The 56,123-nt window shown below is 68.4% G+C and carries 51 protein-coding genes and 2 tRNA genes (2 of these 53 only partly in view); 33 read left to right on the plus strand and 20 right to left on the minus strand.

The annotated features are described in order from the left end of the window. Positions 1-1,402, plus strand: the 3' portion of a protein-coding gene (locus tag B5X82_RS05860) for an EAL domain-containing protein (RefSeq protein WP_079647167.1). 1,262 nt of this gene lie to the left of the window's left edge; the window shows 1,402 of its 2,664 coding nt (coding positions 1,263-2,664); its start codon lies off the left edge, out of view; its stop codon occupies positions 1,400-1,402. Positions 1,403-1,460: 58 nt separating this feature from the next. On the opposite strand, the gene B5X82_RS05865 is transcribed toward B5X82_RS05860, so the two are convergent. From B5X82_RS05865 to B5X82_RS05885, 5 genes are all read right to left on the minus strand, one after another. Then, positions 1,461-1,766: an endonuclease domain-containing protein gene (locus B5X82_RS05865; protein ID WP_079647168.1), complete on the minus strand. Its 306-nt coding sequence runs from the start codon at positions 1,764-1,766 to the stop codon at positions 1,461-1,463. A gap of 36 nt (positions 1,767-1,802) precedes the next feature. Next, the gene (gene purL, locus B5X82_RS05870; protein ID WP_079647169.1) at positions 1,803-3,977 is read right to left on the minus strand and encodes a phosphoribosylformylglycinamidine synthase subunit PurL; all 2,175 of its coding nucleotides are present in this window, start codon (positions 3,975-3,977) and stop codon (positions 1,803-1,805) included. A 41-nt stretch (positions 3,978-4,018) separates the two neighbouring features. Continuing rightward, the gene (locus B5X82_RS05875) at positions 4,019-4,528 is read right to left on the minus strand and encodes a CinA family protein (RefSeq protein ID WP_079647170.1); all 510 of its coding nucleotides are present in this window, start codon (positions 4,526-4,528) and stop codon (positions 4,019-4,021) included. Beyond that, the gene (locus B5X82_RS05880; RefSeq protein ID WP_079647171.1) at positions 4,525-4,917 is read right to left on the minus strand and encodes a DUF6766 family protein; all 393 of its coding nucleotides are present in this window, start codon (positions 4,915-4,917) and stop codon (positions 4,525-4,527) included. Before B5X82_RS05880 ends, B5X82_RS05875 begins: the two co-directional genes overlap by 4 nt. 85 nt (positions 4,918-5,002) lie before the next feature. After that, on the minus strand, positions 5,003-5,515 hold the full coding sequence (locus B5X82_RS05885; protein ID WP_079647172.1) for a hemerythrin domain-containing protein: 513 nt from the start codon (positions 5,513-5,515) through the stop codon (positions 5,003-5,005). 183 nt (positions 5,516-5,698) lie between these two features. On the opposite strand from B5X82_RS05885, the gene B5X82_RS05890 reads away from it, so the two are divergent. Genes B5X82_RS05890 through B5X82_RS05905 form a run of 5 tightly spaced genes read left to right on the plus strand, consistent with a single transcriptional unit; the run spans position 5,699 to position 8,658 of the window. Further along, a complete protein-coding gene (locus B5X82_RS05890) occupies positions 5,699-6,070 on the plus strand; it encodes a hypothetical protein (RefSeq protein WP_079647173.1) in 372 nt (123 codons plus the stop codon). Then, entirely contained in the window at positions 6,063-6,230 is a 168-nt protein-coding gene (locus tag B5X82_RS26685) for a hypothetical protein (protein ID WP_176152472.1), read from the plus strand. Before B5X82_RS05890 ends, B5X82_RS26685 begins: the two co-directional genes overlap by 8 nt. A 30-nt stretch (positions 6,231-6,260) precedes the next feature. Then, positions 6,261-6,803 carry a sigma-70 family RNA polymerase sigma factor gene (locus B5X82_RS05895; RefSeq protein WP_235862607.1) on the plus strand — a complete coding sequence of 181 codons (543 nt, stop codon included), beginning with the start codon at positions 6,261-6,263 and terminating at the stop codon, positions 6,801-6,803. After that, a complete protein-coding gene (locus tag B5X82_RS05900; RefSeq protein WP_079647175.1) occupies positions 6,793-7,548 on the plus strand; it encodes an anti-sigma factor family protein in 756 nt (251 codons plus the stop codon). The genes B5X82_RS05895 and B5X82_RS05900 overlap by 11 nt, the downstream gene beginning before the upstream one ends. Positions 7,549-7,581: 33 nt before the next feature. Continuing rightward, positions 7,582-8,658: a 2OG-Fe(II) oxygenase gene (locus B5X82_RS05905; RefSeq protein ID WP_235862608.1), complete on the plus strand. Its 1,077-nt coding sequence runs from the start codon at positions 7,582-7,584 to the stop codon at positions 8,656-8,658. A 9-nt stretch (positions 8,659-8,667) separates the two neighbouring features. Here the strand turns inward: B5X82_RS05905 and B5X82_RS05910 are convergent, their stop codons facing one another. The 3 genes from B5X82_RS05910 to B5X82_RS05920 are packed head-to-tail and all read right to left on the minus strand — an operon-like array spanning position 8,668 to position 11,920. Next, entirely contained in the window at positions 8,668-9,300 is a 633-nt protein-coding gene (locus B5X82_RS05910) for an Isoquinoline 1-oxidoreductase subunit (RefSeq protein WP_079647177.1), read from the minus strand. Beyond that, entirely contained in the window at positions 9,297-11,462 is a 2,166-nt protein-coding gene (locus B5X82_RS05915) for a xanthine dehydrogenase family protein molybdopterin-binding subunit (protein WP_079647178.1), read from the minus strand. The genes B5X82_RS05910 and B5X82_RS05915 overlap by 4 nt, the downstream gene beginning before the upstream one ends. Further along, positions 11,459-11,920 carry a (2Fe-2S)-binding protein gene (locus B5X82_RS05920; protein ID WP_079647179.1) on the minus strand — a complete coding sequence of 154 codons (462 nt, stop codon included), beginning with the start codon at positions 11,918-11,920 and terminating at the stop codon, positions 11,459-11,461. Before B5X82_RS05920 ends, B5X82_RS05915 begins: the two co-directional genes overlap by 4 nt. 142 nt (positions 11,921-12,062) lie before the next feature. Here B5X82_RS05920 and B5X82_RS05925 point away from each other — a divergent pair, with 142 nt between their 5' ends. Next, entirely contained in the window at positions 12,063-13,058 is a 996-nt protein-coding gene (locus B5X82_RS05925) for a ligase-associated DNA damage response exonuclease (protein WP_079647342.1), read from the plus strand. Positions 13,059-13,228: 170 nt separating this feature from the next. Continuing rightward, the gene (locus B5X82_RS05930) at positions 13,229-14,827 is read left to right on the plus strand and encodes a cisplatin damage response ATP-dependent DNA ligase (RefSeq protein ID WP_079647180.1); all 1,599 of its coding nucleotides are present in this window, start codon (positions 13,229-13,231) and stop codon (positions 14,825-14,827) included. A 176-nt stretch (positions 14,828-15,003) separates the two neighbouring features. On the opposite strand, the gene B5X82_RS05935 is transcribed toward B5X82_RS05930, so the two are convergent. After that, positions 15,004-16,404, minus strand: coding sequence for a methyl-accepting chemotaxis protein (locus B5X82_RS05935; protein ID WP_209047216.1), 1,401 nt, complete (start codon positions 16,402-16,404; stop codon positions 15,004-15,006). Positions 16,405-16,523: 119 nt separating this feature from the next. On the opposite strand from B5X82_RS05935, the gene ku reads away from it, so the two are divergent. From ku to B5X82_RS05955, 4 genes are read left to right on the plus strand one after another with little or no spacing between them, the layout of a single operon-like run. Further along, positions 16,524-17,381, plus strand: a complete 858-nt coding sequence (ku, locus tag B5X82_RS05940; RefSeq protein WP_079647182.1) for a non-homologous end joining protein Ku — start codon at positions 16,524-16,526, stop codon at positions 17,379-17,381. A gap of 3 nt (positions 17,382-17,384) precedes the next feature. Further along, positions 17,385-19,907 (plus strand): DNA ligase D, encoded by a 2,523-nt coding sequence (gene ligD / locus B5X82_RS05945; RefSeq protein ID WP_079647183.1) that lies wholly within the window; start codon positions 17,385-17,387, stop codon positions 19,905-19,907. 49 nt (positions 19,908-19,956) lie between these two features. Continuing rightward, a complete protein-coding gene (locus B5X82_RS05950; protein WP_079647184.1) occupies positions 19,957-20,295 on the plus strand; it encodes an antibiotic biosynthesis monooxygenase family protein in 339 nt (112 codons plus the stop codon). A 44-nt stretch (positions 20,296-20,339) separates the two neighbouring features. Further along, positions 20,340-21,194: an SDR family oxidoreductase gene (locus B5X82_RS05955; protein ID WP_079647185.1), complete on the plus strand. Its 855-nt coding sequence runs from the start codon at positions 20,340-20,342 to the stop codon at positions 21,192-21,194. A 181-nt stretch (positions 21,195-21,375) separates the two neighbouring features. On the opposite strand, the gene B5X82_RS05960 is transcribed toward B5X82_RS05955, so the two are convergent. Both B5X82_RS05960 and B5X82_RS05965 read right to left on the minus strand, forming a co-directional pair. Beyond that, entirely contained in the window at positions 21,376-21,609 is a 234-nt protein-coding gene (locus B5X82_RS05960; protein ID WP_079647186.1) for a hypothetical protein, read from the minus strand. Between the two features lie 217 nt (positions 21,610-21,826). Continuing rightward, the gene (locus tag B5X82_RS05965) at positions 21,827-22,240 is read right to left on the minus strand and encodes an RrF2 family transcriptional regulator (protein WP_079647187.1); all 414 of its coding nucleotides are present in this window, start codon (positions 22,238-22,240) and stop codon (positions 21,827-21,829) included. A 140-nt stretch (positions 22,241-22,380) separates the two neighbouring features. Between B5X82_RS05965 and B5X82_RS05970 the strand changes: the two genes are divergently transcribed. After that, positions 22,381-22,457, plus strand: a tRNA-His gene (locus tag B5X82_RS05970). A gap of 119 nt (positions 22,458-22,576) precedes the next feature. Beyond that, positions 22,577-23,626 carry a Glu/Leu/Phe/Val family dehydrogenase gene (locus B5X82_RS05975; RefSeq protein WP_079647188.1) on the plus strand — a complete coding sequence of 350 codons (1,050 nt, stop codon included), beginning with the start codon at positions 22,577-22,579 and terminating at the stop codon, positions 23,624-23,626. Between the two features lie 28 nt (positions 23,627-23,654). Here B5X82_RS05975 and B5X82_RS05980 read toward each other — a convergent pair whose 3' ends face one another. Further along, positions 23,655-24,569 carry a DMT family transporter gene (locus B5X82_RS05980; protein WP_235862609.1) on the minus strand — a complete coding sequence of 305 codons (915 nt, stop codon included), beginning with the start codon at positions 24,567-24,569 and terminating at the stop codon, positions 23,655-23,657. A 108-nt stretch (positions 24,570-24,677) separates the two neighbouring features. On the opposite strand from B5X82_RS05980, the gene ccmC reads away from it, so the two are divergent. The 7 genes from ccmC (at position 24,678) to B5X82_RS06015 (ending at position 29,606) form a co-directional block, all read left to right on the plus strand. Next, the gene (gene ccmC, locus B5X82_RS05985) at positions 24,678-25,394 is read left to right on the plus strand and encodes a heme ABC transporter permease CcmC (RefSeq protein WP_079647190.1); all 717 of its coding nucleotides are present in this window, start codon (positions 24,678-24,680) and stop codon (positions 25,392-25,394) included. Beyond that, the gene (locus tag B5X82_RS05990; RefSeq protein ID WP_016747160.1) at positions 25,391-25,522 is read left to right on the plus strand and encodes a heme exporter protein CcmD; all 132 of its coding nucleotides are present in this window, start codon (positions 25,391-25,393) and stop codon (positions 25,520-25,522) included. The genes ccmC and B5X82_RS05990 overlap by 4 nt, the downstream gene beginning before the upstream one ends. 5 nt (positions 25,523-25,527) lie before the next feature. Further along, entirely contained in the window at positions 25,528-25,989 is a 462-nt protein-coding gene (ccmE, locus tag B5X82_RS05995; protein ID WP_176152488.1) for a cytochrome c maturation protein CcmE, read from the plus strand. Further along, a complete protein-coding gene (locus tag B5X82_RS06000) occupies positions 25,986-27,911 on the plus strand; it encodes a heme lyase CcmF/NrfE family subunit (RefSeq protein WP_079647192.1) in 1,926 nt (641 codons plus the stop codon). The genes ccmE and B5X82_RS06000 overlap by 4 nt, the downstream gene beginning before the upstream one ends. Then, positions 27,908-28,435, plus strand: a complete 528-nt coding sequence (locus B5X82_RS06005; protein WP_079647193.1) for a DsbE family thiol:disulfide interchange protein — start codon at positions 27,908-27,910, stop codon at positions 28,433-28,435. The genes B5X82_RS06000 and B5X82_RS06005 overlap by 4 nt, the downstream gene beginning before the upstream one ends. Before the next feature lie 191 nt (positions 28,436-28,626). Further along, on the plus strand, positions 28,627-28,974 hold the full coding sequence (locus B5X82_RS06010) for a cytochrome c-type biogenesis protein (RefSeq protein ID WP_223811424.1): 348 nt from the start codon (positions 28,627-28,629) through the stop codon (positions 28,972-28,974). Beyond that, positions 28,974-29,606 (plus strand): tetratricopeptide repeat protein, encoded by a 633-nt coding sequence (locus tag B5X82_RS06015; RefSeq protein ID WP_079647195.1) that lies wholly within the window; start codon positions 28,974-28,976, stop codon positions 29,604-29,606. The genes B5X82_RS06010 and B5X82_RS06015 overlap by 1 nt, the downstream gene beginning before the upstream one ends. Positions 29,607-29,661: 55 nt before the next feature. Here B5X82_RS06015 and B5X82_RS06020 read toward each other — a convergent pair whose 3' ends face one another. Both B5X82_RS06020 and B5X82_RS06025 read right to left on the minus strand, forming a co-directional pair. After that, a complete protein-coding gene (locus B5X82_RS06020; RefSeq protein WP_079647196.1) occupies positions 29,662-32,511 on the minus strand; it encodes a TonB-dependent receptor plug domain-containing protein in 2,850 nt (949 codons plus the stop codon). Between the two features lie 203 nt (positions 32,512-32,714). Further along, positions 32,715-33,710, minus strand: coding sequence for an ABC transporter substrate-binding protein (locus B5X82_RS06025; protein ID WP_079647197.1), 996 nt, complete (start codon positions 33,708-33,710; stop codon positions 32,715-32,717). A gap of 110 nt (positions 33,711-33,820) precedes the next feature. Here B5X82_RS06025 and B5X82_RS06030 point away from each other — a divergent pair, with 110 nt between their 5' ends. Both B5X82_RS06030 and B5X82_RS06035 read left to right on the plus strand, forming a co-directional pair. Next, on the plus strand, positions 33,821-34,885 hold the full coding sequence (locus tag B5X82_RS06030; protein WP_176152473.1) for a hypothetical protein: 1,065 nt from the start codon (positions 33,821-33,823) through the stop codon (positions 34,883-34,885). 90 nt (positions 34,886-34,975) lie between these two features. Continuing rightward, positions 34,976-35,203 carry a hypothetical protein gene (locus B5X82_RS06035; protein WP_079647199.1) on the plus strand — a complete coding sequence of 76 codons (228 nt, stop codon included), beginning with the start codon at positions 34,976-34,978 and terminating at the stop codon, positions 35,201-35,203. Between the two features lie 27 nt (positions 35,204-35,230). Here B5X82_RS06035 and B5X82_RS06040 read toward each other — a convergent pair whose 3' ends face one another. Next, positions 35,231-36,181: a pyridoxal-phosphate dependent enzyme gene (locus tag B5X82_RS06040; protein WP_079647200.1), complete on the minus strand. Its 951-nt coding sequence runs from the start codon at positions 36,179-36,181 to the stop codon at positions 35,231-35,233. A 103-nt stretch (positions 36,182-36,284) separates the two neighbouring features. Continuing rightward, positions 36,285-37,256: a bile acid:sodium symporter family protein gene (locus B5X82_RS06045; protein WP_079647201.1), complete on the minus strand. Its 972-nt coding sequence runs from the start codon at positions 37,254-37,256 to the stop codon at positions 36,285-36,287. Positions 37,257-37,333: 77 nt separating this feature from the next. On the opposite strand from B5X82_RS06045, the gene B5X82_RS06050 reads away from it, so the two are divergent. From B5X82_RS06050 to B5X82_RS06075, 6 genes are all read left to right on the plus strand, one after another. Beyond that, positions 37,334-38,215 carry a LysR family transcriptional regulator gene (locus tag B5X82_RS06050; RefSeq protein WP_079647202.1) on the plus strand — a complete coding sequence of 294 codons (882 nt, stop codon included), beginning with the start codon at positions 37,334-37,336 and terminating at the stop codon, positions 38,213-38,215. A 130-nt stretch (positions 38,216-38,345) separates the two neighbouring features. Next, positions 38,346-38,432: transfer RNA gene (locus B5X82_RS06055), tRNA-Leu, on the plus strand. A gap of 400 nt (positions 38,433-38,832) precedes the next feature. Further along, the gene (locus B5X82_RS06060) at positions 38,833-40,995 is read left to right on the plus strand and encodes a hypothetical protein (protein WP_079647203.1); all 2,163 of its coding nucleotides are present in this window, start codon (positions 38,833-38,835) and stop codon (positions 40,993-40,995) included. After that, positions 40,992-41,735 carry a hypothetical protein gene (locus B5X82_RS06065; RefSeq protein WP_079647204.1) on the plus strand — a complete coding sequence of 248 codons (744 nt, stop codon included), beginning with the start codon at positions 40,992-40,994 and terminating at the stop codon, positions 41,733-41,735. Before B5X82_RS06060 ends, B5X82_RS06065 begins: the two co-directional genes overlap by 4 nt. Next, positions 41,732-42,838, plus strand: coding sequence for a GSCFA domain-containing protein (locus B5X82_RS06070; RefSeq protein WP_079647205.1), 1,107 nt, complete (start codon positions 41,732-41,734; stop codon positions 42,836-42,838). Before B5X82_RS06065 ends, B5X82_RS06070 begins: the two co-directional genes overlap by 4 nt. A 41-nt stretch (positions 42,839-42,879) precedes the next feature. Further along, positions 42,880-44,616 carry a methyltransferase domain-containing protein gene (locus B5X82_RS06075; RefSeq protein ID WP_079647206.1) on the plus strand — a complete coding sequence of 579 codons (1,737 nt, stop codon included), beginning with the start codon at positions 42,880-42,882 and terminating at the stop codon, positions 44,614-44,616. Positions 44,617-44,628: 12 nt separating this feature from the next. Here B5X82_RS06075 and B5X82_RS06080 read toward each other — a convergent pair whose 3' ends face one another. Then, positions 44,629-45,597, minus strand: coding sequence for a class I SAM-dependent methyltransferase (locus B5X82_RS06080; RefSeq protein WP_079647207.1), 969 nt, complete (start codon positions 45,595-45,597; stop codon positions 44,629-44,631). A gap of 64 nt (positions 45,598-45,661) precedes the next feature. Then, a complete protein-coding gene (locus B5X82_RS06085; protein ID WP_079647208.1) occupies positions 45,662-46,327 on the minus strand; it encodes a DUF1796 family putative cysteine peptidase in 666 nt (221 codons plus the stop codon). A 131-nt stretch (positions 46,328-46,458) separates the two neighbouring features. Here B5X82_RS06085 and B5X82_RS06090 point away from each other — a divergent pair, with 131 nt between their 5' ends. From B5X82_RS06090 to B5X82_RS06105, 4 genes are read left to right on the plus strand one after another with little or no spacing between them, the layout of a single operon-like run. After that, positions 46,459-47,643, plus strand: coding sequence for a sulfotransferase family protein (locus B5X82_RS06090; protein WP_235862610.1), 1,185 nt, complete (start codon positions 46,459-46,461; stop codon positions 47,641-47,643). Then, entirely contained in the window at positions 47,640-51,545 is a 3,906-nt protein-coding gene (locus tag B5X82_RS06095) for a glycosyltransferase (RefSeq protein ID WP_079647209.1), read from the plus strand. Before B5X82_RS06090 ends, B5X82_RS06095 begins: the two co-directional genes overlap by 4 nt. Before the next feature lie 9 nt (positions 51,546-51,554). Beyond that, entirely contained in the window at positions 51,555-52,541 is a 987-nt protein-coding gene (locus B5X82_RS06100) for a M23 family metallopeptidase (protein ID WP_079647210.1), read from the plus strand. 59 nt (positions 52,542-52,600) lie between these two features. After that, positions 52,601-53,821: a glycosyltransferase gene (locus B5X82_RS06105; protein WP_079647211.1), complete on the plus strand. Its 1,221-nt coding sequence runs from the start codon at positions 52,601-52,603 to the stop codon at positions 53,819-53,821. 329 nt (positions 53,822-54,150) lie between these two features. On the opposite strand, the gene B5X82_RS06110 is transcribed toward B5X82_RS06105, so the two are convergent. Continuing rightward, a complete protein-coding gene (locus B5X82_RS06110; protein ID WP_079647212.1) occupies positions 54,151-55,431 on the minus strand; it encodes a calcium-binding protein in 1,281 nt (426 codons plus the stop codon). A 388-nt stretch (positions 55,432-55,819) separates the two neighbouring features. Next, positions 55,820-56,123 carry the end of a sulfotransferase domain-containing protein gene (locus tag B5X82_RS06115; RefSeq protein ID WP_079647213.1) on the minus strand. Its footprint extends 467 nt past the window's final position, so the window shows 304 of its 771 coding nt (coding positions 468-771); the start codon falls outside the window, past its right edge — the gene reads right to left on this strand; it ends in the stop codon at positions 55,820-55,822.

The raw sequence follows: 56,123 nt of genomic DNA on the forward strand, positions 1-56,123 counted from the left end.
GCAGGTCGCGGCGCGGCTGCAGCGGGTCGTCCAGCAGGACGGGCAGGTCGGCCGGCTCGGCGGCGACGAGTTCAACGTCGTCCTGCCCGGCATCGTCGAGCATAACCGTCTCGCGACACTTGCCTCGGCGATCATCCAGGAGGTGTCGAAGCCCTATATGATCGACGGTGCGCACGTCTCGATCGGCGCCTCGATCGGTGTCGCGATCGCGCCCGACGACGGCGCCACTGCCGATGCGCTGGTCCGTAACGCCGATCTCGCCCTCTACGCCGCCAAGGCCGACGGCAAGGGCGTCCACCGCTTCTACGAGCCGGAGATGCATGCCAGCGCCAAGGACCGGCGCCTGCTCGAAATGGACCTGCGCGGGGTGATGAGCGAGAGCGGACTCCACCTCGTCTACCAGCCGGTCGTCGACGCGCTGAGCGAGGAGATCGTCTGCTTCGAGGCGCTGGTCCGCTGGGACCATCCGACGCGCGGTTCGGTCTCTCCCGCCGACTTCATTCCGGTGGCCGAGGAGATCGGGCTTATCCCGCAGATCGGCGAATGGGTGCTGCGGACCGCCTGCCTCGAGGCGGCGAACTGGCCTGATCCGGTGCGGGTCGCGGTCAACATCTCGCCGATCCAGTTCGCTAATCCGGCGCTGCCCGGCATCGTCCTGTCGGCGCTCGCCGCCGCGCAGCTCCCGCCGCACCGGCTGGAACTCGAGATCACCGAGGGCGTGTTCCTCAACGATGACGCCGCGACCGACGCGATGTTCGCCCGGCTCAAGGCGATCGGCGTCCGCTTCGCGCTCGACGATTTCGGCACCGGCTATTCGTCGCTCGGTTATTTGAAGAAGGCGCCGTTCAACAAGATCAAGATCGATCAGAGCTTCGTTCGCGGCGCGGCCGTCCCCGGCAACCGCAACGCTGCGATCATCCGCGCTATCGTCGCGCTTGCCGAAAGCCTGGAGATGGAGACGACCGCCGAGGGGGCGGAGACCCCTGACGAACTGGCGCTGATCCGCTCGCTCGGTTGCAGCCATATCCAGGGATATATCTTCGGCCGTCCGATGCTGTCGGACGAGGCGCGTGCGCGCGTCGCTGGATCGGGCAAGCTTGCCATGCCGGGCCTGCTGGTGACCCGGGATCCGCGGGTGGCGGTGCTGCGCTCGGCCACGATCCGCAGCGCGCGCGGCACGGAACCGGCCCGCATCCGCAACCTGTCGCGGTCGGGCGCGATGCTCGAATGCGCCATCCCGTTCCGGCCCGGCGAGGCGGTCACGCTCGATCTCGGCCATGGCAAGCCGGTCGAGGGAGTGATCCGCTGGGCCGATGAAGACCGGGTCGGCGTCGCCTTCGACGAGCCGCTCGAAGCCGACCAGATGGCCCCCCAACGCCTGGTCCGGGCGGCAAACGGCTAGGAAAGTCCTCCCCATGCCATGCATGGGGAGGGGGACCATCCGCAGGATGGTGGAGGGGTCATCCGCGCTCCGAACAGATGCGACGGATCGCATCCGCAACTGCCGCCACGTCCTTCAACACCTCCGCCGCGGGAAAACTGACAAGGTCGATCCGTTGCTCGGCCAGCCACGCCCGGCGCGCTTCGTCGCGCTCTGGCCGGTCGCCCATGTCATGCCCGATCCCGTCGGCCTCCACCGCAAGCCGCAGCTCGGGACAATAGAAATCGAGGACATAGGGGCCTGCCGGATGCTGCCGCCGGAAGCGGAAACCGACGCCCTTGCTCCTGAGCAATCGCCAGAGCAGGACCTCCACCATGCTGCGCATGGTCCCCCTCCCCAAGCTCCGCTTGGGGAGGATTTTTTAGTTGGCCATCAAGGTCGGGAAGAAGCCCTCATGCGCGTCGCGCAGCTTGTGCAGCGGCACGCCGGCGAGGGTCTCGCCGCCGGTGGTGCCGAGGCGACGGGCGGTGACGCCCGCGGTCAGCGCGGCGGCCAGGATCGAATCCGATTTGGCGGTGGTCACGATGTAGCGCGCCTGGTCCTCGCCGAAGGCGCGGCCATGGTCGAGATCGTCGACATGCGCGCCGATGCCGCCGGCCAGTGCCATCTCGGCGAGCGCGACCAGCAGGCCGCCGTCGGAGATGTCGTGGACTGCCGTGACCTGACCGTTCTGGATCAGCTCGCGAACGAAGTCGCCGTTGCGCTTCTCCAGCTCGAGATCGACCGGCGGCGGCGGACCGTCCTCGCGGCCCGCGATGTGGCGCAGCCACAGCGACTGGCCGAGATGGGCGCCGTCCTCGCCGATCAGCAGGATATGCTCGTCGGCGGCCTTGAAGGCGATCGTCGCCATCGCGTCGATGTCGGCGAGCAGCCCGATGCCGCCGATCGCCGGGGTCGGCAGGATCGCGCTGCCGGATCCATCGTCGTTCTTGGTCTCGTTGTAGAGGCTGACATTGCCCGACACGATCGGGAAGTCGAGCGCGGCGCAGGCCTTCGCCATGCCTTCGATCGCACCCACGAACTGGCCCATGATCTCGGGCCGCTGCGGGTTGCCGAAGTTCATGCAGTCGGTGGTCGCGAGCGGCTTGGCGCCGACCGCGGTGATGTTGCGCCAGCATTCGGCGATCGCCTGGGCGCCGCCTTCGACCGGATCGGCGAAGACGTAGCGCGGGGTGCAGTCGGTGCTGATCGCGATGCCCTTCTTCGTCCCGTGGACACGGACGACCGCGGCGTCGCCCCCTGGGCGCTGGACGGTGTCGGCGCCGACCATGTGGTCATATTGCTCCCAGATCCAGCGGCGGCTGGCGAGGTCGGGCGAGGCCATCAGCGCGAGCAGATTGTCGCCGATCGATCCCTTGGCCGGAACCGGACCGAGCGGCTCGCGCGGGGCGGTGGGCACCCAGGGCCGGTCGTAGAGCGGCGCCTCGTCCGCGAGCGGGCCCAGCGGGATGTCGCACACCGTCTCGCCGTCGAAGCGCAGCACCATGCGGCCGGTATCGGTGACCTTGCCGATCACCGCGAAGTCGAGCTCCCATTTGCGGAAGATCGCTTCGGCCTCGGCCTCGCGGCCGGGCTTGAGCACCATCAGCATCCGCTCCTGCGATTCCGACAGCATCATTTCATAGGGCGTCATGCCGGTCTCGCGGCAGGGGACGGCGTTCATGTCGAGCTCGATGCCGACACCGCCCTTCGATGCCATCTCGACGGAGGAGGAGGTGAGGCCGGCGGCGCCCATGTCCTGGATCGCGACGATGACGTCGGTCGCCATCAGCTCGAGACAGGCTTCGATCAGCAGCTTCTCGGTGAAGGGGTCGCCGACCTGTACGGTCGGACGCTTCTCTTCCGAATCCTCGGAGAAGTCGGCCGAGGCCATGGTCGCTCCGTGGATGCCGTCGCGGCCGGTCTTGGAGCCGACATAGACGATCGGGTTGCCGACGCCCGAGGCGGCCGAATAGAAGATCTTGTTCGTTTCGGCGACGCCCACGGTCATCGCGTTGACGAGGATGTTGCCGTCATAGGCGGCGTGGAAATTGACCTCGCCGCCGACGGTCGGCACGCCGACGCAATTGCCGTAGCCGCCGATGCCGTGGACGACGCCGGCGATCAGGTGGCGCATCTTGGGATGGTCCGGCCGGCCGAAGCGCAGCGCGTTCATGTTCGCCACCGGCCGCGCGCCCATGGTGAAGACGTCGCGCAGGATGCCGCCGACGCCCGTCGCCGCACCCTGATAGGGCTCGATGTAGGACGGGTGGTTGTGGCTCTCCATCTTGAAGATCGCGGCCTGGCCGTCACCGATGTCGACGACGCCGGCATTCTCGCCGGGTCCGCAGATCACCTGCGGTCCGGTGGTCGGCAGCTTCTTCAGATGGATGCGGCTGGACTTATAGCTGCAATGCTCGGACCACATCACCGAGAAGATGCCGAGCTCGGTCAGGTTCGGCGTCCGGCCGAGCGCGCGCAGGATGCGCTCATATTCCTCGGGCGACAGGCCGTGCTCGGCGACGATTTCGGGCGTGATCTCGGTGGGCTGGGTCATGCGCCGCCGATAGCGGGCGAATCGCCGCGCGCCTAGAGTGATTAACCCTCGATCGCATCCATCAGCATCTCCAGCGCGATCCGCACGCAGGCGATCCTGGCGGGGCCCCGTCCGAGCGGGCCGAGCCTGACTTCGCGATGGACGACCGGTCCGTCGCGCCTCGCGCAGGCGAAGTGGATCAGTCCGGCCTCGTCGTCCGGCCCCGCGGGTCCGGCGAAGCCCGTTACCGCGAGGACGAGATCGCCGTGCGAGCGGACGAGGGCGCCGGCCGCCATCGCCCGGGCGACCTCCTCGCTGACCGCGCCGCAATCGTCGATCATCGCCCGGTCGAGTCCCAGCAACTCGCACTTCGCGTCCTTGCTGTAGGTGACGAAGCCGCGTTCGAAGACATGGCCGGCCCCCTCGACGTCGGTCAGCAGCGACGCGAGCAGGCCGCCGGTGCAGCTTTCCGCCGTCACCAGCGACAGCTCCCGCCCGTTCGCCTCGCGCAGCACCGCGTGGGTCAGCGCCTCGACGTCGTCGGGCAGCGTGGCGGACAGCGTCTCGGTCACAGGTCCGCGTGTCCGTGTGGCTTGGCGTGGCCGTCGACCCGCATGTAGCGGCGGTCGAGATCGGCGATGATCGCTTCGCCTTCGGTGCCGGTCAGCTTCAGCAGGGCGTCGACCTTCGCTTCCAGGCGGTCGTCATTCTCCTTCGACGCCGGCGAGCCGACATAGAGGAAATAGGCGAGACCCACGACCTGCCAGATGAGCTGCAGGAATTCGGACTGCCAGTTCTCGAATGTGTCGCGGGCGATCTGCACGGCGAATTCGGAGACCGAGGCCTGCTGGCCATGCTGGATGGCCTCGTCGACATAGGCGAACCAGCCGAACACCCAGTGACCGGCGATGGAGACCAGAAAGAACAGGGCCGTTAGCCAGCCATAAGCATATTTCTTCATGGGATATCCTCACCTTGCCCGCGTCGGGCGACCATCAACGATGCTGTTCAAGGCCGCACCGGCGGGCCGGTGCGGCCGGGAACGATCAGGCGGGAACGAGGTTGACCGCGCCGGGTTTCGCCGCCGGAAGGCCCGATGCTTCGGCCTGCGACAGCAGCTCCTGTTTGCGCGCGAGCATCCGGTCGCGAAGCTCGACCAGGTCGACGTCGGTCTCGCGAGCCTGGGCGAACATGCCTTCCTTCGGCATCTCCTCCTCCCGTACATGGTGCTTGATGTCCTCCGACAGCACCTTGACCTTGGCATCGTAGAAATCGGCATCGGGATCGGCGCTTTCGAGGTCGTTGATCAGGACCTTGGCGCCGTCATGCTCGACATAGGCCTCGTCGAGCGTATCATCCTCGATCTTGCCGCGCAGCGCGGGGTAGAAAATCTCCTCCTCTATCATCGTGTGGATCTTCAGCTCGGTGCAGATCTGGTGGCAGATCTTGCCCTTTGACGCCGCGGTCCTGCTCTTCTCGAACTGTTCGAAAAGCTCCTCGACCTTGCGGTGGTCGGCTTTCAGCAACGCGATCGCATCGGTGAATTCCCGTGCAGCCATGGCAGCCTCCTCTTCATCATCATCTTCATCGGGGAAGCAGACAACGTGCGAGGCCGCGCCGCGCTGCTGTTGCGAAAGATTCTCAATCATTCCTGATCCAGATCAATCTTCCCCGTCGTGGACGAGGGGCAGGAGCTTTCGGTCTCCCGCGGCGTTGGTGCGGAGTAGAACAAGGGGACGAGGATGAAGGCGGAAACGATTGGCCGCGCGATCGGCGCGGCGAGCCTGGCTTTCGGCGTTGCGGATCTCGTGCTGGGGCGGCGCCTCGGTCGCGGCATCGGTGCAGGGGCCGAGATGGGCGGGCGGCTGTTCCGGATCGCCGGCGCGCGCGAAGTGGCGACCGGAGTCGCCGGCCTGCTCGCCCCGGGCAGCGCGGCGCCGGTCCGGTGGCGGCTGGCCGGCGACGCGTTCGACTTGGCGGCGCTCGCCTATATCGCCGCGCCCGCCAACCCGCGCCGCAAGATGGCGCTGCTGGCGCTTGGCGTGGTGGCAGGCGTCGCGCTGGCCGATTTCCTCGCCGCGCGAGCCCTCGACGAGGAGAAGCGAGATGGATGAGAAAAAGCAGCGCAAGCCCCTTCCCGATGCCGACAAGCTCGACCGGATCGAGGCTGGACTGGAGAAGGACGACCGCTCGCCGCTCGATCCGCCCGGCGTATCCGGCGGGACGGCCGGCACCGGCGGAGACAACAAGACGCAGGACGAGCTGAGCCGCTGATCACCGGGCCTTGGAATAATCGTCCGCATCATGCGTATCTGGGGCATGAGCGGATGGAGCAGCCATGAGATCGAGCGCGAGCTGCCGCGGCTGCGCGGCTATGCCCGCGCGCTGACGCGCGACGCCGTCGCCGCCGACGATCTCGTCCAGGAGGCTCTGCTGCGCGCCTATGAACGCGCGTCGACCTATCGGCCGGAGCGGTCGCTGCGGTCGTGGCTGCTGTCGATCCTCCACAACCTGTTCATCGACCATAAGCGCCGAGAGGGCAGCGAGCAGCGGCGCAACGCCCGGCTCAGCCTGCTCAGCGAGGGGCTGGTCGCTCATGGTGGGCAAGAGCAGGCCGTGTTCCTGCGCGAGATCGCGGCGCGCTTCGAGGCGCTGCCAGAGGAGCACCGCGCCGTCATCAGCCTGATCAGCGTCCAGGGGCTGAGCTATCATGAGGCCGCGACCACCCTCGGCGTGCCGGTCGGCACGGTCATGTCGCGGCTGCACCGCGCCCGCGCCGCGTTGCGCGAACCTCAGGCCGCCGAGGCGGCCCGCCTGCATGTCGTTGGAGGCAAGGATGCATCCTGAACCCGTCACCGAAGCCGAGATCCAGGCCTATCTGGACGGCGAACTCGACCTTGGCCGCCGGCTCGAGGTGGAGAGCCATCTCGCCGCCGATGCCGAGGCTGCCCATATCTTCATGGAGGATCTGCGTCTCAGGACCTCGCTCAGGCTTCTGGCGACTGATCTCGCCGATGCTCCGCCGGAGATGCTGTCGGCCGCTGCCCGCTTGTCGGCCCGGCTGGGCGACGGACCGGCGCGCAGCTTCCGCAAGCTGTGGGGCGGCCGGATGATGCAGGGGCTCGCCGCGGCGGCGCTGCTGATGATCGTGGTGCTGCCCGGGCGCGACGTCCAGGCCCGCCCGCCCGCCTATGTCGGCGATGCCGTCGCCGCCTATCGCACCGGCCTGCTGCGCGAGGCGATGGCCTCGCAGATCGAGACGCCGCGCTTCGATGCGGGCGAGGTGCAACGCAGCACCCGCATCCGCGTGCCGCGCCTGCCCGCCCAATGGGTGGTGACCGACGCGCAGATATTCCCGTCGAAGGAAGGGCCGGCGCTGCAGCTCATGGTGCGGACCCCCAATGCGAAGAAGCTGTCGCTGTTCGCCGTCCGGGCGCAGAGCGACGCCCCGGTCGCACCGACCGCGGTCCGGCACGAAGGCGCGTCGGTCGCCTATTGGCGCGAGGGCGAGATGTCCTATGCGATCACCGGCCCCGAGGCGCCCGAGGCGATCGACACGGTGGCCGAGACCTTCGTCGACGACGCGGTCTGATCGGACGTCGCCCGCACGATGGACGGATTTCTGATGCCGGGGGATTCGGTCCCCTGGTTCGCGGCGTCGACGCTCGACAAGCCCCGTTTCCAGTTCGACAGCATTGCCGGCCGCCATGTCGTCCTGCTGTTCGTCGGCAGCGCGGCGACGGCGCAGGCGGAGGCGGCCCTGGCCGCCCTGGTGGCGCAACGCGACCTGTTCGACGACAACCGGGCCTGCTTCTTCGGGGTGACGGACGATCCCGAGGATGCTGTCCGGGGACGGATCGCCCATATGATGCCGGGTATCCGCTGGTTCCTCGACCATGACCGGTCGATCGCCCGGCGGTGCAGGGCGATCGACGCGGCCGGGCAGACCCGGCCGCACTGGCTGCTCTGCGATCCGATGCTGCGCGTCGTCGGCCGTGCCGGGATCGGGGCCGGCACGAGGCTGCTCGATGCGCTGCGGACGCTGCTCGCCCGGCCCGAGCCGGACCTGCCCGCGCCGGTCCTGGTCGCGCCCAACATCTTCGAGCCGGACTTCTGCCGCCGCCTGATCGACCTCTACGAGCGGCATGGCGGCCAGCCGTCAGGCTTCATGCGCGATATCGACGGCCGGACGGTCGGCGTGATGGATTCGTCGGTCAAGCGACGGAGCGACTATCATATCGACGACGACGAGCTGCTGCGCGAGCAGGTCAGGGCGCGGCTCGTCCGCTTCCTGCTGCCGCAGATCGAACGTGTCTTCCAGTTCCGGGCGAGCCGCATCGAGCGCTACATGATCGCCTGCTACGACAGCGGTGACAACGGCTTCTTCCGGGCGCATCGGGACAATACGACGGCCGGCACCGCCCATCGCCGCTTCGCCTGCACGATCAACCTCAACGCCGGCGACTATGAGGGCGGCGACCTGGTCTTCCCCGAATTCGGCCAGCGCCGCTATCGCGCGCCGACCGGTGGTGCGGTGGTCTTCTCCTGCTCGCTATTGCACGAGGCGACGCCGGTCACGCGCGGCAAGCGCTATGCCTATCTGCCTTTCCTCTACGACGAGGCCGCCGCGCGCCAGCGAGAGGAGAACGCCAGATCTGACAAGGTCGCCGCGGACCTCGCCACCTATCGCGCGGAGGCGTAAGTCCATCCCTCAGCTGGGGCAATAGGCGCCCGAATCCGCCCAGGCCTTGAACAGCGCCCCGAACTGCGCCTGGGTGCCTGGTGCGGGCGTGCGCTTGCCGCCGGGGTGCCAGCCCCAGCCGACCAGCTCGTCTTCGGCCATGTGATGGACGAGCTCGGCCATGCTGCGGCCGCCGTTGCGGTTGCTGTCCTTGATCTGCGCGCAGATCGCACCGAGCGATTTGCCGGCCCAGGCCATCTCCTCCGGCGCGAGCTGCCATTTCGGATTGCCGGGAACGCCCGCCGGCTCGAAATTCCCGGCATGGTGGCAGGTCATGCAACGCATGCCCGCCGCACCCATGCCGCCGTCGCCGCGCACGACCAGCGGCATGTGCGGCCGCATCGCGTCGGTCTGGGTCGGCCGCTGGCCGGCCGGGTGGCAATTGGTGCAGCGCGGATGCTGGATGACCTTGCCGACCTCGGCGAACAGCGCGAGCGAGCGCGCCTTGCGGTCCTTGATCCCGGCGAAGTCCGACAGCGGGCGCAGGCTGGTCGCCATCGGCGGCGTGGCTGCATCCCCCTTGTCGCCGGCGCCGGCGGCGATCCCCGCACCGGCGACGGCCAGCGCGGCGAAGGCCGCGACCATCGACAGCCGGGCGATCATGCCCGCACCATCGGCAGGCGGGCCGGGCGCTTGCCGCCGAGCGCGGCGAGCGCGTTGGCGACGGCGGGGGCGAGCGGGGGGACGCCCGGCTCGCCGATCCCGGTCGGGGGGGCGGTGGACGGGACGACGACCACTTCGATTTCGGGCATCTCGTTGATCCTCAGCGATCGATAGTCGTTGAAGTTGGAGACGGCGGGAACACCCTCGACCAGCGGCACCTCGGCATAGAGGGCGTGGCCCAGAGCATAGCCGATCCCGCCTTCGACCTGGGCGCGGATGATGTCGGGGTTCACCGCGATGCCGCAGTCGACCGCCGCCCACACCTTATGGACCCGCGGCTCGCCATCGGTGCCGACCGAGACCTCGGCGATCTGGGCGACATAGCTGTTGAAGCTCTCGACCACCGCGACGCCGCGGGCGCGACCGTTCGCTGTCTGCGGACCCTTCCACTGCGCGAGTTCGGCGACCGCCTTGAGGGCGCCCGCCGCGCGCGGGGACTTGCCCATCATCGCCAGCCGCCCGGCGACCGGGTCCTGCCCTGCCGCCGCCAGCAGCTGGTCGACGAAGCATTCGACCGCGTAGCCGGTATGGGTGTGGCCGACCGACCGCCACCACAAAGTCGGCACCGGCGACTTGGCGACATGGACGTCGCAGCGGAAGTCGGCGATCTCGTAGAGCAGCTCGCTGGCGCCCTCGCTCATGATCGAATCGATGCCGTCCTTGACCGCGAAGGATTCGAACGGCGATCCGATCATGAACGACTGGCCCATCATCGTGTTCGACCAGGCGGTGATCCGGCCGTCCTTCACCGCGCCGCGGAAGCGGTGGACGAACAGCGGGCGATAATAGCCGCCATGGATGTCGTCCTCGCGCGTCCACACCAGCTTGACCGGGGTGCCGACCGGCATCGCCTTGGCGACCTCGGCCAGCTCGGCGGCGAGATGCGCGGTCGCCTGGGCGCGGCGGCCGAAGCTGCCGCCGGCGAGCAGCGTCTCGATCTCGACCTTCTCCATCGGGATGCCGAGCACCTTGGCGATCGCGCCCTGGTCTATCGTCTGGCCCTGGGAACCGAAGCGTGCGCGGGCGGTGGTGCCGTCCCAGACCATGAAGCCGTCGAGTGGCTCCATCGGCGCATGGGCGAGATAGGGGAATACATAGTCCGCCTCGATCACATCGCCGCCGGCGGCCAGGGCCTTGTCGACGTCGCCGGTGGCGCGGTGGACGCGGCCGGGCTTGCGCGTCTGCTCGAGATAGGCGGCGATCATCTCGTCGGTGCCGCGCATCTCGGCCTGGCTGTCGTCCCAGGCGACCTTGAGTGCCTTGCGTCCCTTGATCGCGGGCCACATGCCGCGTCCATAAACGGCTACCCCGCTCGATATCTGGCGGACCGCGACGACGCCCTTGACCTTCAGCGCCTCGGCGGCGTCGAAGCTCTTCACCCTGCCGCCGAAGCGCGGGCTGCGCGCGACCAGGACGGTCAGCATGTCCGGTGCGGTCATGTCGATGGTGAACTTGGCGCGGCCGGTCGACTTGTCGGCGCTGTCGACGCGCCGACCCGGCTGGTCCTTGCCGATCAGGGTGAAGGCGGATGCGTCCTTGAGCTTGACCTGCTTCGGCGCCGGCAGCTTGGCGGCCGCCGCGGCGAATTTGCCGAAGCCGGCCGAACGGCCGCTGGCCTTGTGGCTGATGACGCCCTTGGCCACCGCGATGTCGGTAGTCCGCACCTTCCATTCGGCGGCGGCGGCCTGCACCAGCATCGCCCGCGCCATCGCGCCGGCGCGGCGGAGCTGGTCGAAGCTGTTGGCGATCGCGGTCGAGCCGCCGGTGAGCTGCGCGCCGAGCAGCGAGTTGGCGTAGATCGCGACATTGGCGGGGGCGCTCTCGACCCGCATCTGCGCCCAGTCGGCGTCGAGCTCCTCGGCGGCGATCGTGGCAAGGCCGGTATAAGGGCCCTGGCCCATCTCCGTATGCTTGACGATCACCGTCACGACATCGTCCGCACCGATGCGGATGAAGGCGTTGGGATCGACCGGTGCCGGGCCCCTGGCCTGCGCCAGCGCCTTGCCCGCCCCGAACGGCAGGCTCAGGCCGATGACCAGCGCGCCCGCGCCCTTCAGCGCGTCACGGCGGGAGAGGGTGGTGTGATGCGCGCCCATGGTCATGCCGCCGCCAGGGTCTTGGCCGCGGAATGGATCGCGGCGCGGATGCGGACATAAGTGGCGCAGCGGCACAGGTTGCCGTTCATCGCCAGGTCGATGTCGCTGTCGCTGGGCGTCGGATTCTCGCGGAGCAGGGCGACCGCGCTCATCACCTGGCCCGACTGGCAATAGCCGCACTGGGGCACGTCGTGCGCCACCCAGGCATCCTGCACTGCCTTCGCCTCGGGTCCCTCGACCGCCTCGATCGTGGTGATCTCGCCGGTCACGCCGGAGACCGGCATCGTGCAGGAGCGCAGCGGCTGGCCGTCCATGTGGACCGTACAGGCGCCGCACATCGCGACGCCGCAGCCGAACTTGGTTCCGGTGAGGCCGAGATCGTCGCGGATCACCCAGAGCAGCGGAGTATCCTCATCGACGTCGACGCTGCGATCGGTGCCGTTGACTTTGATGGAGTAGGCCATGGAGTCGACCTCAGAATGTTACGGTAGGTAACATCATAGCGCCTTCGATCGCCATGTCACCAAAAACGGGCTATATATGGCTGTTTATAGCGCTTTCGCGGCGGTCGACGGAACCGGCGCCGCCGCTTATCGTCTCTTCGTCATGGCCGCTCGCTGGATCGAAGCATCGCCCAAGGGCATCTATGTGCGTCCCGCCGATGCGTGGATCGACCCTTCGGTTCCCGTCGAGCGCGCGCTGGTCACCCACGGCCATGCCGATCATGCGCGCGGTGGCCACGGCACGAGCTGGGCGACGCCCGAGACGCTGGCGATCATGGCGCTGCGCTACGGCGACATCGCGGGCGTCCCCGTCGCCTATGGCGAGACCGTCTCGCTCGGCCCCGTCGACATCAGCTATGTCCCCGCCGGCCATGTGCTCGGCTCGGCGCAAATCCTGCTCGAACATGCGGGCGAGCGGGTGGTGGTGACCGGCGACTACAAGCGCCGTGACGATCCGACCTGCGCGCCGTTCGAGCCGGTGCCGTGCGACGTGCTCGTCACCGAGGCGACCTTCGGCCTGCCGGTGTTCCGCCATCCGCCGATCGGGCAGGAGATCGACCGGCTGCTCGGCGCGCTCCACGCCGCCCCGGAGCGTTGCGTGCTGGTCGGCGCCTATGCGCTCGGCAAGGCCCAGCGCGTGATCGCCGAGCTGCGCGCCCACGGCCATGCCGATCCGATCTACATCCACGGCGCGCTCGAACGGATGTGCGACCTCTATCGCGACTTCGGGGTCGAGCTGGGCGAGCTCTATCCGGCGACGGCAGCCTCGGCCGAGCAATTGCGCGGCAAGGTGGTGCTATGCCCGCCGTCGGCGCTCAACGACCGCTGGTCGCGGCGGCTGCCCGATCCGATCACGGCGATGGCCTCTGGCTGGATGCGCGTCCGTCAGCGCGCGCGGCAGAAGAATGTCGAGCTGCCGCTCGTCATCTCCGACCATGCCGACTGGGACGAGCTGACCGCGACCATCCGCGAGGTCGCCCCGTCGGAGATCTGGGTGACGCACGGGCGGGAGGAGGCGCTGGTCCACTGGTGTGGCCTCCACCAGATGCAGGCCCGCGCCCTCGCGCTGGTCGGCTATGAGGACGAGGACGAAGGGTGATGGTGGAGCATCGTCATCACCCCTCCCTCCCAGGGAGGGGCAGGGGGTGGGTTGCGAGCGAAGCGAGCGCCCCCAGCCTTCCGCAAAAGGCTGCGCCGGAGGCATCGAGCCTCCGGCTCCGCCACCCACCCTTTCATCCCTCCCTTGAAGGGAGGGAAAAGATCTAGCCGATGCACGCCTTCTCCCAGCTCCTGGACGGCCTGGTCTACACCCGCTCGCGCAATGCGAAGCTGGCGTTGATCGCCGACTATATGCGCTCCGCGCCCGATCCCGACCGGGGCTGGGCGCTCGCCGCGCTGACCGGCGATCTCAGCCTGCCCGCGGTCAAGGCCTCGGCGATCCAGGCGATCGTCGCCGAACGGGTCGATCCGCTGCTGTTCCTGATGAGCCGCGACTATGTCGGCGACCTCGCCGAGACGGTCGCGCTGATCTGGCCCAAGCGGATCGACCAGCCCGCCGAGATCGACGACGGCTCGCTCGGCCTCGCGGCGGTGGTCGATCGGCTGATGCGGCTCGGCCGCGCCGAGGCACCGGCGGCGCTGGGCGAGATGCTCGACCATCTCGACGCCAGCGGCCGCTTCGCGCTGCTCAAGCTCGCGACCGGCGGCTTGCGGGTCGGCATCTCGGCGCGCCTCGCCAAGACCGGCTTCGCCCAGGCCTTCGGGCTCGACGTCGATGCGGTCGAGGAGGTGTGGCACGCGCTGCGGCCGCCTTATGCGGAGCTGTTCGCCTGGGGGCTGGGCGGCGAACGGCCCGATCCGCGCGGCACGCCCTTCTTCCGGCCGTTCATGCTCGCCCATCCGCTGGAGGCCGAGACGCTCGACCTCGCCGACTATGCCGCCGAATGGAAATGGGACGGCATCCGCGTCCAGATCGTCGGCACGGGACAGGCGGTGCGGCTCTACAGCCGCGCGGGCGACGACATCACCGCGACCTTCCCCGACATCGCCGAGGCCGCGCACGGGATCGACGCGGTGCTCGACGGCGAGATGCTGGTGCGCGGCGAGGCGCAGGGCGCGGCCGAGCATGGCGGCTCGGCGGCCTCGTTCAACGCCCTGCAGCAGCGGCTCGGGCGCAAGAACGTCTCGGCGCGGATGCTGGCCGACTATCCGGCCTTCGTCCGTCTCTACGACCTGCTGATCGACGGCGCCGACGACCTCCGCGCGTTGCCGTGGGAGGCGCGGCGCGCGCGGCTCGAAGCCTTCGCGGCGCGGCTCGATCCGGCGCGCTTCGACCTGTCGGCGGTGATCGCCGCGCGCGACTTCGACGAGCTCGCCGAAACCCGCGCCGGCGCCCGCGACGCGGCGATCGAGGGGGTGATGCTCAAGCGCCGCGACAGCCCCTATGTCGCCGGCCGCCGTACCGGCCTCTGGTACAAGTGGAAGCGCGATCCGCTGACCGTCGACTGCGTGATGATGTACGCCCAGCGCGGCCATGGGAAGCGGTCGAGCTTCTATTCGGACTATACCTTCGGCTGCTGGTCGGAGGAGGGCGAGCTGCTGCCGGTCGCCAAGGCCTATTCGGGCTTCACCGACGAGGAGCTGAAATGGCTCGACGGCTTCGTCCGCAACCACACGGTCAACCGCTTCGGTCCGGTGCGCGAGGTGGAGAAGACGCTGGTCGTCGAGCTGGCCTTCGACAGCGTCCACGACAGCCGGCGCCACAAGTCGGGTGTGGCGATGCGCTTCCCGAGGATCGCCCGCATCCGCCGCGACAAGCCCCCCGAGGAGGCCGATACGATCGCGACGCTGAGGAAGCTGATCGTGTGAGGGGAGGCCCGTGCCTCTCCTGAGACCCCGGCCTCCGCCGGGGTGACGCAGGAAGAAGGGTAGAAAACGGAGCCCGTCAGGGCTCCGCAAGGCCGAACGGCCGCCCGAGCTTATGCGAGGAAGCCAAGGCGGACGGATGTCCGCCGCCCGGCGTCTGAGGGCTCAAACAAAAAGACTCAATCCAAATACGCGAATTCCAGATTGCCCCAGCGGCGGCCCTTCACGTGGAGGGGCAGGCAGATGCTCTTGACCGGTCGATAGCGTCCGCCGCCCAGGTCCTGGCGATAGGTCTCGACGATGAAGGGCGCGTCGCTCTTCAGGTTGAGCGCGGTCTGCTCGTCCATGAAGAAGCGGCGGTTGCGGCAATGTTCGGCGTTCCACAGCGGATCGGGGCCCTGCGGCAGCGAGCGGCTGCTGATATGGGTCGGCAGGAAACCGTTGGCGTCGACGATCGCGGTGGCGAGGACGCGGCCGTCGCCTTCGACGACGCGGTCGAGCAGCGGCCGGACATGATCGTCGGCAAAGGCGACGAAGCGCGTCATGAACTGTTCCGGATCGCTGCCGGGAATCGGGACATAGTCGTGGTCGAACACGTCGTCGATCGCCAGCCGGCCGTCGTCGACCGCCGTCTCGATGATCCGCCGGATGTCGAGCATCAGCCGCCGCGCGGTTTCGATGAACGGCGTGTCGGCGGTGTGGACGCCGGCGTTCGACACCAGGTTGAGCAGGCCGTTGGAGATGCGCTCCAGGTCGCCCAGCCGGTCGCGGGCTTCGCTCAGCGCCTGGCTGTTGGCCTGCGCCTCGTTCGACAGGCTGGTCAGCCCCAGCTCGAAATCCTGGACGTTGCGGCGGATCGCGAGCGATCCTTCGGCGATGTTGCCTGATCGGGCGTCGAGCGCGTCGACGAAGGCCAGCGTCTCGCCCAGCACATTGGCGAGCTCGGCGGTCTTCGCGCGCGCCTCGCCGCCGCTGGCGACACCGGCTTCGATCTCGCCGCCGATGCCGCGCGCTTCCTCGTTGAGCCGCTCGATCGTGCGGGCGATCCGTTCGGTCGCGCTGCGGGTGTCCGATGCGAGCTTCTTCACCTCGCCGGCGACGACCGCGAAGCCGCGCCCCGCCTCGCCGGCGCGGGCCGCCTCCAGCGTGGCGTTGAGCGCGAGCAGGTTGGTCTGCCGGCCGATCCGGTCGATCGACAGTGCGACGCCCTGAACCTGGCGCAGCGCCTCCTCCAGATTGTCCATCCGCTTGCCCAGGCGGAGGACCAGTTCGGTGAGGCCGGCGAAGGTCTCGATCGCGCCGTCGACGACGGGCTTGGACGCTTCGAGGTGGCCGCGCGCCTGGGTGGCGAATTCGCGGGCTTCGGCAGCGGCCTCGGTGACCTGCTCCTGCTCGGTTCGCAGGCCGGTGGCGGCCTCGCGAAGCTGGTCGAGCAGATCGGCCTGGGCGACGATCTTGTCGCCGACCTCGACGACGTTGCCGCCGACGTCGCTGCATTCGATGGCGAAGCGTCCGCAGCCGCGCGCGATCTCGCCGATCGCGGCTTCGAGCTTGAGGTCGTCCTTGCCTATCGGAGCCATCTCCATTCGGACCGCTATAGGGCGACATGGTAAACAGAATGTTGTCGCCGTCGCCGACAAGGAACGTTCGCCGCGCTGGGGGTTTGAATCGGTCACACCGTTGCGCAGGAGGAATCATCATGGCCGCGCGCGCTTATTGGCAGGGACAGATCCGCCTCGCGCTCGTCTCGATCCCGGTCGAGATCTATCCCGCGACCGGCAGCGGGGCGCAGGTCGCCTTCCACCAGATCCACGAACCCTCGGGCAAGCGGATCAAATATGAGAAGGTGGTGCCCGGCATCGGACCGGTCGACACCGACGACATCGTCAAGGGCTATGAGGTGTCGAAGGGCAATTACGTCCTGCTCGAACAGGACGAGATCGACGCCGTCAAGCTGGAGAGCAAGCGCACGCTGGAGCTGGTGCAGTTCGTCGCCTCGGACGAGATCGACGTGCTCTATTTCGACAAGCCCTATTATGTCGTCCCGGCCGACGAGCTGGCCGAGGAGGCTTTCATCGTGCTGCGCGAGGCGTTGCGCCGAACCCGCAAGGTCGGGCTGGGCCAGCTTGCGATGCGCGGGCGCGAATATGTCGTCAGCCTGAAGCCATGCGGGCGGGGCATGGTGCTGGAGACGCTCCGCTATGCCGATGAGGTGCGCAAGGCGCAGAGCTATTTTCGCGATATTCCGGACAGCAAGCCCGACGCCGACCTGCTCGATCTGGCCGAGACGCTGATCGACAAGAAGAGTGCGAGGTTCGACGCGAGCGAGTTCCACGACCGCTATGTCGACGCGCTCAAGGCGCTGATCGAGAAGAAGCGGAAGACCAAGGGCAAGAAGGTCATCGAGGAAGAGGAGGAGACGCCGGCGCGCAAGGGCAATGTCATCGACCTGATGGCCGCGCTCAAGAAATCGGTCGAGGGTGGGGCGGCCGCCAAGCCGGCGACCGCGCGGAAGGCGGCCCCGGCGCGGAAGGCGCCCGCCCGGAAGCGGGCATGAGCCATGGCCGCGCTCGAGGAATATAACCGCAAGCGCGACTTCGCGAAGACGCGCGAGCCGGCAGGCAAGCTGGAGAAGGCCAACCGCCATCGCTTCATCGTCCAGAAGCACGACGCGACCCGGCTGCACTATGATTTCCGTCTGGAGATGGACGGGGTGCTCAAGAGCTGGGCCGTGACGCGCGGGCCCAGCCTCGATCCCGACGACAAGCGGCTGGCCGTTCGGACCGAGGACCATCCGGTGTCCTATGGCGGTTTCGAGGGGACCATTCCCGAAGGCGAATATGGCGGCGGCACCGTAATGCTGTGGGACGAGGGCACCTGGGCGCCGGTCGAGGGCAAGAGCGAGCGGGACCTCGACAGGGGGCATCTCCATTTCACCCTCGACGGCCAGCGGATGAAGGGCGAATGGCTGCTCGTCCGGATCAAGGGCCGGCCTGGCGAGAAGCGCGAGAATTGGCTGCTGCGCAAGATCGACGATGCCGAGGCGGGCGGTAGCGACGATCTCGTCGCGCATGCGCTGACCAGCGTGAAGACCGGCCGGACGATGGCGGAGATCGCCGCCGACAAGGCAGGCGAATCGAGCCTGAAGGGCAAGCGCGGCAAGGCGTTCGACGCGATCATGGCGAAGTCGGAGGCGCATAATGCCCAGCTGGCCCGCCGCTCCGCCAGGGGACGCGGCAAGGCCGGATCGGCCTCCGCGCGGCCGCCGGCGTTCCGCAAGCCGCAGCTTGCGACGCTGGTCGACCATGTCCCCACCGGCAGCCAGTGGATCCACGAGATCAAGTTCGACGGCTATCGCGCGTTGATCGCGGTGGCTGGCGCGCGGGTGAAGATCTTCACCCGCACCGGCCTCGACTGGACCGACCGGTTCGCGCCGGTGGCGGAGGCGGTCGCCGCGCTTGGCCTGCCGCCGGCACTGATCGACGGGGAGATCGTCAGCCTCGGTGCCGACGGCAATCCCAGCTTCTCCGCGTTGCAGAAGGCGATCAAGGGTGAAGGCGGGGGCGGTGGCTTCGAGCTGTTCGCCTTCGATCTGCTTTCGCTGGACGGCGAGGACCTCGTCGATCTCGGCACGGTCGAACGCAAGGCGCGGCTCGCGGGGCTGCTTCCCCGCACCCATCCGATGATCCACTATGCCGATCATGTCGTCGGCGCCGGCGAGAAGCTGTTCGATGCGATGTGCCGTGCCGGGCAGGAGGGGATCATCTCGAAGCGCGCCGACGCGCGCTACCGGGCCGGGCGAACGACCAACTGGCTGAAGGTCAAATGCACCCGGCGGCAGGAATTCGTCATCATCGGCTGGAGCCGGAGCGAATCCGTCGGCCGCCCCTTTCGCGCGCTGTTGCTCGCGCAGCAGGGCGAGGACGGGCTGGTCTATGCCGGCAAGGTCGGCACCGGCTTCGACCGCGAGACGATGGAGATGCTGGCCGGGAAATTCGCCGCGCGCGCCCGCAAGAAACCGCCGGCCGAGGTCCCCCGCGCCGAGGCGCGCGGCGCCTCGTGGATCCGGCCCGATCTGGTCGCCGAGATCGGCTTTGCCGAGTTCACCCATGAGGGGATATTGCGGCAGGCGAGCTTCATCGGCCTGCGCTCCGACAAGAAGGCGGCCGAGGTGACAGCGGAGAAGCCCATGCCCGTCGAGGAAGCGACCCGGTCCGACGAAACGCCGGTGAAGATCAGCAACCCGGATCGGGTGATCTTCCCAGAGGCGAAGGCGACCAAGGGCGATCTGGCCCGCTATTATCAGGCGGTCGGCCCGATCATCCTGCCCTGGCTGGGGCATCGCCCGGTCAGCCTGGTGCGCTGCCCGCAGGGCCGGGCGAAGCAATGCTTCTTCCAGAAGCATGATTCGGGCAGCTTCGGCGAGCATGTCCACCATGTCCCGATCCAGGAGAAGGACGGGAAGACCGAGGATTATCTCTATGTGGACGACGTCGCCGGCATCCTGGCCTGCGTCCAGATGGGGACGATAGAGTTCCACGGCTGGGGCTCGCGGGTCGAGCGGATCGAGGCGCCCGACCGCATGATCTTCGACCTCGACCCGGACGTCGGCCTCGACTTCGCCGATGTCCGCAAGGCGGCGAAGGATATCCGGACGCTGTTGTCGGACATCGGCCTCACCAGCTTCGCGATGCTGTCGGGGGGCAAGGGCGTGCATGTCGTCGTGCCGTTGCGGCCCGAGGCGGAGTGGCCGGCGGTGAAGGATTTCGCCCATCGCTTCGCCGAGGCGATGGCGCAGGCCGAGCCGGACCGCTTCGTCGCGACCATGGCCAAGGCCAAGCGGGTCGGCCGCATCTTCATCGACTATCTGCGCAACCAGCGTGGCGCGACCGCGGTGGTGCCTTATGGCGCGCGGGCGCGCGAGAACGCACCCGTGGCGGCGCCGGTGAGCTGGAGCGAGCTCGACGATTTCGACAAGGCGAGCGCGTTCACGATCAAGGATGCCGATCTGCTGTTGAAGCGGGCGTCGTCCAAGGCGCTCAAGGGGTGGGGGGTGGCGGACCAGACGCTGCCGGACCTGTGAATTATTATAGCGTATGCTATAAAATACGGGAACGGGAGAGGAGGAGTCGATGTTCGTCGCGGTCTATTGGTGGCGGGTGCATCCGGGCAAGGAGGAGCAGTTCATCCGCGCCTGGACGCGGGGGACCGAGCTGATCCGGGAGATATACGGCAGCTACGGGTCGCGCCTGCACCGCGATGCCGACGGGCGCTTCGTCGGCTATGCCGAGTGGCCCGACGAGGCGACCTGGCGTTATGCGTTCGATCGCAAGATGACTTATGAGGACCCCGAGACCCGCGCCGCCTTCGTCGATGCGGTGTGCGAGGTGCCGCCCGACGCCGACCCGATCTTCACCATGACGGTGGTGAGCGACCGCCTGACGACCCGGATCGAGCCCGCAACGGACTGAACCGGCCCGGCTCCCTTTCGTTGAAGGGCCAAAGGAGAGCCGCGATGACCGACCAGCAGCAGCCGATGATCCATGAGGAGGGCCTTCCGGGCCATGAAAGCACGCTCGAGCCCAAGCCCGACTGGGCGCCGCGCTATCCCGGCTCCGGGCGGTTGGCGGGCAAGGTGGCCCTGATCAGCGGCGCCGACAGCGGGATCGGCCGCGCGGTCGCCGCGCTCTATGCCCGTGAGGGCGCCGATATCGCGATCCTCTACCTGTGCGAGCATGACGACGCCCGCAAGACCGTGGAGATCGTCGAGCGTGAGGGCCGCCGGGCGATCGCGATCGCCGGCGACGTCGGCGACAAGGATTTCTGCGATCGCGCCGTGGCCGAGGTTATCGACCGGTTCGGGCGGCTCGACGTGCTGGTCAACAATGCCGGCGAGCAGCATCCCGACAAGGATATCACCGATATCAGCGAGGAGCAGCTCCGCCGCACCTTCCAGACCAACATCTTCGGCATGTTCTTCCTGACCCAGGCGGCGCGGCCGCACCTCGGCAAGGGCGCGGCGATCATCAACTGCACGTCGGTGACGATGTACCAGGGAAGCAAGGAGCTGCTCGACTATTCGAGCACCAAGGGCGCGATCACGGCATTCACCCGCTCGCTGTCGGAGAATCTGGTCGGCGAGGGGATCAGGGTCAATGCGGTGGCGCCGGGGCCGATCTGGACCCCGCTCAATCCCTCTGGCGGCGCGAGCGAGGAGAAGCTCGAACATTTCGGCGAGAACACGCCGATGGGCCGCCCCGGCCAGCCGAACGAGGTGGCGCCATCCTTCCTGTTCCTGGCCTGCGAGGATTCGAGCTACATGTCCGGCCAGGTGCTCCACCCGAACGGCGGGACCGTGGTGAACGGATGATATTGGGTTCTCGTCATCGCGACGGAGGCCAGGATATCAGGAGAAGGGGGGCAAGCGCGAGGCAGGAGCCGCCTGAGATGCCGGTCTCCGCCGGCATGACGGGATGGTCCGGACAAAAAAATGGGCGCCCCGAGGGGCGCCCATTCCGTTCGGTAATCGTGGCTCCTCGCGGAGCCGGCGATTACTTCGAATCCTTGACGGCGTCGGCCGCGTTCTCGGCCGCGTCGGCGGCGTTCTCGAGCGCGCTCTCGGTCGCCTCATTGGTGGCGGCGTCGGCAGCGTTCTCGAGCGCGTCAGCCTGGTTGTCCAGGGCCGCAGCGGCGTTGTCGGCGGCGTTCTCAGCCGGGGTTTGCTTGTTGCAGGCGGCCAGAGCCATCAGGCCGGCAGCAACGAAAACGAGGCTCAGCTTCTTCATTCGAGCAGCTCCCAAAGCATATTATCGGCCCGGCTCGAACGCCGTTCCTCTGGCTGACATAACGTTGATAAGGGTAGCGTCAACGGAAAATCGACATGAATCGAAGGCTTAAGCGCGCATCAGCAACGGTCTGCCGCAACCGTTCAGCACCAGTTCACGGGCGTGAGAGTGGCGAAAAGCCGGGATCGTTGCGGAGTCGAACCGCAGCGGCGACAGGCTATTGGGGAATCGATTCCGCCAGCGACAGCTGGTCGAGAATTTTCGCCGTCTCGTCGCGGACGGAAAGCATCACCCCGCGCAGCCGGCACTCGGTTTCGTCGATGCAGTGATCGCACGGCGTATAGGCGAGCCGGGCCGCGCACGGCACCAGCGCCAGCGATCCGCGGGTGGCGCGGACGATGTCGCCATAGGTGATCTCGGTCGGCGCACGCGACAGCCAATAGCCGCCTTCCTTGCCGCGCATCGTCTCGACGAAGCCGGCGCGCTTCATCTCCGACAGGATGACGGTCAGGAATTTCGCCGGGATATTCTGCCGCTCCGCGATCTCGGCGAGTTGGATCGGCCCTTCGCCGTAATGATCCGCGAGATGGAGCAGGGCGCGGATCGCGTATCGGGTTCGTTGGGACAGCACAGGACGGCCTTTAAGAAGCTTTCACCGATGTAGGCAAACCTTATAAAAATGGAAGAGTAGAGTTAGCCTGATCATGCCCGCTTGCGTCGCATCGGCGCTTTCCCTATGGAGCGCCATCTCGGCGCCCGCTGGCGCCCGTGGCGATCGTAGCTCAATTGGTTAGAGCGCCGGTTTGTGGTACCGGAGGTTGCGGGTTCAATCCCCGTCGATCGCCCCATTCCTGCACAGCAGCGATCATCAGTGGCTCCCCGCGGAATTTCCGACTCGCCTTGGCGTAGAAATAATATTATTTCGCCAACCGGTAATTAAATTACACGGCAATTATGCGAGGGCCTGATGACCGCTCCCTGGACCTATCCCGATTTCGACGACCATGAGGGCGTCCACCTGTTCCGCGACGCCGCATCCGGCCTCACGGCGGTGATCGCGATCCACTCGACCCACCTCGGGCCGGCCGCGGGCGGCACGCGCTTCTGGCATTATGCCGACCCGGCGGAATCGATCACCGATGCGCTGCGGCTGTCGCGCGGCATGAGCTTCAAGAATGCGATGGCGGGGCTGCCGATGGGCGGCGGCAAGGCGGTGATCGTCGCCGATTCGCTACGCACCAAGACGCCCGAGATGCTGGCAGCCTTCGGCCGCGCCGTCGATTCGCTGGGCGGCCGCTACATCACCGCCGAAGATGTCGGGATGAGCGACGCGGACATGGTCGCGATCTCGAAGGAGACCCGGCATGTGTCCGGCTTGCCGGTCGCGGCGGGCCATGCCGGCGGCGATCCGGGGCCGACCACCGCGAAGGGCGTCTATCTGGGGGTCCGCGCGGCGATCGCGCGCGGGCTGGGCAAGGCCGATCCGGCCGGTGTCCATGTCGCGGTGCAGGGCGTCGGCAGCGTCGGCGGCGGTCTGGCCCGGCTGCTGGCGAAGGACGGCGTCAGGCTGACCCTGGCTGACGTCGATGCCCGCCGCGCCCAGGCGATGGCCGACGAGCTGGGCGCGACCGCGGTGGCATCCAACGAGATCATGACGATCGAGGCCGACGTGCTGAGCCCCTGCGCGCTCGGCGCGGTGCTCGACGAGCGCTCGATTGCCGGGCTGCGGGTCGGCATCGTCGCGGGCGGCGCCAACAACCAGCTCGCCACCCCGGCTGACGCCGACCGCATCCATGGGCGTGGCATCCTCTATGCGCCCGACTATGTGATCAATGCGGGCGGCATCATCAACGTCGCGCTCGAATATCTCGGCCAGGGCGACCGCGCCGAGGTCGAGGCGCGGGTCGCCCGCATCCCCGAGCGGCTCGAGCAGATCTGGGCGGAGAGCGCGTCGACCGGCGTGCCCTCGGCGGTCGTTGCCGATCGCATGGCGATGCGGCTGATCGGCCGGGGCTGACCTTTCGTCGCGGCGGCGCCCGATCGAGCTATTCGATCGGCGGCGTCGCCGCGACCATGTCCTTGTGCAGGCGGTGCTCGCGCCAGGCGGTGGTGAGCCCGCTGGCGATGATCAGCGCCGCGCCGATCGCGGTGTTGGGGCCGGGCAGGGTCGACCAGATCAGCCAGCCGAGCAGCGCCGCCCAGATGATCTGGGTATAGTCGAACGGCGCGACGACCGACACCGGTGCGACCTGCAGGGCGCGGGTCATGAGCAATTGCGCGGCAGCCCCGGTCACGCCCCCGAACAGCAGCAGCGCCCAGGTGAAGGGCGGATGCGGCGCGCTGTGGAACAGCATGGCGACGCCGCTGACCACCGTCGTCGAGAGGAAGAACCAGAAAACGATCGATCCGTGCGTCTCGACGCTGCTCATCTGGCGGATCGTCACCGTCGCCGCGGCCGAGGCGGCGGCGCCGAGCAATGTATAGACGATACCGGCGAGCGGCAGCGCGGCGCCCGAGGGCTGGGCGACGATCAGCACGCCGAGGAAGCCGATCGCGACGGCGGCCCAGCGGTGCGGGCCGACCTTCTCGTGCAGGACCAGGACCGACAGCAGCGTCGCGAAGGCGGGCGCCGAGAAGCCGATCGTCACCGCATCGGCGATCGGCAGCAGCATCAGCCCCTGATAGAGCATCGTCAGCGAGACCATGCCGATCATCGAGCGGAGCACGTGCGCGCCGGGGCGCTTCGTCCGCACCGCGCCGATGCCCGGCCCCGATGCGAGCCAGGCAAGCGTCACCGGCAGGCCCACCGCCGAGCGGAAGAAGACCAGCTCGACCAGGCTCGCGCCGCCCTCGCTCGCCCATTTCATCGCCGCGCTCATCAGCGCGAAGAAGACGACCGCGATCGAGCGGAGCAGGATGCCCTGCAAGGCATGCGAGGAACGGAGCTGGGAACCGGCCATGTTCACGCAGGCCATGGAGCCGATCGGCGGGGCACGCAAGCCATGTTCCGGGGCTGGCCATCGCGGCCATTGCGAACCGCGCGGGGACCCCTTATTCCCCGTCGCGCCGTGCATATCTTCGCCAACCCCGCCCGCTTCCTTTCGATCGCGCGACCGCTGACTCCCTGGCTGGGCTGGCCGGGGCTGCTGCTGATCGCGACCGGGCTCGTTTCGGGCCTGTTCCTGACGCCGCCCGACTATCTGCAGGGCGAAAGCGTTCGGATCATGTACGCCCATGTCCCCGCTGCCTGGCTCGGCATGGCGGGGTGGAGCGGGATCGCGGTGGCCAGCCTGATGCAGCTCATCTGGCGGCATCCGCTGGCGGCGGTCGCGGCGCGCGCGATCGCGGTTCCGGGCGCGCTGTTCGCGGCGATCTGCCTGCTCACCGGCTCGATCTGGGGGCGCCCGACCTGGGGCACCTGGTGGGAATGGGACGGGCGGCTGACCTCGATGCTCGTCCTCTTCTTCCTCTACATCGCCTATATCGCGCTGTCCTCGGCGGGGGCGGAGCGCGGCAGCAACGACCGCGTCTCGGCGATCTTCGGCGTGGTCGGTGCGGCCAACATCCCGATCATCCATTATTCGGTCGAATGGTGGCGCACGCTCCACCAGGGGCAGAGCATCGGCCTCGCCGGATCGAAGATCGATGGCTCGATCCTGTGGCCGCTGCCGCTCACCACGCTCGGTTTCACCCTGTTGTTCGCGGCGATCGTGCTGATGCGGATGCGGGCGATGCTGGCCGAAGCGAAGGTCGAGGCCCGGCTCAAGCGGATGGCGTCCGAATGAACCACTGGCCCTTCATCATCGCGGCCTATGCGATCACCATCGTCGGCACGCTCGCCGTGCTTGGCGCCAGCTTCGTGCGGATGCGCCGCGCCGAGCGGCGGGCCGACGCCCTGACGAGACGAGACTGATGGCGTTGAAGGCGAAGAACCAGCGACTGATCCTGGCCCTGCTCGCGGTCGTCGCGATCGTCGGCGCCGCGCTGCTCGCCATGTCGGCGCTCAAGGATCAGGCGGCCTATTTCTACACGCCCGCCGACGCGAAGAAGGACCATGTCGAGGTCGGCCGCGCGGTTCGGCTCGGCGGCATGGTGCAGAAGGGGTCGATCCAGCGCGAGGCGGACGGCGTGACGATCCGTTTCGTCGTCACCGACAATGTCGAGACCGTGCCGGTGCGCTTCACCGGCATCGTCCCCGACCTGTTCAAGGAAGATTCGGGCGTCGTCGCCGAGGGCAGCTTCCAGCCCGACGGCAGCTTCGTCGCCACCAATATCCTCGCCAAGCATGACGAGCGCTACATGCCGCCGCAGGTCGCCGGCGAGATGCACAAGACGGAGAGTCTGGACGCCAACGGCGCCCAGCAGAAGGGGACGAAGTGATCGCCGAGGCAGGATTGGCCGCCCTCTGGCTGGCGGCGGCGCTCGCCGCGCTCCAGCTCGCCATGGGGTGGATGGGAGTGTCGAGCCAGCGGACCGATCTGCTCGCCGCGGTGCGGCCGATCGCGATCATCCAGGCGGGCCTGACCGGGATCGCCTTCCTGGTGCTGATCTACCTGTTCGTGACGGTCGACCTTTCGGTCGCGCTGGTCGCGGCCAACGACGCCTCGACCAAGCCGCTGCTCTACAAATTCGCCGGCACCTGGGGGAACCACGAAGGCTCGATGCTGATGTGGGTCACCATCCTCGCGGTGGCGGGCGGCGCGGTCGCGATCTTCGAGCGGCGGCTCAACGAGCGGACGCTGATCGCGACGCTGGCGGCGCAGGCGGCGATCGGGCTCGGCTTCTACGCCTTCCTGCTGTTCGCCTCGAATCCCTTCGCCCGGCTCGATCCGGCGCCGGCCGAGGGGCAGGGGCTCAACCCGCTGCTCCAGGACCCCGGCCTCGCCTTCCATCCGCCGACGCTCTATCTCGGCTATGTCGGCCTGTCGGTCGCCTTCTCCTTCGCTGTCGGTGCGCTGGTGACCCGTGACGTCGGCACCGCCTTCGCGCGGGCGATGCGGCCCTGGGTGCTGGGCGCCTGGATATTGCTGACGATCGGCATCACCGCCGGCAGCTACTGGGCCTATTATGAGCTCGGCTGGGGCGGCTGGTGGTTCTGGGACCCGGTCGAGAACGCCTCGCTGATGCCGTGGCTCGCCGCGACCGCGCTGCTCCATTCGGTGACCGTGCTCGCGACCCGCGAGGGGCTGCGCGCCTGGACGGTGATGCTCGCGGTCGTCGCCTTCTCGATGTCGATGGTTGGCACCTTCCTGGTCCGCTCGGGCATCCTGACCTCGGTCCATGCCTTCGCGGTCGATCCCAAGCGCGGCACCTTCATCCTCGCGCTGCTCGCCATCTATATCGGCGGCGCGCTCGCCCTGTTCGGCCTGCGCGTCGGCACGGTGCGCGAGGGATCGCGCTTCGACGCGGTCAGCCGCGAGGGATCGCTGGTCATCAACAACCTGCTGCTGTCGGCGATCCTCGGCATCGTCCTGGTCGGCACGCTCTATCCGCTGATCGCCGAATCGATTACCGGCGAGAAGCTGTCGGTCGGCCCGCCCTATTTCAACAGCGCCGCCGGTCCGCTGGCGCTGATCCTGGTCGTGGTGATGGCGGCGGGGCCGATCATGCGCTGGCGCCGCGACGACCTGAAGGCGACGCTGACCCGGCTGGCGGTCCCGTTGCTGCTCTCGGCGCTGGTATTGCTGCTGGTGATACTGCTGGCGCCCGGCATCCGCATCCTGCCGCTGCTCGGCCTGGTCGCCGCCGCCGGGGTCGGCCTTGCCAGCCTCGCGCCGCTCTGGGGCCGCAACCTGCGCCGCACCCCCCTCTACATCTGGGGCATGGTGATCGCGCATCTCGGCATCGCGGTCAGCATCGCCGGCATGGCGTCCGAAAGCGCGTTCACCAAGGAGACGCTGGTCGCCGCGCGGATCGGTGAGCTCCATCGCGTCGGTCCCTACAGCGTGCGGCTTGACGACGTGCAGCCGGTCGCCGGGCCCAATTACACCGCGATCGAGGGCACCGTCACCGCGCAACGCGGCGCCGGCAAGCCGTTCACGCTCCATCCGCAGACGCGCAACTTCCCCTCGCCGCAGACCGAGACCAACGAAGCGGCGATCACCACCGTCCCCGACGGCCAGCTCTACGTCGTCGTCGGTCGCGCCGACGAGCAGGGCCGCTGGCAGCTCCGCCTGTGGTGGAAGCCGTTCGTCACCCTGATCTGGGCCGGCGGCGGACTGGTCGCGCTCGGCGGCTTCCTGTCGCTGATCGGCCGCGTCCGGCGCGAGATGCGGCACGCGCCGCCGCGGGAGTTCCTATGAGGAAGCTGCTCATCTGGCTGCCGCTGGCGCTGTTCCTGATCTTCCTCGGCGTGTTCGCCAGCGGGCTGATCAGCCCCGAGAGCAAGACCATCCCGTCGAAGCTGGTCGGCAAGCCGATGCCGGGCTTCGCGCTGGCTCCGGCGGTTCCCGGCAAGCCGGGCCTGACCAGCGCCGAGCTGGCCAACGGCCGGCCGCACCTCGTCAACGTCTTCGCGAGCTGGTGCGTCCCCTGCATCGCCGAGGCGCCGCAGCTCCGTCAGCTCGCCGAGGCCGGGGTGCCGGTCTACGGCATCGCCATCCGCGACCGGCCGGAGGACCTCGCCCGCTTCCTCGCCCGCAACGGCGACCCGTTCCGCGCAATCGGCGGCGATCCCAACAGCAGCGTCCAGATCGCGCTCGGATCGTCGGGGGTGCCCGAGACCTTCATCGTCGACGGCAAGGGTATCATCCGCAAGCAGCATATCGGCGCGATCAACCCGGAGGACGTCCCCGGGATCATGTCGGCGCTGGGAGACGCGCGATGATGGTACGGAAGTTCCGTTCGTCCCGAGCGAAGTCGAGGGACGTAGGCTCTCGGAGCGTGTCTCGACTTCGGCCCTTGGCCGAAGTTCATCCCGAGCGCCTGCCTTGCGGGCAGTCGAGGGGCTCGACACGAACGGCTTTGGTGTTAGGCATCCTAATAGCCGTCTCCACCCCCGTGCTCGCGGATTCGCTGATGCCGGCGGCGAAATATGCCGACGAGCAGCTCGCCGATCCGGGCAAGGAGAAGCAGGCCAAGGCGCTGATGGAGACGATCCGCTGCCTCGTCTGCCAGGGCCAGTCGATCGCCGATTCGAACGCGGAGATGGCCGGCGACATGCGCGCGCTGATCCGTACCCGCATCGAGGCGGGCGAGAAGCCCGAGGCGATCCGTGCCTGGCTGATCGAGCGCTATGGCGACTGGGTGAGCTTCAAGCCGCCGCTCGACGAGCTGACCTGGCCGCTCTACGTGGTGCCGGTCCTGTTCCTCGGCCTCGGCATCTGGATCGTGAGCGGGCGCCTCAAGCGCCGGAGGAAGGGCTGATGACCGGCTGGTTGATCTTCGTCGGTCTCGCGCTGATCGTCGCGGGCCTGTTGTGGCGCTTCGGCCGGCTGCCCAAGGGCGGAATCGAGCTGGTCGCCGCCACATTGTTCCTGGCCGTCGCGGGCTATGCCTGGCAGGGCAGCCCCGGGCTTTCGGGCAAGCCGACCCCGGCGCCCGAAACCGCCAAGGTCCCCGACAGCGCCTTCGCCCTCGAACGCGACAAGCTGCTGGCGCAGGTCGGCAGCGACGCCGACGTGCTGAGCGCCGCCGACGCCTTCCACCGCCAGGGGCTCAATCTCTACGCGGTCGGCATCATCAAGGGCGCGCTCGAGAAGCGGCCGAACAGCGCCGACCTCTGGGTCGGCCTCGGCAACGCGATGGTGGTGCATGGCGGCGGGCTGATGTCGCCGGCGGCCGAACTCGCCTTCCAGCGCGCCGCGGCGATCGCGCCCGACCATCCGGGTCCGCCCTTCTTCATGGGCCTCGCTTATGCCCAGGCGGGTCAGCTCGACCGCGCCGAGGCGGTGTGGCGCGACCTGCTCGATCGCGCCCCGGCCAACGCCTCCTGGCGGCCCGAGCTCGAACAGCGACTGATCGAGATCGAGCGGCTCAAGGCGCAGATGGCCCAATAGGAAAAGGGGCGCCCCTCGCGAGAGGCGCCCCAGCGGGGGAACATGGAGACGTCCGTCAGAACTTCTTGCGGACGCCGATCATGAAGTTGCGGCCGACCTTGTCGTAATATTGTCCGTTCACCGGGCCGTTGAGGATGACGTACGGCGTCATCGGCGGGTCCTTGTCGAGCAGGTTGTTGATCGCCCAGAAGAACTCGAAGTCCTTCTTCGCGCCGGCGAAGATCTTCCCGTACAGGTTGAAATAGGTGACCGACGGCACGCTGTTGTCGTTGATCGTGTTGGTCGGCAGCGTGTTGTAGGTGACGTCCTGCTTGCCCTTGCTGATGAAGATCGTCTGCAGGGTCAGCTCGAAATCCTTGTTGCCGATGGTCTGCGACAGGTTGCCGCGGAAGGTGGGGATCGAGCCGAGATTGGACCAGCCATTCTCGCCCGCGCGATCGATCGGTGCCGCACCGGTGCCGGCATCGACATAGGCGTGGAAGATGTAGGTGCCGCTCGCCGCGATGCTGTAGCGGCCGCCGTCGCCGAGGAAGCCGACATTGGTGCTGTAGTTCAGCGTCATGTCGATACCCTCCTGCTCGAAGGCGCCGACGTTCAGCGAACCCGCGACCAGGCCGGTGTGGATCCGCTCGCCGGGCGCGTTGGGATCGGGGCCGTAGGTGAACAGGTTGCAGAAATAGGCGTCGCCCTGTCCGCACAGCGTGGCGATGTTGACGGTCGACAGGTTGGTGATCGCGTTCTTGATCTTGATGTTGTAATAATCGGCCGAGGCGCCGAAGCCGCGCAGCGCGCCGGTGCCGCGATAGGCGAAGCCGGCGGTCCAGGTGTCGGCATATTCCGCGTCGACGTTGGGATCGCCCGCGCTGGTGTTCTGCGGGATCACAGCATTCTTGGTCTTGCCGTCGACGATCAGCGTGACGTTGTTGGTCACGTTGCTGCCGGGGCTGGCCAATTCGTTGATCGCGGGCGCGCGGATGTCGCGCGACCGGGCGACGCGCAGGTTGAAGCCTTCGAACGGCTCCCACACCGCGCCGAGCTTCCAGGCGCTCTTGCCGCCGACGCTGCTGTAGTCGGCATAGCGATAGGCGCCGTTGAGGTCGAACTTTCGGGCGAAGCGGAGGTCCGCGAGCAGCGGCACCGTGGCCTCGACATAGCCTTCCTTGACGTTGAACCGGCCCGAATAGGGCACCGCGTTGCCGGCGGTCAGGAAGCCGTTGGCCGAGGCGATCGGGTCGGCGGTCAGCTTCTGTGTCTCGCGGCGATATTCGCCGCCGAAGGCCACGACCACGGGTCCTGCCCAGGTCGAGAAGGGTTCGCCGACCATGTTCAGCGCGGCGGTGAACTGGTCGTACTTCACCTTCGCCAGCCCTTCGCCCCAGATATATTCGCGAGCGGCCTGGGTGGTGTTGCCCTCGCCGAACAGGTTGAGCGGGACGCAGCCCGCCGCGGCGGGGTTGCCCTGCAGTGCGGCGCGGCAGACGATGTTGCCCGTCGCCGGATCGCGCACCGCATCGATCGCGAAGTTGAGGTTCTGCGTGATCGGGTTCTCGGTGGTGTAGGACGAATAATAGTTGATGCCGTAGGAGGCGTGGGCATCCCACTTCCACGATCCGCCCAGCTTGCCGTCGAGGCCGATCGTGCCGTGCGGCGTCTTGTTGACGATGCGATAATGGTTGATGCCGATGTCGTGGCCGATCCGGCTGATGTTGAAGCTGGTGACGTTGGCCGGCAGCAGCGCTCGGACCGCATCGGGGATGAACGCGTTGTCGCTGCGGATCGCTTGCGTCTGGAGGCGCATCGGCACGCCGTCGAGGAAGCCTTCGGACCGCGAATAGCCGCCTTCGATATAGCCGGTCAGACTGTCGGAGAAATCATAATAGAGACTGCCATAGGCGGTGAAGCGCTCGACGTCGGGGACCAGCGCGGTGCCCGTGATGATCGATCCGCCCTCGCCGCCGATCATCGTCGATCCGCCGAAGATCGCGCCCTTCTGGAACGGACGGATCGAGCCGTCCGGATTGAAGGTCATGTTGGTCAGGCCGGGGATGTTGCTGGTGATGACGCCGCCGGCTCCGAGGCTGTTGTGGACGTTCGGCGCCAGGATGAAGGCGGGCAGGCCGTTGGTCGCGCGCTGGCCGTTGCTGACGATCATCCATTCCTCGCGGCCCCAGCCGCGCGAGTAGATGTCCGGAACGCCGTTGTTCTTCGAATAGTCGGCGCTGAGCACGACATGGCCGCGATCGTCGTTGAAGCTGGTGCCGCCGATGAAGCCGCCGCGGATCGTGCGATAGTCGCCGCGTTCGGAGATGCCGGTCTGTGCGGTGACGTTCAACCCGTCATATTTCTTCTTCATGATGATGTTGACGACGCCCGACACGGCGTCCGATCCGTACAGCGCGGACGCGCCGCCGGTCACCACGTCGACCCGGTCGATCATCAGCGTGGGGAAGAGGTTGAGGTCGGTCGTCGTCGGCACGCCGAGGTTGCTGGCCGGTGCGAAGGGCACGACGCGCGAGCCGTTGACGAGGACGAGGGTCCGCTGGCCGCCCAGCGCGCGGAGGTCGGCGGTCGCCTGGGCGGGGCTCGACGTATTGGTGGCATTGGCACCGGGCGAGCGGGTCGCCTTGAATGCGGGGTTCTGGTTCAGCACCTCCATCACCGTGGTGGCGGCCTGCTGCTCGATCGTCTTGGCACCGACGATCTGGGTGGGGGTGGGCGCCTGGAGGCCATCCTGCGCGGTGCGCGACGCGGTGACGACGATTTCCTCCACCGCACCCGCCGAATCGGCGCTCGCCGGCACGGCCTGCGCGAAGGCTGGCGCGGCGGCGGATGCGGTCAGCGCCGTGGTGATCAGCAGGTGGTGCGGCCAAGCCTTTGCCGAACGGTGGATCTTTCGCCGTGCCATATCCGACTCCCCTCTCCAGGATATTATCGAACGATCAGGTTCATCTCACTATTCTGAATGTGATTCAATAAACCGGAACAAGGCGCTTCATAAGCGAAGCTGATAAAAAGGCAAGCGCAAATCCGGTAATGACGGGGCGTATTCGCCCTTCTTTCCGTTACGGCGAGGTCCGTGTCACCCATGACGGATGACCGGATTCTCCCTCAGCGGGGCGGCGCGAGCGCTTCCTCCAGCACGCTCGAATCGATCAGTTTCGCCAGTTCTCCGCGCTCCCGCGCCGGGCGTTTCTCCTGTGCCGCGAGCCAGGCCTCCTCGTCGACGAGCAAGTCGACCAGATCGCCTGGCAATGTTGCCGGAAAGGCGAGGTGCGGCCAGGAGCGTCCAACCTCGTCCGCGGTGAAGCCGCCGGTGGCGGCGACCAGCGCCTGGGCCGGGCGCGGGTCGCGTTCGATCGCGGCGGTGGCGGCCAGCACCGCACGGACGAAGCGGACGATCCGCGCGCGGCGGGCCGGGTCGGCGAGGGCGGCGGCGGTGCTGTTGAGGTTGAACCGTTCGCGATAGATGCTGGTGCCGCTCAGCTCGATCGCATCCGTCCCCAGCGCGCGGAGCGCGTTGTCGGCGTGCGGCTCCCAGATCGCGACCGCATCGACCTTCCGGTCGGCAAGCTCCTTGGCCATGGTCTCGATCGGGGAGACGCGGACCACCTCGACATCGTCGAGGCCGAGGCCCTGGCTCGCGAGCATCCGGGCAAGGAAATAGCCCGAGGAGGTCGTGGGGATCGCGGCGATCCGCTTGCCCTTCAGGTCGGCGACCGAGGCGATGCCTGCCGACCGCCGCGCCACGATCCGATAGAGGCCCTCGGTGACGGTCAGGATGATGCGGATGTCGGGATGCGCGACCGAATAGCGCAGCGCCTGCGTCTCGGCATGGGTCGCGACGTCGGCCGCGCCGCCGCCGCCCAGCCCTTCGACCGGGGCGGCGCCGACGAGGTTGGGGATGCCGCCGTTGCGCACCTCGGCGCCATCAGGAAAATGATCGCGCGCGGCGAGCAGCACCGGCGCGATCTCCACCGTCGCGGTGCTGCCGCGCACTGCCAGCGGAGGGCGGGAAGGCCCGACGGTCGCCACGGGCGTGCAGCCGGCGGGCAGTGCCGCCAGCAGGACCGCCATGAGCGCGGAGCGTGGCCGGTCGATCGTCATGGCATCCTCTCTCATGTCAGCCAGGGTGATACTATTTCTTGGCCGGCCGGCATTTGCAAGCTAGAGTCATCAGCCAAGGTGATATCGCTGCGATGCCACGGAGGGAGAGCTTGGAGGTTTCCGGCACCGTCGATCGAGATCTGCTGCGCACGATGCTGGGCGAGGGACTGGCGGATTTCGCCGATAGCGTCCCCGACGCGATGGCGCGCGAGCTGATCCATGGCGACCATGGCTTCGTCGCGCCCTACCAGCTCTCGGCGGCGCTGCTGTCCCGCCTCACCCCCGCGATGCGCGACTGGCAGACCGCCGACGTACTGCGTGCCATCTATCCCGTGACGCCCTTGTCGCGGACGCGGATGCAGCCGATCGCCGGGGCGCTCGCGGCGGTCGCCTGCCGGGCCTTTCCGGGCTTTTGCCATTTCCCCTATGTTCCGGTCGCGCACATGGCGGAGGGGCGGGGCGAGGCGCCGCTGATCGTCGCGGTGCATGGATCGAGCCGTAATGCCAAGGACCTGCGCGACGGCTTCGCCGCCTTTGCCGAGCGGCACGGCTGCTTCGTGCTCGCGCCGCTCTTCCCGATGGATCTCGACACGTCGGTTCCCGACGAGGGCTACAAGCAGCTCGTCGACGAGCGGTGGCGCTACGACCATGTCCTCTGGGCGATGGTCGCCGAGCTGTCGGAGGCGGTCCGCACCCGCTTCAGCGCCATATTGCTGTTCGGCTTCTCGGGCGGCGCGCAGTTCGCGCAGCGGCTGCTCTATGTCGATCCCGATCGCCTGGCGGGGGTCGCTCTGGGGGCGCCCAGCTATGTCACCCTGCCGTCGGAACGGTGGGGCTGGTGGAGCGGCCTCGGCGATTTCGAGCGGCTGTTCGGAAAGCCGGTCGATTGGCCCGCGCTGCGCCGGGTGCCGGTCCACATCCAGTGCGGCACCGAGGATCGGCTCGACTGCGCCATTTATTCGGCAGAGGAAACGGGGCTCGACGCGGCCGCCCATGCCGCCTTGGGCCGCACCCGGATCGATCGCGCCCGGCTGTTGCAGGATCAGTACGACCGGGCCGGCATGGCATCGCGGCTGACGCTGATCCCCGGTGCGGCCCATGCCTGGGGCCCGCATGTCGAGGCGGCCAAACCCTTCTTCGAGGCGCAGTTGCAGGCGGCGGCGGCTTCGGTTTGACGGGGTGGCCCCGAACTGGGTAGCTGGCCCGGTCATTCCGATCCGATTGAAGAGCCTCGCCCCTATGCACCTCCTTCCCCGGCCGCGCGCATGACGGCGCACCAGCTTCAGGCACTGCTGGTCAACCGGCTGGTGCGTGCGCATGGCGGCGACGGCCGCGCCTGGCGCCGCGCGATCGGCCCGGTGCGTGTCTATGACGTCGCGACCCATCCGCACTGCAACTGGACGGTGACGCCGTCGGGGACGATTCGCGAGAATGCCGCGATCGAGCGGCTGTGCGACGGCGTCCGCGGCGAACATCCGATCGTGGCAGGCTGACCGCGGGAGCGGCCGGCTCCGCGCGGATCAGGGCACCCGGCCTTCGAGGATCGAGACCAGATGGCCACGGTCGAGATGGCCACCCGAGATGATGCACACGGTCGGGCCGTCATGGGGTTCCGCCAGGGCCGCCGCCACCGGCGCACCGCCGGCGCCCTCGGCGACGACATGGTGGCGGTCGACCAGCAGCGCGATCGCCGCGGCAGTCTGCGCGAACGAGACCTCGATCGAGCCGGCCAGTAGCGTCCGGGCCAGGGGCCACATCGGCGGCAGCAGCTTGGGGCCGCCCATCCCCGTCACGAAGCTGCCCGAATCGAACGGCACCTCGACGATCTCGCCGGCGGCGAGCGCCGCACCCAGCGGGGCGCCGGCCTCTGTCTCGCAGGCGAAGGTCCGCGCCTGCGAGCCGCTGGCCCGTAGCGCCGCCGCGATGCCGACCGACAGGCCTCCGCCGCCATAGGGCGCGATCACGCGCGCCACCTCGGGCAGCTCCTCGAGGATTTCCAGCGCGATCGTGCCGTTGCCGACCAGCACGTCTGGATCGGTCACCGGATGAATGAAGGACGGGTCGTCGGTCGGCGTGTCGAGCATCGCCCACCATCGGTCATAGGGCACCGGCAGCACGGTCGCACCCAGGCGTTGCAGCCCTGCGATCTTGCTCTGTGCGGCGGTGGTGGGGACATAGGTGGTGACGGGCACGCCGAGCGCGCGGCCGGCATAGGCGAGGCCCTGCGCGAAATTGCCGGCGCTCGCGGTCGAGACGCCGCCGCGCAGCCGGTCCCGCCGCGCGATCAAGGCATTGGCGGCGCAGCGGATCTTGAACGAGCCGATCGGCTGCAGATTTTCGAGCTTCAGGAAGATCGGGCCGCCGCCGTCCGTCTCCAGCCGGATCAGCGGGGTGCGGATGGCGCAGCCGGCGATCCGATCGCGCGCTTCCGCCAGGCTGGCCGGCGACATTCGGGAAAGGGGGTCTGCCATTTTCGCGTCTCCTGAACGGCGCCGGCACGCGATCCGCGACGGGTCTGCCGCGAATCCCGGTAGCGTGACAGCCCAGGTTGCGCCACTCCGGTGGGAGCGGCGGCTATGCGGCCTCGGCCCGCGCGCCGTAATGCCGCGCCAGGATCGCGCAGACGATGAGCTGCAATTGGTGGAAGAGCATCAGCGGCAGGACGATCAGGCCGAGCTGCGGCCCCGAGAACAGGACGGTCGCCATCGGCAGCCCGCTTGCCAGCGATTTCTTCGAGCCGCTGAATTGCAGGACGATCTCGTCCTCGACGCGCAGCCGCATCAGCTTGCGGCCGAACAGATAGGTCAGGCTGAGCGCCGCTGCCAGCAGCCCGGCGAGGATGATGCCGAGCAGGGCCATGTCGGTCAGGCCGATATTGGTCCAGCTATTGTCGACCATCCCCTTCGAGAAGGCGACGTAGATGATCAGCAGGATCGAGCCGCGGTCGGCATATCCGAGGAGTTTCTTGTTGTCCTGGACCCACCGGCCGATCCAGGGGCGGAGCAGCTGTCCGGCAACGAACGGCGCCAGCAGCTGGAGGATGATGTCGACGACGTTGTCGAAGGACAGCACCACCCCGCCGCGCTGGAGGAGCCAGCCGGCGAGGAGGGGGCTGATGAACACGCCGAGGATGTTGGAGGCCGATGCCGCGCAGAGCGCCGCCGGTACGTTGCCGCGCGCGATCGAGGTGAAGGCGATCGACGACTGCACCGTCGACGGCAGCAGGCACAGGAAGAGGATGCCGGTCCTGAGCGCGCCGGACAGCCCGGCGGGCGCCAGCCTGTAGATGATGATGCCGAGCATCGGAAACAGCAGGAAGGTGCATGCCAGCACCGCGAGCTGGAGCCGCCAGTGCGTCATGCCGCTGAGGGCGGCCTGCGGCGAGAGGCGGGCGCCGTAGAGGAAGAACAGGAAGACGATGCCGGCATCCGCCGCGCCGCCCGCGATCTGCGCCCCGACGCCGCGCGCCGGCAGCAGGGCCGCCGCCGCCACGACGAGCATCATGAGACCGATATAGGGATCGAGGAAGCGAAGGAGCGTTTGCATGGCTGCTGGATAAGCCGTCGCGTATTATTGTAAATCACGCTGACCAATGTAATAGCTATCGGAGATTGGAATTACCGATGCTCGATCCGGCATGGCTGCGCAGCTTCGTCACGGTGGCGCGGACGCTGAGCTTCACCCAGGCCGCCGCCCTTCTCGGCACGCGCCAGTCGACCGTCAGCGAACATGTGCGCAAGCTGGAAGCGGTGAGCGGCGTCCGCCTCTTCGTACGGGACACCCATATGGTCGCGCTGACCAGCGACGGGGAGGCGATGATCGGCTTCGCCACTTCGATCCTCGACACGCAGGATCGCGCACTCCGTCATTTCGCGCGGGGCGATCTCGAAGGCCGCATCCGGCTCGGCGTCTCGGAGGACATCGTCCTGGCGGGCCTGCCGTTGTTGCTGCGGCGGTTCACCGCCGAACATCCCAAGGTCGTCCTCGAACTGACGGTCGGCCTCAGCGAGATACTGCGCGACCGGTTCGCCCGGGGGGAACTCGACTTCGCCTTTCTCAAGCGGCGGGGCGGCGGTGGGGCAGGCGAAGGGGTCTGGCGGGATCCGCTGGTCTGGATGGCCGCACCCGATTTCCGCCTCGATCGCGACCAGCCGCTTCCGCTGATCGTCCTCGCGCCCCCCGCGATCACCCGGATGAGTGCGCTCGAGGCCCTGGAACGGGCCGGCCGGCCCTGGCGGCTGATGTGCACCAGCGAGAGCCAGAGCGGTATCCATGCCGCCGTCGCGGCCGGTCTCGGCGTGGCGCCCCACGCCCGTTCGCTGCTGCCCGAGGGGCTCGTCGAGCTTCGCGACGATAGGTTGCCGCCGCTCGACGAGGTCGAATTCGTGATCCTGGTCGGCCAGCCCGCCAGACGCGATCCCGCGCGCGCGCTCGTCGAGATGATCAAGACGAATGGATCGCTGCTGCGACGCAGGCGTAATCCGGCCGCAGCCGCAACGGCCTGACCGGCGGCGGGTCGCCTGCCGCGGCGAAGGGGAGGAAGAGGGCATCGCATTCCCATCTGGAAATCGGCCGCGCTCGTCCTTATAGGCTTCCCGGTCAGTCCTTTAGGCCCGCGGCTTCGCTGGGCGGCATGCGGGTGTGGCGGAATTGGTAGACGCAGCGGATTCAAAATCCGCCTCTGGCAACAGAATGTCGGTTCGAGTCCGACCACCCGTACCATGATCTTCGACAACCGATCCGGCCCCGGCCTGCCTATCGACGGCTCGGCAGGCCGATCGCGGGCGCGCGAGTCGTTTCGGTGCAGGATATATTGCTCGAAAACGGACCATCGGCTTCTTGGAGCGTCGTAACAGTTTCTTGTCTGATTGCAGATATTTAATGGAAGTTGACGGATCAGACGAAAGTTTGTCGTATGGTGCGCTTTCGGCTTGCTTTGTCGGGCCGATGGGCTAAACCAGATACGTCATTAGTCAGAATCCTCCAGCGAATAACCCGGCCCCAAAAGCCGGGTTATTCATTTTCTGGCTCCCCCCGCATTCTTTCGCCTCCGGGACCATGCTCGGTCGATCGCCGATCCGGACGATTCCCTCCTGCCGCGATTGTCGTTAAGGCCTGGTTGATGGCCTTGTTCATTTTCTGGCGGGATTGTGCGGCAAAGGGGCGCCCTGCCGAGCGGCTCCATCCGTTGCTGCGGACGGAGGCGCATCTGCTGCCCGATCATGTGGCGACCGGTCACCAGCCCGACGCGGCCGGCGGCTGGCATTTTGCCGCCTTCGCGACCCGCACCCATTTCTATGCGCCCGAGGCGCAGGTCTGGCAGCGGGCCGGGCTGGGTGCCTGCATCATCCACGGCCTGATCTGGCGGAGCGTCGACGGACGCCCGGTGCTGCTCGACGCGGCGGCAGTCGCGGCGCTGCTCGACCGGCCGGGCACGGAACTGCCGGCCGACGTCATGGGCGAATATGCCGTCGCGCGCCTCCATCCCGATGGCACGCTCGACGCCTTCTCCGACCGCGCCGGGCTTCACCAGCTCTTCCATGGCGCGCAGGGGCAGGCGGTGCTCGCCAACCGGGCCGGGCTGGTCGCGACGCTGCTCGACGACTGGACCGCCGATCCGTCCGGGCTGCGCTGGCTGCCGGCAATCGGCTACCGGGTCGGTACCGCGACCGCCTATCGCTCGGTCGTCCAGCTCGGGCAGGAGCGGCGGATCGGCATCGGGCCCGATGGTGCGACCCTCGCCGCGATGGCCGATCCCGTCATCCGCTTCGACGGTCCGCGCGGCTATTCGGCTGCGCTCGATCCGATGCTCGACGAGGGGATCGTCCAGGCGCAGGCGGCGATCCGGCTCGGCATCCCTGTCGACGGCGCGATCGACCTGCCGATCACCGGCGGCAAGGACAGCCGCGTCGTCCTCGCGCTCTGCCTCGCCGCCGGGCTGCGCGACCGGCTGCGCCTGTTCACCCGCGGCTATGAAGGCCATCCCGACGTCGTCGCGGGGGCCGGCGTCGCCGCCGCGCTGGGCCTGCCGCACCGGCGCGAACCGCCGCACGGCAGCGACGAGCCCGCGCTTTGGAGCCGCGAGCGCTTCTTCGCCAAGCTGATGGCGCAGACCTGGCAGAGCGACGGCATGGTCGGCGGCTGGGACCTGATTCTGGGCGATCGGCTCGGCACGGGCACGCTGATCACCGGTCACATGGGCGAGGTGCTCAAGGCCTATTCGAAGAAGCCGCTGCCGCCGGGGCCGCTCGATCCGGTCGCGATGGTGCGGCTGCAGGCGCCGTTCGATCCGATGGGGCTGCTGCGGTCAGGTACGCGCGCCGCGATGGAGGCGCAGTTGCAGGCGCAGATGGAGGAGGCGCGAGCCGCGGGCGCGGCCGACGCCGACCTTCCCGACATCTTCTACTATCGCAACCGGCTGCCCAACTGGCTGGGGGCGATCCGCGCGATCAAGTCGTTCGAGCGCCAGCCGGTCGTCCCACTCGGTGCGCCGGCGCTGCTTCGTCTCGCCTTCCGCCTGACCCCCGAGGAGCGCAAGCGCGAGCTGCTCCACCATGCGATCGTCCGGCGCTGCGCGCCCGAGCTGCTCGCGCCGCCTTTCGCGATGCAGGGATGGGACCCGGCGCTGGGCGAGGACGTGCCGCGCTCGCCGCCGGTCCTGCCCGGCGCGGGCGCGCCACCGACCTTCGGCAACTGGCAATTCTCTATCAACCACAACCCCGGCATCCGCGCCGCGATCGCCGCCGAGGCGATGGCGCGCGACGACCTGACCCTGTGGGACACGATCGATCGCGACGCGCTGATCGACCGGCTCCGGCATCGGCGGCTGGATTATTTCGACGGCATCGGCATGCTGGGCCTCGTGGTGGCGATGTTCCAGGAGCGCGCGATGATCCGGCCGGTGCGGCTCGGCTCCCCCGAGCCAGCGACAGTGCCTGGCCGCCCTGCGCCCGCCGTACCGGCGGCGATCGATCCGCCGGCGGTCGAGGGTCATCTCGACGCGGTGCGGCGTGTCGACGGCGCCGTGATGTTCGACGGCTGGGCGCATGCGCGCGACTGGCCGGCGGCGCAGATCGCGATCGAGGCGCGTGCGGGGGAACGGTCGCTGGCGATCGCGGTAGCGGCGAACGACCGGCCCGACCTCGTCCCGCACGGTTTCGGCGACGGCCGCCATGGCTTCTCGCTGGCGGTGCCGGCCGAGCGGCTCGGCGACGGCGCGGTCGAGGTCGCGATCGGACCGTTCGACGGCGGCGGGGCGATCGCCCGGGCCGTGGTGACGCGATGAGCCGCGCGATCCTGGTCATCGGGCAGAGCCACGTCGCGGCGGTGCGCGCGGCGGCCAGGGCGCGGCGCGAGGCCGATCCCGATCGCACGCGCACCCGCGTCATCCATACGATCGAGCCGCAATATGCGCCCGAGGTCGAAGGAGAGGGCGACGCCGCGCGCTTCGCCCCCGCGCTGGTCGACACGATCCGCGACCAGATCGATCGCCACGCGCCGCTCGTCGCCTCGGCCAGCGGCGGCAACGTCCACAACGGCTTCGCGCTGATCCGCCATCCGCGCCCCTATGACTTCCTGCTGTCGGACGAGGACGGCCCGCCGCTCGATCCGGCCGCCGAGCCGGTCACCGAGGCGCTGGTGCGCGCCACGCTGGAGGCGGGGCTGGAGCGCGACCGCATCCGCCTGCGCGAGATTCGGCGGATCGCGGGCGAGGGCGTGGTCCAGCTCGAATCGCCGCCGCCGCTCGCCGACGGGGCGATCATCGCCGCGCAGGCCGACGCCTATTTCCGCAACCGCGGCATCGCCGAGCTGGGCGTGGCGCCGGCCGGGCTGCGCTACAAGATCTGGCGGCTCCATTCGCGCATCGTCGCCGGCTATTGCGCCGATCTCGGCCTCCGCTTCCTGCCGGCGCCCGCCGAGGCGCGGGACGCGCAGGGCTTCCTCCGTCCCGACTTCGCCGGGGATGCCACCCATGGCAACCGGGCCTATGGTGAGGCGGTGATCCGCGCGTTGGAGGCCCTGTGAGCGACCATCCCTATCGCAGCCTCCCCGACAGCGCCTATTGGCGCCGCGCGGTGGCGGGGCAGGGGCCGGCGATCGATCCGCTCGGCGGCGGCTTCCTGACGCTCGGGCGGGAAGAGAAGGTCGCGACGGCGGGGAGCTGTTTCGCCCAGCACATCGCCCGCTACCTCAAGCGCAGCGGCTTCGCCTTCCTCGTCACCGAGACGGCGCATCCTATCGTCCCGGCCGACGCGGCAGAGCGGCACGGCTATGGAATGTTCAGCGCCCGCTACGGCAATATCTACACGGCGCGCCAGCTCCTTCAGCTGTTCGATCGGGCCTATGGCGCCTTTGTCCCGGCCGAGGACATCTGGGACGCGGCCGGGGGTGGTGGGCGCGTGGTCGATCCCTTCCGGCCGACGATCGAGCCGCAAGGCTATGCGGGCGAAGCCGAGCTGCGCGCCGACCGCGCGCATCACCTCGCCAAGGTGCGCGAGATGTTCGAGACGCTCGACATCTTCATCTTCACCCTCGGCCTGACCGAGGGGTGGGAATCGGTGGAGGACGGCGCGGTCTTTCCGATCTGTCCCGGCGTCTCGGGTGGTCGATTCGATCCGGCGCGGCATCGCTTCCGCAACTTCCGCGTCGGGGAGGTGACCGCCGACATGGCCGCCTTCATCGCGCGGCTGCGCGGGGTCAATCCGGGCGCGCGGATCATCCTGACCGTCTCGCCGGTGCCGCTGGTCGCGACCGCGAGTGGCAACCATGTGCTGGCGGCTACCACCTATTCGAAGTCGGTGCTGCGCGCCGCCGCGCAGGAGATCGCCGAGGATCATGACGGCGTCTTCTACTTTCCCTCCTACGAGATGATCATGGGCGCCCCCGCCGCCGCCCGCTATTTCGCCGAGGACCTGCGCAACGTCACCGAGGAGGGTGTCTCCCATGTCATGTCGGTGTTCCTGCGCCACGCCGCCGGCGTCGATCTTCCCGCGCCGCCCGCGGGGCCCGCTTTCGAAACGCCCGATGCGACCCTCGCCGCCGCGCGCGAATGGGTACAGGTGATGTGCGACGAGGCGCTGCTCGACCCCGGCGCCGATGGCGGCGACAGGGGCGACGAAACCGCCTGAACCCGCTTGCTGGCCTGCGGAGGCTCGGCCATTAGGTGGCCATGTCCTATTACGGTAACGCCAATCCCGACCTGCTCGAACTGGCTCCATTTGCGCGCCGCGTGCTGGAGGTCGGGTGCGGCGAGGGCGATTTCGCCGCGGCGTACCGCTCGCGCAATCCGCAATGCCATTATGTCGGCGTCGAGATCCACGCGCCGGCCGCGGCGATGGCTGCCGGACGGCTCGACCAGCTACTGGTCGGCGACATCGAGACGATGGACGATGCGGCGATTACGGGCGGCGAGCCCTTCGACCTGATCCTGATGGGCGACGTGCTCGAACATCTGCGCGACACGGACGCCGCTCTCGCCAGGATCGCCCGGCTGCTGGCGCCGGACGGGTGTTTCGCGCTCTGCGTCCCCAACATCGCCCATTGGAGCAGCCTGTTCCACCTGATGCACGGTCGCTGGCCTACCGAGGATGCGGGGCTGTTCGACCGTACTCATCTGCGCTTCTTCACCCTCGAATCGATCACGACGGCGCTGAAGAAGGGCGGGTTCAACCTGATCAAGCAACGCCCGCGCAAGGTTCTGCTCGACAAGCAGAAGGCCGAGACCTGGCTGCCCCGGCTCGGCGACCTGGCCGAGCAGATGGGGATCGACCGGCGGAGCTTCCTCGATCGCAGCGCGACGCTCCAATATGTCCTGATCGCCCGGCCTGCCGCGAACCCGGCGCCCGAGCGGACGCCGATGCAGATCGTGACGGCGGCGATGGCGCCGCGCGTCATGGACGTTCGCACCCGGCTTCCGGCCCAGCAGCTTCGCACGATCCCCGAAGTCAACGTTCGCTATCAGGAAAAGTCGGTCGAGATCGTCCCCGTGCCGAACGGCACCGCGAAGATCATGGTCCTGCAGCGCCCGGCCGTGCCCAATCAGGATGCCTGGAAGCGGATGGCGCTCCAGGCGCTCCGCGCCGGCTGGCTGATCGTCACCGAATATGACGACCATCCCGAGCTCGTCGGACAGGTGCTTGGCTGGGCCCCGGAGCGGAGCCGCTGGCTCCAGGTCGCCGCCGCCCACGCCGTGCAGACCACGACTGAGCCGCTCGCCGCAGCCTTCCGCGAGCATAATCCCGAGGTCATGGTCTTCCCCAATGCGGCGTTCGTCCTGCCGCCGCTGCGCGCGCGCCCGGCCGGATCGGAGCCGAAGCGCGTCTTCTACGGGGCGCTCAACCGGGGCACGTTCGGCGTTGCGCTGGCCCGCGCTCTGGAGCCTGCCATCGCCGCCCATCCGGCGACGATCTTCGAGGTGGTCCACGATCGCGCCTTCTTCGACGCGCTGCCGACCGACCGCAAGAATTTCCGCCCGACCCTCGACTATGATGCCTATCTGGAGGCGATCGGCGCCTGCGACATCGCGTTGCTGCCGCTCGCGGACGACGCGCTGAACCTGTTCAAGAGCGATCTCAAATATGTCGAATCCGCCGCGCGGGGTGCGGCGGTGATCGCGTCCCCAGCCGTTTACAGGGACAGCGTCCAGGACGAGCGGACGGGCCTGATCGCGGAACGGCTTGAGGATTGGGCGCCGGCCCTCATCCGGCTATTGGCGGACGATAGTCTGCGCGAGCGTCTGTCGCGCGCGGCGTGGGAGGATGTTCGCGATAACCGGATGTTCGCGGCGCAGGCCGGCGCGCGCATCGCCTGGTATCGCCGGCTGTGGGAGGACAGGGCGAAGCTCCATGCCCGGCTGCTCGCGCGCTGCCCCTGGCTCGCCGAGGCCCTTGCCGCGCCGGGCGCCTAAAGACCCTGCGGGTTAACGCTTGCGCGCGATCAGCGTGTTGCCGGCGGCGAACATGGCGCGGGCCGGTTCGGGTGTCGCCGCCAGCACCCGCTGCCAGAAGGGCCCGCCGGGCGGCTGGGCCAGCAGCTCGCCGACGCTCATCGCCTTGAACTCGTCGCGCAGCGCGTCGTCGGTCAGCGCCTCGGCAAGGCCGCTGAGCTGCCAGTGGAGCGCATGGTCGGGGGTCTGGTTGGCCTCGGTCGCCAGCTTGACCCGCTCGAACCCTGTATCGAACAGCCGTGCCAGCCCTTCGCGGGTCGCGTTGTAATAATGCGACGGATAGCCGTGGACCGGTACCAGGAAGGGATAGTCGATGAACACCATCCCGCCGGGCTTGAGCATCCGCGCGAACTCGGCGGCGGCGACCCAGGGCTCGGCCATGTGCTCCATCACCGCGAAGCAACCGATGCCGTCGAGCGAGGCGTCGGCGATCGGGTAGCGGCAGGCGGGCTCGATGACCAGGTCGGCGCTGACCGAGGGATAGACCTCCAGATAGAGGCAGTTGTCGAAGGTCCGCGAGCGGCGGCCGCAGCCGACGTCGAGATAGAGCCGGTCGGGATGGGCGCGCACCGTCTCGACGAAGTCGCTCAGGCCCGGATTGGCGGATTCGCCGTCATAGTCGCCCAGGTCGTGTGCGGCGGCGCCATAGCCGAGCGGGAAGCTGTCCGCCGCGCCGAGGAACCGGAAATCGCCGCCCGCGCCGCGCGCCGCGTCGAGCAGCGGGGCGAAGCGGGCATATTTGGCCTCGGCGCGCGTGCCGGGCAGGCCGGCGGCGGCGCGGGTGAGCTGCCGGCGGCCCTCCTTGCGGCCATGCCGTTCGAAATGCTTCCAGGCGTCGCCGCCGGCCGCGACATGGCGCGCGACGTCGGGATTGGCGGCGAGATAGAGCTGCTCGACGAAATTCTCGTCGGTGGCGGGCTCGAAACGCGAGGGGTCCTGCATGGTGCCTGCCTATCGCGAGACGGCGGCGAGGGCCACCATGATCAGCGGCGCTTTCGCACGGGCCTCATGCGTTGAGCAGGATCAGCCTCCGCAGCGTATCGCCCAGGAACATATTGTCCTCCTCCGCCTCGAAATGGATGCCGGCCACCGGGGAGGGCGTGTGCAGATAGGCGAGGCGATGCCGCCCGCGTTCCTCCCAAAGCTCCAGCCCTTGCGGTGCCCGGCTTTCCGGGGAGATAAGGACGAGCGCCTGGACCGCCGGATAGGGTTCCAGCGCAGCGCAGAGGCGGTCGAACCCGAAGCGTCCGCCCTGGTGCCGTTCGGCGATGGCGAGCAGCAGATGGGGCCGACCCGACGTCAGCGCAGCCCGGAAGCGCGCCACGCAGCGCAGGAGATAGGCATAGCCTTCCGCTGAGACGGGATCATAATGGTTGAACATCGTGTTCAGCCCGTAGCGGCGGCGATAATGGTCGTGATCGGCGAAGCAGCTATCGGCGGTGTGCCGCTGCCCGGCCGGCACGGGCTTCAGATATTGGCGATCGAGGAAGACGGCGAAATCATCCTCGATGCAGTCGCTCACCATGCGGAGATTGGAGAATATCCAGTCGAAGGGCGCCGAATATCGTTTCAGCCCGGCGGCCTTGAGCATCGTGCTGGTCAGGCATTGCGCGCCGATCGACAGCACCGAGTCATAGCTTCGCGGGGCGTCCCAACAGGCTTCGGCCGACATCAACGATAGACCCCACCGCGCGGCAAAGTCCTATTGTGCGCAGCCGGCCCGCGGCGATCAAGGGCCTGACAGGCTATGGGCTTTTCCCGATCAAGCCGCTAACCGTTCGCGCGACCGTGAAGGAGACGAGATTGGGGCGGCCCGACACCCGACAAGCGCGCATCGCGATCCTCGTGCTGGGCATGCACCGCAGCGGGACGTCGGCGCTCACCCGGCTGATCGGGCATCTCGGCGCGGCGCTGCCCGCCGACGCGATCGAGGCGCATGCCGACAATGCGCGCGGCTATTGGGAATCGGCCGCGATCGTGAAGGCCGGCGACCAATTGCTGCGCGCCGCGCGGTCGAGCTGGTTCGATCCGCGCCCGCTCGACCTGTCCCGGCTCGAACCCTCGGCGCTGCGGTCGCGCAAGGACCGGCTGTGGGAGGCCGTCGTCGCCGCTTTCGGCGATGCGCCGCTGATCGCGATCAAGGACCCGCGCCAGTGCCGCTTCGTGCCGACCGTCGTCGAGACGCTCGCCGAGCATGGCGTGGCGAGCCGCGCGGTGCTGATGCTGCGCAACCCCGATGCGATCGCCCGTTCGGTCGCCAGGCGCGACGGCACCACCCCGGCCTATGCCCAGCTCCTCTGGCTGCGGCACATGATCGATGCCGAACGCGCCACGCGCGGGTTGCAGCGGGCGGTCATCGACTATGACGCGATGCTGGCCGATTGGTCCGATGCGGTGGCACGGCTGCTGCCGCTGACCGGTGCGGCGATGCCCGAGGGGGAGGCCGCGCAGGCGATCGGCGCCTTTCTCGATCCGTCGCTGCGTCACCATGGCGGGGTCGGGACGTCGGCGGTCGAGGCGCCGCTGGGATCGATCGTCGCCGCCGTACGCGAGGGGATGGCCGCGCTCGCGGTCCGCGACGACGCGGCCGCGCGAGCGGCGCTCGACGAAGCCTATGCCGCGCTGGAGGCGTTGCCCTGGCTCGCCGGTGACATCATCCATGACGAGCTGCGCCACCGCCGCGCCGGCGAAGTCGACGCCGCGCCGGCGTCCGCCGCGCTGCTCCCGGCGGTCGAGGTCCCGCGCCCGCCGATGCCCGCACCGACCCCCGAGCGGGCCGAGGCGGTGGCGATGATCCGCGACAGCGGGCTGTTCGACGAGGCCTGGTATCGCGCCACCTATCCCGATGCGGCCGCCAGCGGGCTCGACCCGATCGAGCATTATCTGACGATCGGTGCGCCGCAGGGATATGATCCCAACCCGTTGTTCGACACGGGCTTCTACGCGCGGCAGATGGCGCGCCGCATCGCGGCGGAGGGCGGCCGGTGAAGGCGGCGCTGGTCCTCCACCTCTTCTATCCCGAGGTCGCGGTCGAGCTGATCGACCGGGTGGCGGCGATCGGCGCGCCGGTCGATATCTTCGTCACCTACAGCGTCGCGCTCGACGAGACCGTCCTCGCCGCGCTCGATCGCCTGCCGCGCAGGGCCGAGATCGTGAGCGTCGCCAATCGCGGCTGGGACATCGGCCCGCTGTTCGAGATCCTGCCGCTGCTCGCCGAGCGCGGCTACGACCTGATCGGCAAGCTCCACACCAAGAAGGGCGGATCGGGCTATGCGCCCGAATGGCGCCGGCTCGCCTATGACGGGATGATCGGCTCGCCGGCGCTGGTCGCCGACGTCGTCACGGCGTTCGACGCGTATCCCGACCTGTCGCTGCTGGGCGCGAAGCCGCTCTACAAGTCGGTCGCCAGCCATCTGTTCCGCAATGCCGAGTTGCTCTCCGACCTCGCCCCGCGCTTGACCGCGCCCGCCTATCCGCCGGCCGACTGGGGCTTCTTCGCCGGCACCTTCTTCTGGGCGCGGCGGACGCTGCTGGAGAAGGTCGCGGCGCTCGCCGACTTCCATGACGCGGCCCCCAACCAGGATCGCGACGGCGCGCTTGGGCATGCGGTCGAGCGGCTGTTCGGCCTCGCCCCGATCGGGCTGGGCGGCACGGTCGGCCTGGTCGAGGACGGCCGGATCGAGCTCATCCGCGCGCCGGGCACGCCATCGCACGAACCGGTGATCCAGACGCTGGTCGATGCGGCGGGGCTCGCGGTCGGCCCGGTCGACGACGATCTCGCGGCGCTGATCGCGACGCACAACCCGCTGGTCGACTATATCCGCCACGGCCGCGAGGCCGATGCGCTCGATCCCAATCTCTATTTCTCGTCGGCCTGGTACAACAGCGTCCACGCCGACGTGCATGCGGCCGGGATGCTGCCGCTCCACCATTATATCCACCATGGCGCGGCCGAAGGGCGGTCGACCGGACCGCTGTTCGACGGCCTGTTCTACCGCAAGAGCCATGACGACGTGGCCGGCGATCCGCTGCGCCACTTCCTCGAGATCGGCGCCGCCGAGGGGCGGGTGGCGATCCCGGTCAGCCGGCCGCGCTACGAGACCAGCGACGAACGGCCGCGCCGCTTCTACCGCCATTTCGACATCGCCCGCGAAGAGGCTTTTCTGCGCGCGATGGCGGAGCTGCCCGCCGACGTTCGCCGCAGGGCCGACGAGACGCTGGTCAGCGTGGTCATGCCCGCCTGGAACCGAGCGGACCGGATCGCCGCGGCGATCCGGTCGGTGCTGGCGCAGAGCCACCGCCGCTTCGAGCTGCTGGTCGTCGACGACGGGTCGACCGACGGCACCGCCGAGATCGCCGCCGCCTTCACCAGCGATCCGCGCGTCCGGCTGATTCGCGGCGCGCATGGCGGGGTGAGCGCCGCGCGCAACCTGGGGCTGGAGGCGGCGACCGGCGAGATCGTCGCCTATCTCGACAGCGATAATAGCTGGAAGAGCTGGTTCCTCGACGTGATGGCGCTGTTCATGACCGCCGAGGGGCTTGACGCCGCCTATTCGGGGATCGCGCTGCGCGACGAGCTCAACCAGCTTACCGGCTATCGCGGTGACGATTTCGACTGGGACGCCTGCCTCGCCGAAAATTACGTCGACCTCAACGCCTTCTGCCACCGCCGCGCGCTGGTCGCCACGCATGGCGGGTTCGACACCAATCTGCGCCGGATGGTCGATTGGGACCTGATCCTGCGCTACGCCAAGGGCCGCCCGGTCGGCTACGCGCCTTTCGTGGGCTGCGAATATCATGATGCGAAGGGCGACCAGGGGCGGATCACCGTCACCCAGCCCGCGGCCTTCCAGGCGCTGGTGCGGACCAAGAACCGGCTAGGCCTGCCCACCGGCGCCGGCGCGCATGAGCTGGCCGCGGCGCTGAAGCTCAATGTCGCGATCAAGATCGCCGCGCCCGAGGAGGAGAAGGCCGCCTGGGGCGACTTCCACTTCGCCGAGAGCCTCGCCGCCGCGATCAGCCGGCTGGGGCATGCGGTCCGGATCGACTTCCGCGGCCAGTGGCATGGCCATGCGATCGCCAGCGAGGATCTGGTGATCGTGCTGCGCGGCCTGATCCCCTATGAACCGCGCCCCGGCCAGATGGCCTTCCTCTGGAACATCAGCCATCCCGATCAGGTCGGTTTCGACGAATATGACCGTTATACGCGGGTCTATGCCGCCTCGGGCTCGCATGCGGCGCTGCTCGGGCATGTCGTGCGGCCGCCGGTCGCGCCGATGTTGCAGGCGACGGACCCCGAGCGCTTCCACCCGATCGACCCGCCGCCGGCGGCGCCCGACATCGTCTTCGTCGGCAATTCGCGCGGCGTCGACCGGGAGATCGTCTCCTGGGCGATCGAGGCCGGCTGTCCGCCCGCCATCTATGGCGATGGCTGGGAGGGCCGCGTGCCCGCCGATCTGGTGCGGGCCCGCAACGTCGACAACCGCGCGATCGGCGCGCTCTATGCCGGCGCGGGCGTCGTCCTCAACGATCATTGGCCGTCGATGCGCGCCTTCGGACTGCTGTCGAACCGGCTGTTCGACGTCGTCGGCAGCGGGGGAAGGGCATTGTCCGATCCGGTGCCGTCGATAGCGTCGGTGTTCGGCAATGCGGTGGCGCAGGTCTCGAACCCGGCCGAGCTGAAGGCGGCGGCGGACGAGCTGCTCGCCCGGCCGCGCAACGACCCTGCGGCGCGGTTGGCGGCCGACTATGTCCATGCCGAGCACAGCTTTGACGCGCGCGCGCGGACCTTCATCGCCGATGCCTTCGCGGTGCTCGGACTGCCGTCGCCGGTCCCGGCCGAGCCCGCTGATTTCGACGATCGCCTCGCCGTCCATGTCATTGCCCGACACAGCGCGATCGGTCCGCAGAGCTCGGCCTACATCCGGCTGGTCGCGCCGCTGACGGACGAGAGCGTCGCTGGGCGGCTACGGCTGACGCTCGGCGCGCCCGACGACGCCGTACCCGACTGCGACGTCTGCATCGTCCAGCGCACCGCGCTGCCCACCGTCGAGGCGGTGGACGCGCTGGTCCGGCGGCTGGGGGATATGGGCGCCGCGCTGGTCGTCGACGTCGACGACGCCTTCACCCTGATCGGGCCCGACCACCCCGAGCATGATCTCTACCGCCCACTCAACGCCGCGCTCGACCGGGCGGTGGCGGCCGCCGCCGAGACCTGGTTCTCGACCGCCGAGCTTGCCGACGCCTATGCGCCGCTCGGCGCCCGCAGCGTCGTCGCGCCCAATGCGATCGATCCCCGGCTGTGGCGCGACTGGCGCAAGGCGCGGCTGGCGCCTTTTGCCGGTGACAAGGTGCGGATGCTCTACATGGGCACGCACACCCATGGGCCCGATCTCGCCCTGATCCGCCCGGCGCTCGATCGGCTCCATGCCGAGCGCGGCGATGCCTTCGACCTGACCGTGATCGGGGTCGATCCCGATCTCGCCCCCGCGCCCTGGCTGCACCGGCTGGCGCCGCCGGCCGAGGCGGTCAGCTATCCGCGCTTCGTCCGATGGCTGCGCGGGCAGGGGCCGTTCGACCTCGGCCTGGCTCCGCTCGCCGATAATCCGTTCAACCGCTGCAAATCGGATATTAAGGCTCTCGACTATGCGGCGCTCGGCATCCTCCCGCTGGTCGGTGACGGACCAGCCTATCGGGCCGACCGGCTGCTCGGGCGTCACATGCTGTTCGCGGCGGCGGACGGCTGGCTCGACGCGCTGCGGGCGGTACTCGATGATCGCGGCGGCGCGGCACGGCGGGCCGCCGCTGTCGAGGCACATGTCTGGGATCGCCGCGTGGTCGCGCGCAGCGGCCCGATGCTCGTCGACCGGCTCGAGGCATATCGACGGTAGGAGAATCGGATGAGACTGCTCCGGCTGCTTCCCTTGGCGGCGCTGCCGCTCCTGCTGGCGGCGACGGGCAGCGCGCCGAAGCTGATCCTGCCGATCGCCTGCAAGCTCGGCCAGAACTGCGCGATCCAGAATTATGTAGATCTCGATCCGTCATCGGCCGCGAGCGACTATCGTTGCGGCAGCCGAACCTATGACAAGCATAGCGGGGTCGATTTCCGACTGACGAGCATGGCCGAGCAGCGCAAGGGTGTCGCCGTGCTGGCCGCTGCTGCCGGCACGGTGTTGCGCGTCCGCGACGGGGTGGCCGACCTCTCGGTCCGCGAGGCGGGCAAGGCGGCGGTCGCCAATATGGAATGCGGCAATGGGCTGGTGATCGCCCATGCCGGCGGGCTGGAAACCCAATATTGCCATATGGCCAAGGGCAGCATCGCGGTGAAGCCAGGCCAGCAGGTCAGCGCGGGCACGCCGATCGGCAAGGTCGGCCTGTCGGGCAACACCGAATATCCGCATCTGCACTTCACCGTCCGCCTGGACGGCAAGGTGGTCGAGCCCTTCGCCGCCGGTGCATCCGCGGGGCAATGCGGCGGCGGGCAGAGCCTCTGGTCGCCGGGGGCGGGGCTCGCGGGAGCCTATAAGGCGGGCGAGGTGCTGAATGCCGGCTTCGCCACCGGTCCGGTGACGATGGCGGCGGTGCAGGAGAACGGTCCGGACCAGCAGCCACGTCCGAGCCGCGCCGCGCCCGCGCTCGTCGCTTTCGTCCAGGCGATCGGCCTGAAGGGCGGCGACGTCCAGCGCATCACCCTCACGGCGCCCGACGGATCGGTGCTCGTCGACAGCAGCGCCAAGCCGCTCGATCGCGACAAGGCGCAGTGGCTGTCCTTCGCGGGCAAGAAGCGGCCGGCGGCGGGATGGGCGGCCGGTCGCTATCGGGCGCAGTATGTGGTGCTGCGCGGAGGCAAGGCTGTGATCGAGCGGCGGTTCGAGATCACGCTCTGAGGACGCGACCGGTCCTCGTCCTTTTCTTGGGCGGAACGGTAGGATAGGGCTCGGCGATCATGCGCGTCCTCATCGTCCACCAGAATTTCCCCGGCCAGTTCCCGCACATCGCCGATGCGCTGATCGCGCGCGGGGACGAGGTGGTGGCGATCGGCGGGCCGACCGCGAAGGAACGCCCCGGCGTCACCTTGATCCGCTGGAACAACAAGCGGGGAAGTGCCGCCGGTATTCTTCCCGTCGCGGTTCGGGCCGAAGCCGACCTGATCCGGGCGGAAGCGGCCGCGATGGCGGCGGTGGAGCTGGCGCGGCGGGGATTCAAGCCCGACCTGATCATCGCCCATCCGGGCTGGGGCGAGACGGTTCACCTCAAGGATCTGTTCCCGCACGCGAAGCTGATCCTGTTCGGCGAATTCTACTATCGTCATCTCGGCGGCGACATGAATTTCGACCGCGAGTTCGAGACGCCGACCCTCGCCGGGGCAATGCGCACCAACGGCAAGAACGCCGTCCAGACGCTGGCCTATACGCAAGCCGACCTGATCGTGTCGCCGACGGCGTTCCAGGCGTCGACCTTTCCGGAGATCTTCCACCCGCGTATCCGGGTGCTGCACGAGGGGGTCGACCTGTCGCGTGCACGGCACAACCCCGATGCGCGCCTGACCCTCGCCGATGGACGCGTGCTCGACCGCTCGACGCCGGTGATCACCTTCATCAACCGCAACTTCGAACGGCTGCGCGGCTTTCATATTTTCATGCGCGCGCTGCCGCGCCTGATGGAGGCGGTTCCCGAGGCGCAGGTGGTCGCGATCGGCGCCGATGGCGTCGGCTATGGCGGGGAGCGGCCGGACAAGAAGCCATGGCGCCACGCCATGCTCGACGAGCTGGGCGCACGGATCGACCGGTCGCGACTGCACTTCGTCGGCCGGGTCGAGCATGATCGGATGATCGACATCCTGTCGATCGGTGCGGCGCACGTCTATTACACCTATCCCTTCGTCCTCTCCTGGTCGCTGGTCGAGGCGATGGCGTGCGAATGCCTCGTCATCGGATCGGACACCGCGCCGGTGCGCGATGCGATCACCGACGTGACCGACGGCGTGCTCAACGATTTCTTCGATGTGGACGCTCTGTCCGCCGCCATGATCCGCGCGATCCGCGAGCCCGAGGCATTCCAGGCGATGCGCGCCCAGGCGCGCCGTACCGCGCTCGCCCGCTTCGACCGCGCTACGGTGGGTGTTCCCGGCTGGCTGGCGCTGATCGACGAGGCGCTGGGCGGCTGACCAACGGCTGGCTCGTCCGTCCCCCCTCTGGCATTCCCTCTCATATCGTCATTCCCGGGGAAGCGGGAAGCCAGGGCTATCGCGCCCGGTGGCAATAGCGTCTCAAATCCCTCGCCGCTCCTCCTCGTCGCATGAGGTTCGAGGGGCGAACGAGCAATGATCGGGTGATGAAGAACGGCTGCAAGTGAGCAGCACCGGAACAATGTGATGGCGACCGGTTGGGTGTGCTCCCGCAGCGCCGTTCGCTCTACAAAAGAAAAAGGCCGGCTTTCGCCGGCCTTTCGAAACGGGAGCCGATCTTGATCGGCTCCCGCTCTCCCACCAAGTGGTTAGGCAACCACCGGGAGGGTGAAGTTGTCTTCGGTGAGATCCGAAGCGGTCACACCGGTCAGCTTGATGATGCTGTCGATGGTCTGGTCGGTGGTGTACTCACCGTCCGAGTCATAGAACAGGTAGGTGTCGGCACCGACCTGGATGGCAGCAACCGAACCAGCAGCGGTGCCGGCGACCAGAACACCCTCGACATAGTCGAGAGCAGCCGTGACGGTCGTGAATGCAACGCCCGAGTTCTGGAAGATGAGGTTATCTTCGGTGACCGTCAGGCCGGTCAGGCTGATGATGTCCTCATCGGTGCTGAAGTCGGTGATCGTCTCGTAGTACTTCGTGCCCGAGATCGTCACCGAGTCAACGTCGCCCGCAGCGAACACGAACACGTCGGCGCCCTCGCCACCGGTCAGCAGGTCGGTGCCGTCGCCGCCGGTGATGGTGTCGTCGCCGAGGTCGCCCAGGATCGCGTCGTTGCCGGCGCCGCCCGAGATCTCGTCGTTGCCAGCACCGCCACGCAGGCTGTCGTCACCCAGGCCGCCGTCGATGACGTCGTCGCCCTTGTTGCCGTTGACGGTGTCGTTACCGGCATCGCCGCTGATGGTGTCGTCGTCGGCGCCGCCGTTGATGCGGTCGCGACCTTCGCCGCCGTTGAGCTGATCTTCGCCGGCATTGCCCTGGATATAGTCGTTGCCCGCGCCACCGTCGATGACGTCGTCGCCATCGGTACCACCGGCCGCCGACTGACCATAGATATGGTCGTTGCCGCTGCCGCCGAGGATGCTGTCGCTGCCCGCGCCACCAAAGATGTTCAGGTGACCCTCGGCATCGCCCGCGTCGATCGCGTCGTCACCGGCGTCGCCGAAGATGTTGTGGTTGCCTTCACCGCCGGTCACGGTGATGGCATCGGCACCGGCGCCGCCATAAACGAGGTGGTTACCGTCGCCGCTCACGCTGATCGTGTCGATGCCGTCGAAGCCATAGGCCGCGCTGTCGGCGTCCGAGGTGACGGCAAGCGCGCCGTCGTTGCCGGCAGTGCCGAAAACCAGCTGGCCATCTTCAGCGAAGAAGGTGATGTTGGTATCGGCATCGCCGAGCGCGTCAGCGGCGAAGGTCAGCGACTGGTCGCCGATCGTCAGGGTGACGGTCGCAACGTTGAAGCCCGACGGCGCATTGTAGGTGACGCCAACGTCGGACGGAGCCGCCGTCTTGAACAGCAGGGTGTCGCCGGCGACGAAGCCGCTCGCCTGAAGCTGGGTACCCTCTTCGAAAATCACATTAGCCATTAGAAACCTCCAGTTGAACCTTACCCGGGCAAGCAGTGCGCAACCTCCCGTTTGCACGAGCGGGAGGCACCCCTTGCCGCCCGCGAACCGATCCCCCACGGCATGGTTCGACGAGCAAGCCCAGAACGTTGCTTAGCCAAGCTTTCTCAACCGTGCAACAGACAAAAGCGCACCGCAACATAGGCGATTGCACTATCTTATCTGCGAGTTAGCGCGGTCGAGTCGGCTTGAACCGCCTACGCCCCAGCAACAATATCGAAAAAAGCTCCGAAACGAAGCCCTTTTTCGTGGCATCCCAAGGTCTGGTCCAACAGTTCCAGTAAATCGCGCCGAAGCGATGATGACTTCGCAGCAATCGCGACGACCGGCGATGTCGCTGTTCGTCGTTCTAGGGCCAGTTCCGGGTCCACTCGTCGGCGGGCAGGCCGGACAGGGCCTCGAATCGGGCGATATCCTTCCGGTAGAGATCGGCAAGCAGCGCCCGGTCTTCCGCTTCTAGGCGCGAGGGATAGGCGATCTCGCGCGCCGCATGGACGGTCCGCCGCGCGGCCGATGCGGGGGGCGATACGCCCAGGAACCGGCAGACCGTGCCGAGCGTGGCTTGCGGCTCTTGCCGTAGTTCCTCGGAGCGCAGCAACAGGCATTGCTCGCGCGGGAAGAGGGCGAGGAGCCGTTCGACCTGCGCCCCGTAG

The sequence above is a fragment of the Rhizorhabdus histidinilytica genome (assembly GCF_900167915.1).
GTDB lineage: Bacteria > Pseudomonadota > Alphaproteobacteria > Sphingomonadales > Sphingomonadaceae > Rhizorhabdus > Rhizorhabdus histidinilytica.

Bases quoted from the DNA above. Each gene is read 5' to 3' on its own strand.
- B5X82_RS05865 (WP_079647168.1), bottom strand. From the start codon at position 1,766: ATGCGCAGCATGGTGGAGGTCCTGCTCTGGCGATTGCTCAGGAGCAAG.
- purL (WP_079647169.1), bottom strand. From the start codon at position 3,977: ATGACCCAGCCCACCGAGATCACGCCCGAAATCGTCGCCGAGCACGGC.
- B5X82_RS05880 (WP_079647171.1), bottom strand. From the start codon at position 4,917: ATGAAGAAATATGCTTATGGCTGGCTAACGGCCCTGTTCTTTCTGGTC.
- B5X82_RS05885 (WP_079647172.1), bottom strand. From the start codon at position 5,515: ATGGCTGCACGGGAATTCACCGATGCGATCGCGTTGCTGAAAGCCGAC.
- B5X82_RS05890 (WP_079647173.1), top strand. From the start codon at position 5,699: ATGAAGGCGGAAACGATTGGCCGCGCGATCGGCGCGGCGAGCCTGGCT.
- B5X82_RS26685 (WP_176152472.1), top strand. From the start codon at position 6,063: ATGGATGAGAAAAAGCAGCGCAAGCCCCTTCCCGATGCCGACAAGCTC.
- B5X82_RS05895 (WP_235862607.1), top strand. From the start codon at position 6,261: ATGCGTATCTGGGGCATGAGCGGATGGAGCAGCCATGAGATCGAGCGC.
- B5X82_RS05900 (WP_079647175.1), top strand. From the start codon at position 6,793: ATGCATCCTGAACCCGTCACCGAAGCCGAGATCCAGGCCTATCTGGAC.
- B5X82_RS05905 (WP_235862608.1), top strand. From the start codon at position 7,582: ATGCCGGGGGATTCGGTCCCCTGGTTCGCGGCGTCGACGCTCGACAAG.
- B5X82_RS05910 (WP_079647177.1), bottom strand. From the start codon at position 9,300: ATGATCGCCCGGCTGTCGATGGTCGCGGCCTTCGCCGCGCTGGCCGTC.
- B5X82_RS05915 (WP_079647178.1), bottom strand. From the start codon at position 11,462: ATGACCATGGGCGCGCATCACACCACCCTCTCCCGCCGTGACGCGCTG.
- B5X82_RS05920 (WP_079647179.1), bottom strand. From the start codon at position 11,920: ATGGCCTACTCCATCAAAGTCAACGGCACCGATCGCAGCGTCGACGTC.
- B5X82_RS05925 (WP_079647342.1), top strand. From the start codon at position 12,063: ATGGCCGCTCGCTGGATCGAAGCATCGCCCAAGGGCATCTATGTGCGT.
- B5X82_RS05930 (WP_079647180.1), top strand. From the start codon at position 13,229: ATGCACGCCTTCTCCCAGCTCCTGGACGGCCTGGTCTACACCCGCTCG.
- B5X82_RS05935 (WP_209047216.1), bottom strand. From the start codon at position 16,404: ATGGCTCCGATAGGCAAGGACGACCTCAAGCTCGAAGCCGCGATCGGC.
- ku (WP_079647182.1), top strand. From the start codon at position 16,524: ATGGCCGCGCGCGCTTATTGGCAGGGACAGATCCGCCTCGCGCTCGTC.
- ligD (WP_079647183.1), top strand. From the start codon at position 17,385: ATGGCCGCGCTCGAGGAATATAACCGCAAGCGCGACTTCGCGAAGACG.
- B5X82_RS05950 (WP_079647184.1), top strand. From the start codon at position 19,957: ATGTTCGTCGCGGTCTATTGGTGGCGGGTGCATCCGGGCAAGGAGGAG.
- B5X82_RS05955 (WP_079647185.1), top strand. From the start codon at position 20,340: ATGACCGACCAGCAGCAGCCGATGATCCATGAGGAGGGCCTTCCGGGC.
- B5X82_RS05960 (WP_079647186.1), bottom strand. From the start codon at position 21,609: ATGAAGAAGCTGAGCCTCGTTTTCGTTGCTGCCGGCCTGATGGCTCTG.
- B5X82_RS05975 (WP_079647188.1), top strand. From the start codon at position 22,577: ATGACCGCTCCCTGGACCTATCCCGATTTCGACGACCATGAGGGCGTC.
- B5X82_RS05980 (WP_235862609.1), bottom strand. From the start codon at position 24,569: ATGGCCGGTTCCCAGCTCCGTTCCTCGCATGCCTTGCAGGGCATCCTG.
- B5X82_RS05990 (WP_016747160.1), top strand. From the start codon at position 25,391: ATGAACCACTGGCCCTTCATCATCGCGGCCTATGCGATCACCATCGTC.
- B5X82_RS06005 (WP_079647193.1), top strand. From the start codon at position 27,908: ATGAGGAAGCTGCTCATCTGGCTGCCGCTGGCGCTGTTCCTGATCTTC.
- B5X82_RS06010 (WP_223811424.1), top strand. From the start codon at position 28,627: ATGCCGGCGGCGAAATATGCCGACGAGCAGCTCGCCGATCCGGGCAAG.
- B5X82_RS06015 (WP_079647195.1), top strand. From the start codon at position 28,974: ATGACCGGCTGGTTGATCTTCGTCGGTCTCGCGCTGATCGTCGCGGGC.
- B5X82_RS06020 (WP_079647196.1), bottom strand. From the start codon at position 32,511: ATGGCACGGCGAAAGATCCACCGTTCGGCAAAGGCTTGGCCGCACCAC.
- B5X82_RS06025 (WP_079647197.1), bottom strand. From the start codon at position 33,710: ATGACGATCGACCGGCCACGCTCCGCGCTCATGGCGGTCCTGCTGGCG.
- B5X82_RS06035 (WP_079647199.1), top strand. From the start codon at position 34,976: ATGACGGCGCACCAGCTTCAGGCACTGCTGGTCAACCGGCTGGTGCGT.
- B5X82_RS06040 (WP_079647200.1), bottom strand. From the start codon at position 36,181: ATGGCAGACCCCCTTTCCCGAATGTCGCCGGCCAGCCTGGCGGAAGCG.
- B5X82_RS06045 (WP_079647201.1), bottom strand. From the start codon at position 37,256: ATGCAAACGCTCCTTCGCTTCCTCGATCCCTATATCGGTCTCATGATG.
- B5X82_RS06050 (WP_079647202.1), top strand. From the start codon at position 37,334: ATGCTCGATCCGGCATGGCTGCGCAGCTTCGTCACGGTGGCGCGGACG.
- B5X82_RS06060 (WP_079647203.1), top strand. From the start codon at position 38,833: ATGGCCTTGTTCATTTTCTGGCGGGATTGTGCGGCAAAGGGGCGCCCT.
- B5X82_RS06065 (WP_079647204.1), top strand. From the start codon at position 40,992: ATGAGCCGCGCGATCCTGGTCATCGGGCAGAGCCACGTCGCGGCGGTG.
- B5X82_RS06075 (WP_079647206.1), top strand. From the start codon at position 42,880: ATGTCCTATTACGGTAACGCCAATCCCGACCTGCTCGAACTGGCTCCA.
- B5X82_RS06080 (WP_079647207.1), bottom strand. From the start codon at position 45,597: ATGCAGGACCCCTCGCGTTTCGAGCCCGCCACCGACGAGAATTTCGTC.
- B5X82_RS06085 (WP_079647208.1), bottom strand. From the start codon at position 46,327: ATGTCGGCCGAAGCCTGTTGGGACGCCCCGCGAAGCTATGACTCGGTG.
- B5X82_RS06100 (WP_079647210.1), top strand. From the start codon at position 51,555: ATGAGACTGCTCCGGCTGCTTCCCTTGGCGGCGCTGCCGCTCCTGCTG.
- B5X82_RS06105 (WP_079647211.1), top strand. From the start codon at position 52,601: ATGCGCGTCCTCATCGTCCACCAGAATTTCCCCGGCCAGTTCCCGCAC.
- B5X82_RS06110 (WP_079647212.1), bottom strand. From the start codon at position 55,431: ATGGCTAATGTGATTTTCGAAGAGGGTACCCAGCTTCAGGCGAGCGGC.